Annotated in this window: 49 protein-coding genes (1 of these 49 only partly in view); 29 read left to right on the forward strand and 20 right to left on the reverse strand. The window is 45.4% G+C overall.

Annotation, left to right across the window (positions count from 1 at the left end; genetic code table 11):
• Nucleotides 1–167: 167 nt before the first annotated feature.
• Both ACFPIB_RS09020 and htpG read right to left on the reverse strand, forming a co-directional pair.
• Nucleotides 168–926, reverse strand: coding sequence for a hypothetical protein (locus ACFPIB_RS09020; RefSeq protein WP_378017113.1), 759 nt, complete (start codon nt 924–926; stop codon nt 168–170).
• Nucleotides 927–1,095: 169 nt separating this feature from the next.
• Nucleotides 1,096–2,922, reverse strand: a complete 1,827-nt coding sequence (htpG, locus tag ACFPIB_RS09025) for a molecular chaperone HtpG (RefSeq protein ID WP_378017114.1) — start codon at nt 2,920–2,922, stop codon at nt 1,096–1,098.
• Nucleotides 2,923–3,150: 228 nt separating this feature from the next.
• Here htpG and ACFPIB_RS09030 point away from each other — a divergent pair, with 228 nt between their 5' ends.
• The 4 genes from ACFPIB_RS09030 (at nt 3,151) to ACFPIB_RS09045 (ending at nt 7,389) form a co-directional block, all read left to right on the forward strand.
• Nucleotides 3,151–3,501, forward strand: a complete 351-nt coding sequence (locus tag ACFPIB_RS09030) for a hypothetical protein (protein ID WP_378017115.1) — start codon at nt 3,151–3,153, stop codon at nt 3,499–3,501.
• Nucleotides 3,502–3,776: 275 nt separating this feature from the next.
• A complete protein-coding gene (locus tag ACFPIB_RS09035; RefSeq protein ID WP_378017116.1) occupies nt 3,777–4,178 on the forward strand; it encodes a hypothetical protein in 402 nt (133 codons plus the stop codon).
• Between the two features lie 75 nt (nt 4,179–4,253).
• Complete coding sequence (locus ACFPIB_RS09040) at nt 4,254–4,568, forward strand: hypothetical protein (protein ID WP_378017117.1); 315 nt, start codon at nt 4,254–4,256, stop codon at nt 4,566–4,568.
• Between the two features lie 373 nt (nt 4,569–4,941).
• On the forward strand, nt 4,942–7,389 hold the full coding sequence (locus tag ACFPIB_RS09045; protein ID WP_378017118.1) for a TonB-dependent receptor: 2,448 nt from the start codon (nt 4,942–4,944) through the stop codon (nt 7,387–7,389).
• A 467-nt stretch (nt 7,390–7,856) separates the two neighbouring features.
• Here the strand turns inward: ACFPIB_RS09045 and ACFPIB_RS09050 are convergent, their stop codons facing one another.
• Genes ACFPIB_RS09050 through ACFPIB_RS09060 form a run of 3 tightly spaced genes read right to left on the reverse strand, consistent with a single transcriptional unit; the run spans nt 7,857 to nt 12,031 of the window.
• Complete coding sequence (locus tag ACFPIB_RS09050; RefSeq protein WP_378017119.1) at nt 7,857–8,129, reverse strand: hypothetical protein; 273 nt, start codon at nt 8,127–8,129, stop codon at nt 7,857–7,859.
• Nucleotides 8,092–9,453 (reverse strand): PepSY-associated TM helix domain-containing protein, encoded by a 1,362-nt coding sequence (locus ACFPIB_RS09055; protein ID WP_378017120.1) that lies wholly within the window; start codon nt 9,451–9,453, stop codon nt 8,092–8,094. The genes ACFPIB_RS09050 and ACFPIB_RS09055 overlap by 38 nt, the downstream gene beginning before the upstream one ends.
• Nucleotides 9,454–9,505: 52 nt before the next feature.
• Entirely contained in the window at nt 9,506–12,031 is a 2,526-nt protein-coding gene (locus ACFPIB_RS09060; RefSeq protein WP_378017121.1) for a TonB-dependent siderophore receptor, read from the reverse strand.
• A 187-nt stretch (nt 12,032–12,218) separates the two neighbouring features.
• On the opposite strand from ACFPIB_RS09060, the gene ACFPIB_RS09065 reads away from it, so the two are divergent.
• Together ACFPIB_RS09065 and ACFPIB_RS09070 are read left to right on the forward strand one after the other, a co-directional pair.
• Nucleotides 12,219–13,448: an MFS transporter gene (locus tag ACFPIB_RS09065; RefSeq protein WP_378017122.1), complete on the forward strand. Its 1,230-nt coding sequence runs from the start codon at nt 12,219–12,221 to the stop codon at nt 13,446–13,448.
• 59 nt (nt 13,449–13,507) lie between these two features.
• Nucleotides 13,508–13,813 carry a DUF4286 family protein gene (locus ACFPIB_RS09070; protein WP_378017123.1) on the forward strand — a complete coding sequence of 102 codons (306 nt, stop codon included), beginning with the start codon at nt 13,508–13,510 and terminating at the stop codon, nt 13,811–13,813.
• Between the two features lie 498 nt (nt 13,814–14,311).
• Here ACFPIB_RS09070 and ACFPIB_RS09075 read toward each other — a convergent pair whose 3' ends face one another.
• The 3 genes from ACFPIB_RS09075 to ACFPIB_RS09085 form a co-directional block, all read right to left on the reverse strand.
• Nucleotides 14,312–14,800, reverse strand: coding sequence for a GNAT family N-acetyltransferase (locus tag ACFPIB_RS09075; protein ID WP_378017124.1), 489 nt, complete (start codon nt 14,798–14,800; stop codon nt 14,312–14,314).
• A 109-nt stretch (nt 14,801–14,909) separates the two neighbouring features.
• Entirely contained in the window at nt 14,910–15,845 is a 936-nt protein-coding gene (locus ACFPIB_RS09080; protein WP_378017125.1) for a helix-turn-helix domain-containing protein, read from the reverse strand.
• A 223-nt stretch (nt 15,846–16,068) separates the two neighbouring features.
• Complete coding sequence (locus tag ACFPIB_RS09085; RefSeq protein WP_378017126.1) at nt 16,069–18,291, reverse strand: prolyl oligopeptidase family serine peptidase; 2,223 nt, start codon at nt 18,289–18,291, stop codon at nt 16,069–16,071.
• Nucleotides 18,292–18,641: 350 nt separating this feature from the next.
• Between ACFPIB_RS09085 and ACFPIB_RS09090 the strand changes: the two genes are divergently transcribed.
• Complete coding sequence (locus tag ACFPIB_RS09090) at nt 18,642–19,511, forward strand: glycosyltransferase family protein (protein WP_378017127.1); 870 nt, start codon at nt 18,642–18,644, stop codon at nt 19,509–19,511.
• A 353-nt stretch (nt 19,512–19,864) separates the two neighbouring features.
• On the opposite strand, the gene ACFPIB_RS09095 is transcribed toward ACFPIB_RS09090, so the two are convergent.
• Nucleotides 19,865–20,107: a DUF6952 family protein gene (locus ACFPIB_RS09095; protein WP_378017128.1), complete on the reverse strand. Its 243-nt coding sequence runs from the start codon at nt 20,105–20,107 to the stop codon at nt 19,865–19,867.
• Between the two features lie 6 nt (nt 20,108–20,113).
• Entirely contained in the window at nt 20,114–20,431 is a 318-nt protein-coding gene (locus ACFPIB_RS09100; RefSeq protein ID WP_378017129.1) for a thioredoxin family protein, read from the reverse strand.
• Between the two features lie 210 nt (nt 20,432–20,641).
• Between ACFPIB_RS09100 and ACFPIB_RS09105 the strand changes: the two genes are divergently transcribed.
• Entirely contained in the window at nt 20,642–22,408 is a 1,767-nt protein-coding gene (locus ACFPIB_RS09105; protein WP_378017130.1) for an APC family permease, read from the forward strand.
• A gap of 41 nt (nt 22,409–22,449) precedes the next feature.
• On the opposite strand, the gene ACFPIB_RS09110 is transcribed toward ACFPIB_RS09105, so the two are convergent.
• Complete coding sequence (locus tag ACFPIB_RS09110; protein WP_378017131.1) at nt 22,450–23,019, reverse strand: hypothetical protein; 570 nt, start codon at nt 23,017–23,019, stop codon at nt 22,450–22,452.
• Nucleotides 23,020–23,105: 86 nt separating this feature from the next.
• On the opposite strand from ACFPIB_RS09110, the gene prfA reads away from it, so the two are divergent.
• The 5 genes from prfA (at nt 23,106) to ACFPIB_RS09135 (ending at nt 27,465) form a co-directional block, all read left to right on the forward strand.
• Nucleotides 23,106–24,176 carry a peptide chain release factor 1 gene (gene prfA / locus ACFPIB_RS09115; RefSeq protein ID WP_378017132.1) on the forward strand — a complete coding sequence of 357 codons (1,071 nt, stop codon included), beginning with the start codon at nt 23,106–23,108 and terminating at the stop codon, nt 24,174–24,176.
• A gap of 150 nt (nt 24,177–24,326) precedes the next feature.
• Entirely contained in the window at nt 24,327–24,719 is a 393-nt protein-coding gene (locus ACFPIB_RS09120; RefSeq protein ID WP_378017133.1) for a hypothetical protein, read from the forward strand.
• A 115-nt stretch (nt 24,720–24,834) separates the two neighbouring features.
• Nucleotides 24,835–25,353 carry a HEAT repeat domain-containing protein gene (locus tag ACFPIB_RS09125; protein WP_378017134.1) on the forward strand — a complete coding sequence of 173 codons (519 nt, stop codon included), beginning with the start codon at nt 24,835–24,837 and terminating at the stop codon, nt 25,351–25,353.
• A gap of 252 nt (nt 25,354–25,605) precedes the next feature.
• The gene (locus ACFPIB_RS09130) at nt 25,606–27,033 is read left to right on the forward strand and encodes a choice-of-anchor Q domain-containing protein (protein WP_378017135.1); all 1,428 of its coding nucleotides are present in this window, start codon (nt 25,606–25,608) and stop codon (nt 27,031–27,033) included.
• Between the two features lie 9 nt (nt 27,034–27,042).
• Nucleotides 27,043–27,465: a secondary thiamine-phosphate synthase enzyme YjbQ gene (locus ACFPIB_RS09135; RefSeq protein ID WP_378017136.1), complete on the forward strand. Its 423-nt coding sequence runs from the start codon at nt 27,043–27,045 to the stop codon at nt 27,463–27,465.
• Between the two features lie 762 nt (nt 27,466–28,227).
• On the opposite strand, the gene ACFPIB_RS09140 is transcribed toward ACFPIB_RS09135, so the two are convergent.
• Nucleotides 28,228–29,634: a hypothetical protein gene (locus ACFPIB_RS09140; protein ID WP_378017137.1), complete on the reverse strand. Its 1,407-nt coding sequence runs from the start codon at nt 29,632–29,634 to the stop codon at nt 28,228–28,230.
• A gap of 74 nt (nt 29,635–29,708) precedes the next feature.
• Between ACFPIB_RS09140 and rbfA the strand changes: the two genes are divergently transcribed.
• The 5 genes from rbfA (at nt 29,709) to ACFPIB_RS09165 (ending at nt 33,903) form a co-directional block, all read left to right on the forward strand.
• Nucleotides 29,709–30,146 (forward strand): 30S ribosome-binding factor RbfA, encoded by a 438-nt coding sequence (rbfA, locus tag ACFPIB_RS09145; RefSeq protein WP_378017138.1) that lies wholly within the window; start codon nt 29,709–29,711, stop codon nt 30,144–30,146.
• A 278-nt stretch (nt 30,147–30,424) separates the two neighbouring features.
• Entirely contained in the window at nt 30,425–31,237 is an 813-nt protein-coding gene (locus tag ACFPIB_RS09150; protein WP_378017139.1) for a class I SAM-dependent methyltransferase, read from the forward strand.
• Nucleotides 31,238–31,301: 64 nt separating this feature from the next.
• Nucleotides 31,302–31,766, forward strand: a complete 465-nt coding sequence (locus ACFPIB_RS09155) for a hypothetical protein (protein ID WP_378017140.1) — start codon at nt 31,302–31,304, stop codon at nt 31,764–31,766.
• Between the two features lie 125 nt (nt 31,767–31,891).
• Nucleotides 31,892–32,641 (forward strand): DUF4262 domain-containing protein, encoded by a 750-nt coding sequence (locus ACFPIB_RS09160; RefSeq protein ID WP_378017141.1) that lies wholly within the window; start codon nt 31,892–31,894, stop codon nt 32,639–32,641.
• Nucleotides 32,642–32,679: 38 nt separating this feature from the next.
• Nucleotides 32,680–33,903: an ABC transporter permease gene (locus tag ACFPIB_RS09165; RefSeq protein WP_378017142.1), complete on the forward strand. Its 1,224-nt coding sequence runs from the start codon at nt 32,680–32,682 to the stop codon at nt 33,901–33,903.
• A gap of 723 nt (nt 33,904–34,626) precedes the next feature.
• Here the strand turns inward: ACFPIB_RS09165 and ACFPIB_RS09170 are convergent.
• On the reverse strand, nt 34,627–37,059 hold the full coding sequence (locus ACFPIB_RS09170) for a TonB-dependent receptor domain-containing protein (RefSeq protein WP_378017143.1): 2,433 nt from the start codon (nt 37,057–37,059) through the stop codon (nt 34,627–34,629).
• A gap of 383 nt (nt 37,060–37,442) precedes the next feature.
• Here ACFPIB_RS09170 and ACFPIB_RS09175 point away from each other — a divergent pair, with 383 nt between their 5' ends.
• Nucleotides 37,443–40,370 carry a DEAD/DEAH box helicase gene (locus ACFPIB_RS09175; protein WP_378017144.1) on the forward strand — a complete coding sequence of 976 codons (2,928 nt, stop codon included), beginning with the start codon at nt 37,443–37,445 and terminating at the stop codon, nt 40,368–40,370.
• 124 nt (nt 40,371–40,494) lie between these two features.
• Here the strand turns inward: ACFPIB_RS09175 and ACFPIB_RS09180 are convergent, their stop codons facing one another.
• Entirely contained in the window at nt 40,495–41,445 is a 951-nt protein-coding gene (locus ACFPIB_RS09180; RefSeq protein WP_378017145.1) for an alpha/beta hydrolase, read from the reverse strand.
• A gap of 189 nt (nt 41,446–41,634) precedes the next feature.
• Between ACFPIB_RS09180 and crtD the strand changes: the two genes are divergently transcribed.
• The 4 genes from crtD (at nt 41,635) to ACFPIB_RS09200 (ending at nt 45,283) form a co-directional block, all read left to right on the forward strand.
• Nucleotides 41,635–43,113, forward strand: coding sequence for a 1-hydroxycarotenoid 3,4-desaturase CrtD (crtD, locus tag ACFPIB_RS09185; protein WP_378017146.1), 1,479 nt, complete (start codon nt 41,635–41,637; stop codon nt 43,111–43,113).
• The gene (locus ACFPIB_RS09190; RefSeq protein WP_378017147.1) at nt 43,100–43,780 is read left to right on the forward strand and encodes a carotenoid biosynthesis protein; all 681 of its coding nucleotides are present in this window, start codon (nt 43,100–43,102) and stop codon (nt 43,778–43,780) included. The genes crtD and ACFPIB_RS09190 overlap by 14 nt, the downstream gene beginning before the upstream one ends.
• An 89-nt stretch (nt 43,781–43,869) precedes the next feature.
• Nucleotides 43,870–44,481: a TetR/AcrR family transcriptional regulator gene (locus tag ACFPIB_RS09195; RefSeq protein ID WP_378017148.1), complete on the forward strand. Its 612-nt coding sequence runs from the start codon at nt 43,870–43,872 to the stop codon at nt 44,479–44,481.
• Between the two features lie 184 nt (nt 44,482–44,665).
• The gene (locus tag ACFPIB_RS09200) at nt 44,666–45,283 is read left to right on the forward strand and encodes a TetR/AcrR family transcriptional regulator (protein ID WP_378017149.1); all 618 of its coding nucleotides are present in this window, start codon (nt 44,666–44,668) and stop codon (nt 45,281–45,283) included.
• A gap of 152 nt (nt 45,284–45,435) precedes the next feature.
• Here the strand turns inward: ACFPIB_RS09200 and ACFPIB_RS09205 are convergent, their stop codons facing one another.
• The 5 genes from ACFPIB_RS09205 to ACFPIB_RS09225 all read right to left on the reverse strand — a co-directional run bounded on the left by ACFPIB_RS09205 (nt 45,436) and on the right by ACFPIB_RS09225 (nt 49,919).
• Entirely contained in the window at nt 45,436–46,803 is a 1,368-nt protein-coding gene (locus ACFPIB_RS09205; RefSeq protein ID WP_378017150.1) for an FAD-dependent oxidoreductase, read from the reverse strand.
• Nucleotides 46,804–46,908: 105 nt separating this feature from the next.
• Nucleotides 46,909–47,139 (reverse strand): hypothetical protein, encoded by a 231-nt coding sequence (locus tag ACFPIB_RS09210; RefSeq protein WP_378017151.1) that lies wholly within the window; start codon nt 47,137–47,139, stop codon nt 46,909–46,911.
• A gap of 370 nt (nt 47,140–47,509) precedes the next feature.
• Nucleotides 47,510–47,998: a YybH family protein gene (locus tag ACFPIB_RS09215; RefSeq protein ID WP_378017152.1), complete on the reverse strand. Its 489-nt coding sequence runs from the start codon at nt 47,996–47,998 to the stop codon at nt 47,510–47,512.
• Between the two features lie 264 nt (nt 47,999–48,262).
• Nucleotides 48,263–49,000: a hypothetical protein gene (locus ACFPIB_RS09220; protein ID WP_378017153.1), complete on the reverse strand. Its 738-nt coding sequence runs from the start codon at nt 48,998–49,000 to the stop codon at nt 48,263–48,265.
• Nucleotides 49,001–49,169: 169 nt separating this feature from the next.
• Nucleotides 49,170–49,919 (reverse strand): DUF3575 domain-containing protein, encoded by a 750-nt coding sequence (locus tag ACFPIB_RS09225; protein ID WP_378017154.1) that lies wholly within the window; start codon nt 49,917–49,919, stop codon nt 49,170–49,172.
• 187 nt (nt 49,920–50,106) lie between these two features.
• Here ACFPIB_RS09225 and ACFPIB_RS09230 point away from each other — a divergent pair, with 187 nt between their 5' ends.
• On the forward strand, nt 50,107–51,573 hold the full coding sequence (locus ACFPIB_RS09230) for a hypothetical protein (protein WP_378017155.1): 1,467 nt from the start codon (nt 50,107–50,109) through the stop codon (nt 51,571–51,573).
• A gap of 173 nt (nt 51,574–51,746) precedes the next feature.
• On the opposite strand, the gene kynU is transcribed toward ACFPIB_RS09230, so the two are convergent.
• Nucleotides 51,747–53,018, reverse strand: a complete 1,272-nt coding sequence (gene kynU, locus ACFPIB_RS09235; protein WP_378017156.1) for a kynureninase — start codon at nt 53,016–53,018, stop codon at nt 51,747–51,749.
• Between the two features lie 169 nt (nt 53,019–53,187).
• Between kynU and ACFPIB_RS09240 the strand changes: the two genes are divergently transcribed.
• From ACFPIB_RS09240 to ACFPIB_RS09260, 5 genes are all read left to right on the forward strand, one after another.
• Nucleotides 53,188–54,186 carry a DUF2167 domain-containing protein gene (locus ACFPIB_RS09240; protein ID WP_378017157.1) on the forward strand — a complete coding sequence of 333 codons (999 nt, stop codon included), beginning with the start codon at nt 53,188–53,190 and terminating at the stop codon, nt 54,184–54,186.
• A gap of 216 nt (nt 54,187–54,402) precedes the next feature.
• On the forward strand, nt 54,403–56,181 hold the full coding sequence (locus tag ACFPIB_RS09245) for a chloride channel protein (protein WP_378017158.1): 1,779 nt from the start codon (nt 54,403–54,405) through the stop codon (nt 56,179–56,181).
• Nucleotides 56,182–56,259: 78 nt separating this feature from the next.
• Nucleotides 56,260–56,787, forward strand: a complete 528-nt coding sequence (locus tag ACFPIB_RS09250; RefSeq protein WP_378017159.1) for a P-loop NTPase family protein — start codon at nt 56,260–56,262, stop codon at nt 56,785–56,787.
• A gap of 137 nt (nt 56,788–56,924) precedes the next feature.
• Nucleotides 56,925–57,467, forward strand: coding sequence for a GNAT family N-acetyltransferase (locus tag ACFPIB_RS09255; protein ID WP_378017160.1), 543 nt, complete (start codon nt 56,925–56,927; stop codon nt 57,465–57,467).
• A gap of 5 nt (nt 57,468–57,472) precedes the next feature.
• Nucleotides 57,473–57,671, forward strand: partial view of a VOC family protein gene (locus tag ACFPIB_RS09260; RefSeq protein ID WP_378017161.1) — the 5' portion only. Its footprint extends 173 nt past the window's final position; the window shows 199 of its 372 coding nt (coding positions 1–199); the start codon lies at nt 57,473–57,475; its stop codon lies off the right edge, out of view.

Raw genomic sequence — 57,671 nt, forward strand, 5'->3', positions numbered from 1 at the left:
GATTAGAAGTTGATATTTGAAATATTTAAAATAAAAGCCCTATAAGTTCCCTCGGCTTCGCTCGGGATGACGAACTGGTTAAATATTATGCTTTGATAAGGCAAAAAACGCTATGCTTTTAAGCTCAAAAAATCAGAATCTCCTACAATCATATCTCAGCAACCTGATTAAAATTTCAGAGTAGCAACCGGAAAAAGCAATTGCCGGATTGCCGCCAAATGCGCAAACAAAACCAATGGAACGACAATACCAGGCAACCAAACGAACGGGAAATATAGAATGGCAATATTCGGTTGGTCAAAAGCAAATTGCTGAAAAGGTGTAGGCGCTGAAAGTATTGCATTGATAATGATGTTGAACAGCAACCCAAGGCAGATAAAATTCCAGAGCAAAATCACTTTCGGACTCAAGACCTTCTTCACGAAGCCAAAATAATAAACTAACGGCGCAGTTAATCCGGAAATAATATCAAAATTCCGGCCTTCGAAAGTCATTAACTGCGGAACGGATTCGTGCAGAAACAACCAGAACAGCACCAACTCGATCGGTATTCTGATGATGTGCAGCAGCGTTAAAGTTTTAAGATTCAGGTTATCAATAAACTCTTTCCCTTTCCGGGTCAGAAACATGAAAAGGATAATTAGCAAAGGTGGCCCGACTAACAGCAAAAATCGCGGCGGCAGCGTATGGGTAACGGTGAAAAAACCGGTCCGGGCTACGATTGCCTGAATCACTAACAAACCAAATAATACCAGCAACACCAACCTGTTCCCGTTAGCCGCGCTATGAAAAAACAAAACCGTAAGTCCGGTAGTCAGCACAAAGATCAGCGGAATGTAAAAAGGCAGGTTTTCCATTGTGGTTTCAGACTTTATAATGGCTTTGAAAGCGATCAAATGCCCAAGTTCAGACGCGGTAATTTCCAAAGAAAAATCACAAAAACAAGGAAGCTTCCCTAAAGGATTCTGCCCGTTGCTTAAAAAGAAAAACGCTATGTCCTCAAATCAAAAAAGTCTGCTTATGCAGCAGACTTTTAAGTGTAGATTTAAACAAGCGAAAATAAAGCTCTCTCCTGTTTTTAGCTATTGGGTAGGGTTACTCCTTCTCAATCAACTCCACGCTCCGCTTCACAAATGCCGTAAGTGCTGCGCCGGAAAGCATGTTCTGCGACAATAAAGCTAAATCAAATGCCTGACGGGCAATTTTTTCTTTGCTTTCATCGCGGGCTTTTAAAATGCGCTGAATGATCGGATGGTTACCGTTTACGCTCACGTTGTAAGAATCCGGCATGTTGCCCATGAACATCATGCCGCCGCCACCGGTTTTGGCCATGTCTTTCATGCGGCGCATAAATTCCGGCATGGTAATAATTACCGGCTGGTCTTCCGGCGAAAGCGGCTCTACTGAAACCATCATGTTCGTATTGTTGATCGCCTTTTCGAAGATCTCTTTCAGCTTGGTTTTTTCGTCTTCAGAAAGGATCATATCCTTCGTATCTTCCTTTTCAATCAACTTATCAATCGTTTCAGAATCTACGCGCTTCAGGGTAGTTTTTTCTACTTTCTGCTCCAGCAAACCAATAAAGTGGCTGTCAATTACGCTGTCTAGTTTCAGTACGTCGTAACCGCGGTTCTGCGCAGCTTCGATAAAGGCATGCTGCTTTTCTACATCAGTCGCATAGATCCAAACTTCGTTTCCGTCTTTCGCGGTCTGGTTGGCCTGCACGAAAGCTTTGTATTCTTCCATGGTGAAATACTTGCCTTCCAGGTTCTGCAGCAAGCCGAAGTCTTTGGCTTTGTCGTAGAATTTCTCGTCAGAAAGCATGCCGTATTTCACAAACACGTTAATGTCGTTCCACTTCTCTTCGTAAGCTTTGCGGTCTTTTTTGAATATTTCGTTCAGCTTGTCGGCTACTTTCTTCGTGATGTAAGTATTGATCTTTTTCACGTTGCTGTCGGCCTGCAAAAAGCTGCGGCTCACGTTCAGCGGAATGTCCGGCGAATCGATCACGCCGTGCAGCAGCATCAGGAATTCCGGAACCACGTCTTTCACCTCATCGGTTATGAAAACCTGCTTGGAGTAAAGCTGAATTTTGTTTTTCGTGAATTCGAACTCGTTCTTGATCTTCGGAAAATACAGAATACCGGTTAAATTGAACGGATAATCTACGTTCAGATGGATCCAGAAAAGCGGCGGCTCCGAGAACGGATAAAGTTCGTTGTAGAATTTGGTGTAATCCTCGTCGGTCAGTTCAGAAGGCGAATTGGTCCAGATCGGGTTCGGATTGTTAATTACTTCACCTTCGAACTCCACTTCTACCGGCAAAAATTTGCAGTATTTATTCAGAATAGTTTTTAAACGGGCCGGCTCCAGAAATTCATCCGAATCGGCAGCTACGTTCAGAATCACATCGGTTCCGCGTTCAGATTTTTCAGAAGCAGTAATTTCAAATTCAGTAGAACCGTCGCAGATCCAACGCGCCGCTTCGGTGCCTTCTTTATAAGATTTGGTATCTATTTCTACGGTATCGGCCACCATAAACGCCGAGTAGAAACCAAGACCAAACTGACCAATGATCTGGTTCGCATCGGGCTTGTCTTTGTATTGCTCTACGAATTCGGTAGCGCCGGAAAAAGCGATCTGGTTGATGTATTTCTTGATTTCCTCAGCGGTCATACCAATACCGCGGTCAGAAATAATGATCTTGCGGGCATCTTTATCCACGCTTACTTTCACTTTCAGGTCTTCGCCAACGTCGCCTTTGTATTCACCAATGGCGCTCAAACGTTTCAGTTTCTGCGTGGCATCCACGGCGTTCGAAACCAGCTCGCGCAGGAAAATTTCGTGGTCGGAATACAGGAATTTTTTAATGATCGGGAAAATGTTCTCGGTGTGGATCGAGATGGTACCTTTTTCTGCCATAATTTTATAATGTGCTAATTTTTTAGTTTGCTAATGTGCTGTTTAAAAACGCTATGGTTTTTGCCCGAAAAAGTCATTTCAGGCCTTTTGCGCTTTTCAAAATTTATTCCAGACCTGAAATTTATGACAGGATGGCAGCACAGTGGTGTAATTATTGCTGAGCAAAAGCCTTTTTACTGCCTTAACTTAAACCTTGCATATTTGCTGAAACTGTTACCTTTACATTCTATGCTTAGTTTACAATTTATCCGCATCAGAAAAGAGCGTCCGACTGAAAAATGCCTTGCTTCTATCTGGAGCGATGCGTGTGCCCAATTCCAGATTCCCTGCGTGCTGATCTACCTGAATGAAGAAACCGCTTATATTACGGCTAACCTGAAACATCTGAAATTAGCTCCCGACTTTACTTCCCGTCAGGCGAACTTTAACGAAACGTTTCAGGCCCTGCACCAAAAATTTACCGGCAGCGACAAAGGTTATTGGCAACACAATAATTATTACCACACCTTCGATGCCGTACCAAAACCTGTAGTTCTGGAAATGGGCAGCGCCATTTTCCGGACTTTCGCGGAAATTTAAGCCGGTTGGAAGCGTAACAGCCTCAAAATGCTATATAGTTATTAATTAATGCAGTTAAACAACAAAAGATGAGGCTTAATATAAAAAGGGTAGCAGGATGGTACTTAATAAATTTTTGCATTAAATATTTCCAAGATAACCTAAGCACCATTTCTTAACATCCTAAAAATTGACAACCTTTAGGTGTGAATAAAGTTGAAACCTTCATCTGACAATCGCTATATCATTATGATTCAGGATTAGTTTCACCTTTTACAATTAGATGGTTGTATAGCATGCACAGTTCAAAATTCATTCAGATCCGTAAAGAGAGAAGCGTAGAGCAACGCTTGGCCAGTATCTGGCTCGATGCCTGCTGCGAACTCGAGATCCCTTGTATTTTGATTTACCAGAGCCACTGGAATGCTTACATTTCACTAAATCTTAAATTTATTCCGGAAGCATTAGCCGAAAGTTTTGACCAGGATGAGCTCCAGAAAAAACTAAGCCTGATCCAGCAGAAATATACTGCCGCCGCAACCGGTTACTGTCAGCACAATAATACCTACCATACCTTCGATTCTATTCCAAATGAATTTGCGGCACAAGCAGCCGCTGAAATCTTTGACACAATCATCAATCCTGACTATTTCCAGGAACATATTTTAAAACTGGAAGAACAACAACTCAGCGCTTAAGAATCTCCGGAAATAAAAGCTAAAAGCGAATTCCTGCTTATTTTGTATCTTTACCGCCTGAATTAAAACTTAAACGTGTTCCGGCATTTCCTTGCATATTTCCTGTTGTTGCTTTTCTTTCGCGTGTTGGCGCCGGAACAGGCCATACTGGCTTTGCACAACCACGAACACACCGCGCACGCCCACGACGAAAACGTAACCCACATCGACGTAAAGCACACGCATTGCCACGTCGATCAACTTTTCGATGCACCTTTTCAGCCAACCACGCAGTATTTTACCTTTGCGCAACCGCTGGAATTCTTCACCCACACCTTCGTTTACCAATCTGTCTGGAAGTTCACCTTTCCGAACAATATCCAGCTCCGCGGCCCGCCAGCATTAAGCTAAATTCCCCGTTCGCCTGCATTTATTTTCCGGAATTCATTCCTGGAAAACGCTATGGTTTCTGTGGTTAAAACCCACAAAGTGTAGCAAAACGCTATGGTTTTCGGCTTAAAAACTCAACACATTTGTCATCCTGAGCGATAACGAAGGACCTCGTCGGCTCCCGGCAGAAATATTTCTGCCAAAAGCCAACAAGTTGTTTCGCCAGCGCGCAACATGACAAAGCTGGTGGTGACATTTGAGCTAATTCCCATCCGGATTCCGTTTAATCCAACTTAGCAGGCACCCTTACTTTTAGTTTAATTTTCTGGCCCGAAACGCTTGACGCCGGCACTTTAAGGTGCTAAAACCATAGCGTTTTTGCAACGCATTTTATATGAAAATCCCATTTCTGCTTATACTTTTTCTCACCGTTTTCAAAGCTTTTCCGCAAAACAGCTTGACCGGCAAAATAACCGACCAAACCACAAAGCAATCCATCATTGGCGCCACCGTTTACCTGCCCGATCTGCGACAAGGCGCTTCTACCAACGCCGAAGGTATTTTTGAACTGAAGAACCTGCCCAAAGGCAAATTTCTGGCTCAGATCCGTTACGTGGGTTACAATTCGCTCACGCAATTCCTGGAAATAAACGGCCCAACCACGCTCAATTTTGAGCTGACCCCATCGGTTACCGAACTTGGTGCAGTGGTTATTACCGGTGTTTCGGCGTCTACGCAGCGGCATCAGAATCCGGTTCCTACTACCGTGGTTAACCAGGAAGAATTGCAGCAGCGTACGGCCACCAACGTGATCGATGCCATTGCCAAAACGCCCGGCATTTCGCAGATCAGTACCGGCGCAGCCATTTCTAAACCGGTTATTAGGGGTTTGAGCGGCAACCGCGTGGTTACGCTAAACAACGGCATGCGCCAGGAAGGCCAGCAGTGGGGCGAAGAACACGGCGTGGAGATCGATGAATTTTCGGTGGACCGTGCCGAAATTGTGAAAGGCCCCGGCAGCATTATGTACGGCTCCGATGCCATGGCCGGCGTTATCAACTTTCTTTCGCCCGATCCCGTGGAAAACGGCCGCATCATTGGTTCCTATTCCGGAAATTTTCAGACGAACAACAACCTGATTGGTAATTCTATTTTTAACGCCGGCAATCTGAATGGTTTGAACTGGCAGGCGCGCGCGAGCCATAAAATTGCCGGCAATTATCAGAATCGCTACGATGGCAAAGTCTATAATTCAGGTTTTGAGGAAAAGAGCGCGAGCGGTTACGTGGGCTTGAATAAAAGCTGGGGATTTTCGCATCTCAACTTCAGCACGTTCAATCAGAAGGTAGGTTTAATTGAAGGCGAACGCGATTCTTTGGGTAATTTCCTGAAGCTGGTCGAGATCGATCATCATCCGGAAGAAGTGCCGGTTACCGACGAAGATCTGAAAGGTTACCAGATAAACGAACCGTACCAGACCATTAACCATTTGCGGTTTTCGTCGCAGAATAACGTTATTCTGGGCCGGTCGCGGGCAACGGTAAACGTAGATTGGCAACGCAATTTGCGCCAGGAATTTGGCCACGCCCACGCCGAAGAAGATCACGATCATGACCACGGAGATGAACCCGCGGAAGACGCTTCTTTAATTTTCGATCTGCAAACCTGGAGCTTCGGTTCGAAGTATTTTCTGCCGGAATTTTCGGGCTGGAACGCGACTTTCGGAGTTTCGGGCATGCACCAGACGAACCAGAACAAAGGCGAAGAATTCCTGATCCCGGAATACCGACTGACCGACCTGGGCGTTTTCGGCTTCATCACGAACAATCACCCAACGTTACATTTAAGCAGCGGCCTGCGTTTTGACCAGCGCAAACTGACTTCCGATAAATTGCTTTTAACCGAAGCACACACACCAACCACCAACCCAGAAGAAGCTGTAGAAACAAAATTCACTGGTTTTTCCCGCAGTTTTTCCAACATTTCTGCCAGCGCCGGCGCGACCTACGATCTGAGCAAAAAACTTACTGCCAAGCTGAACGTGGCGCGCGGTTTCCGGGCACCAAATATAGCCGAACTTGCTTCCAATGGTAGTCACGAGGGTACTTTGCGTTACGAGATTGGCAACCCCGATCTGAAACCCGAAACCAGTTTGCAATTCGATGCCGGCTTAATTTTAGAAACCGAACACGTTAATTTCGAATTCACCGGCTTCAGCAACCACATTCAGCAGTACATTTTCCCGGAAAAGCTGCGCAGCGTTTTCAGCGGCGATTCTATAAGCAACCCTGAAAACCCGACGGCCACGTACAAATTTACGCAGGGCAACGCGCATCTGTACGGCGGCGAAATCATGATCGACCTCCACCCGCACCCGCTCGATTGGCTGCATTTCGAAAACACTTTCTCTTTTGTACGCGGCAAGCAACTTAACCAACCCGATTCCACCACCAACCTGCCGTTCATTCCCGCGCCGCGCTTGCAATCGGAAGTCCGCGTAAATTTCAGCCCGAAAAGTGCCTTGGTTAAGAACTGGTTTGCCCGCCTGGAAGTGGAACGCTACTTTGCCCAAAACCACTTTTACGCCGCCAACCACACCGAAACCGCCACGCCGGGCTACACGCTTTTCAATCTGGGCGCCGGCGTAGATGTACCGAACGGTAAAAATGCCACGCTGTTTTCTTTATATGTAACGGCCAATAACCTTTTCGATGTAGCGTATCAAAACCACTTAAGCCGCCTAAAATACGCTGCAATAAACGAAGCTACCGGTCGTACAGGCGTTTTTAATATGGGAAGAAATGTGAGTTTTAAGGTGATTGTGCCGCTTAGTTTTAAGTAGTGCTCCACGGGTTAAAACCCGTGGGAATCAGGGCGATTTATGGCAGCGGCGGCATTTGTCTGGAACACGATTTTCAGGATTTTAGAGATTTACAGGATTTTTCTGAAATGCAGCTTAAAACGCTATGCCTTTGAGCCCTAAAAGTCATTTAAAACGCTATTGCAAACGCCTCTAAAACCCCGAAACGTTATCCCGAAACCAACTGATTGCCACGGGTTTTAACCCGTGGAGCACTGCAGTAAACGGCTTAAAATGACAGAGATTTCTGAAAAAACGATAGGGTTTGGAAGCAAAAAACCGTAGGGTTTGGAAGCAAAAAACCGTAGGGTTTGGAAGCAAAAAACCGTAGGGTTTGGAAGCAAAAAACCGTAGGGTTTGGAAGCAAAAAACCGTAGGGTTTGGAAGCAAAAAAGTGCCGAGTAAACTCGGCACTTTTTTATTGAACATTAATTTTCTGAAACTGCTTTTCAAATACAGCAATAACCAAACATCGCACTGAAATTCAGGGCAATGAGCAGGGTGTAGATCAATCCATTTCTATACCGCAACGACAACATATTCAAACCCATAAGCACCATTAAAGCAGCACTGAAGGTATTTTCAAAACTGTTCATGGTTTCATGACTGAAGCTTTGGAACATGGCGTAAGCAATAAAAAACGGCAGCACGGCATTTAAAGCCATCAGGAGCGGCATCAGGAATTTATGCACGTACTTTTTCGTTTTTTTCTTTTCTTCCATTGCTTTTAATTTTCTTCATTTTCAGTTTTTCAGCTACAAACCAAATGCCTACGCAAGCCAGGAACAGATACAGCAAACCGGTATAAACCAGCGAAGTAGGCCCGGAACCAAACAGCAAATGACTGATGAACAACAATACAATTACCAACCCGATCGCCGAAGTATAAAGCACCACGAAATATTTGGCCGGTCTGGCGAGTTTGCTTTGCTGGCGGTTCAGGTAAATGTAGTAGCCGGTTATGGATAAAAACCCTGAGGTCAGGCCGAGCAGCACATAAAGGATCTTCATAGGCAGGCCCGCAAAATCGCCGAAATGAAGGGCTTCCTGCACATAAAACAGTTTATCAGTTGCTTTTTGCTGGCGTATGTCGTACTGAAAACGGGTTTCTAAAGTGGTTTTATCCAGCACCAGCACCTGCGTATTGCGTTCGTAAACCTGGCCCGGAATATTGCCACGAAATGAAATGGTATTTTCGCCTTTGGCAGAGAAATTCAAAACCGCCGGTATCATTTCCGGAAAAACCTGGGTGGCCCTTTTCAGCGCAGCATCGTAATCTACGGTTTGTACCACATCAGCTTCCGGCGTAATTATTTTTTTGGCTTCGTAACGGTTCGGGTTTTTAATATCCAGCCATTTCATGTAATAGCTTTGCATTCCTATCCAGGCGCCCGTTACGGCAATCATCAGGTTAAAGAACAGCGAAAGCACCCCGATCATTTTATGCCAGTCGGCAAAAAGCTGGCGCAGGTTTTTGGTGCGGATTGCCGTGAAAGCCGCTTGCTTCAGGAACTTCCCATAAATTAAAAACCCGAGTACCGTTACAATGAAAAAAGCAATTCCGAAAATACCCGCCGCCGGCCGGCCCCAGTAGTTATCATAAAACCGCACGTGCAGATTTCGGATGAAAAACGATACCGTTTTATAGTAATCACGGCTGCCTAAAAACTGGCCGGTGTAGGGGTTTACAAAATATTGCCGCGCGTTATTCGCAAAAGCTTTGTCTATAATATTTGCGCCGTTTTCACTTCCCACAAACACGTGCGCCATTATTGCGTCGGTTTCGGTGCGCGGAAGTTCAATGCTGCTAATGCTGGCTTCGGGCTGACTTTTACGGATTTCGGCCTGCAAAATGGCAATGAGTTCGTTATACGGTTTGCGCTCGCCGGTAACTTCCACTTTCAGCAAGCGCCGGTCGGCCAGCGTATCTATTTCTTCTTTAAAAACCGCCGCCGCGCCCGTTATGCTCAGAAACGCAATAAAAATACCGGTGTACAAGCCCAGCCACGAATGAATTTTCCAGAGCGTTTTGTTTGATATGGCCATAAATAGAAAAACTCCGGCTCCCTTTCAGGAACCGGAGAAATTAGGATCTGAATTAAAATGTATAAGCTACCGACATTAAATAGTGGCGCGGCGCACCCGGGAATAAACGTGTGTAGCCATAACCGCCGGTCCAGTGGGTTTCGTTGGTAAGGTTGTTAACTTTCAGCGAGATCTGGAATTTGTTGATGTTGTAGAACAAAGCCGCATCGAACAGGGTGTAAGCCGGAAGTTTCAGGCCCAATTCGTTGCCGTTGTCGTCGGTTAAGAATGTATCGAAGGTGTTCCGGATGCCTGTAAAGTTGCTTCCTACGCCAAATCCCAGCCCGTGCAGTGCGCCTTTGGCAATGGAATAACGCACCCACATACCGCCCGAATGTTTCGGAGCATTTTCTTTTATGCGGCCAATCTCTTTCTCGTCGGCGCTTTTGGTAATTTCGGTATGGTTGAACGCATAATTGGCTGTAACCGAAAGATTGGGCAGAATATTACCGGTAAGGTCAAGTTCCGCGCCACGCGCCCGTTCCTGACCACGTTGCTCCAGCAGATCCGGATTATCGGAATTTCTGGCATTTATCAGAATGTTGTTCTGCTCTATCTGGTAAACCGCCAGGTTAGCCGTTAAGCGCTGGTCGAACCACTCGGTCTTGAAACCACCTTCTATCATGTTGCTGGTTAACGGATCGAACGGACCGCCAAATCTTTCCGGATCGCCCAAGGTGCCGGCGCTTTGCGGCTGATAACCCTGCGCATAAGTGGCGTACGCATTAATGTTGTTATTTATGCCGTAAACCAAACCAAGGCGCGGAATAAGAGCCGATTGCGTTACTTTTTCTTCGTTATCTTTCTTATAGTTCAGGTAATCGTAATAGAATTCCTGGCGCAGACCGAGCAATACTTGCAGCTTTCCTAACTTCACCTGGTCTTGCAGATAAATTGCGTTGGAATAATATTTAGAAGTGGCAATGTTAGAGCTGGTCATGAAATAGTCGCTGGTGTTGGCTACCGAATAATCAGGATTGGTCAAATCGAAGTGCGGAATATTCGGAACCGGGTTGCCGTTTTTATCCAGCAGGTATTTTGCTTTATCGGCCGGTTTATACGTATTTATCACGCCGTTATTGGCTGCGTTGCGGTAACCGCGCGCATTCTGGCTCGAGCCGCCAACCGGAATAACTTTCTGCTGATAATCGTAGCCGCCCACTAATTTATGTTCCAGGAAACCGGTTTCGAAATTGTAAACCAGGTACGCGGCCACGTTATCGTTAAAGGTTTGCTGCATGCGGCGGATCGTTTGCATTTCCATCAAGGTCGGGATCTGGTTGCCATCGCCGTCCACGGCAAAGTTGTTCGAAGTGCGGTGCTCCATTAGATCTTCTTTGCCGGTAAATTTCATGTATGAAGCATTAAAGGAAAGCTGGCTGGTAAACTGGTGGCTCAACGAGGAAGTTACGTACAGATAATCTTCGTTCAGGTAATCGTTTCCGCGGGCAATGGCAAAATTGGTTGGCGTAGAATACAGGCTGGTTCCGGCGGCCGCACCAAAAATAGGTTGACCGCGGTCCAGTTTGCTATGGTTGGCGCTATACACCATATCGAAGTTCACGCGGGTTTTAGCTGTAGGCAGAAACGAAATGGAAGGCGCGATCATAAAAGCTTCCATGCCCTGCAGATTGCGGTAGGTTTCGGTGTTTTCGTAGCCTAAGTTCAGGCGGTAAAGCAAGGATTTATCTTCGTTCATCGGGCCGGTAAAATCGGCCACGGCGCGGTAGGTATTAAAGCTTCCCACGGTAAACCCAATGGACTGACGGCTGATATCGAGTGGTTTTTTGGTTACGCGGTTAATGGTTCCGCCCGGATCGGTATTACCGAAAAGTGCCGAAGCCGGACCTTTAATCACTTCAATTCTTTCCAGGTTATTGGTTAACGGCTGGCCCCAGAAACCCTTGGAAACCCGCAGACCATTCAGCAATTGGTTAGAACCCGAACGGAAACCACGCAAGGTAAAATCGTCGTAGCTCGAAAACTGGTTTACGCCGCTGATATTTTTCACCACATCACCCGTCCGGAAAGCTTGCTGATCCTGCATTACTTCTTTGGTAACGTAGCTGATAGCCTGCGGCACATCTTTTAAAGCCGTAGCGGTACGGGTTCCCAGAAAGGAAATGTCGTTTTTATAAGTTACTTCCTTACGGCCGGTAATTTCTACGGCCTGCAGGCTGGTGGTCTTTTCTTTGCCGGTAAGTTTTACCTGCAGCACTTCCTGCGCCGTTACCATAATTTCCTGTTTCACAACTTCGGTGGTAAGTCCGCTCAAGATCAGGGTTTGTACGCCGGCCGGCACGTTTTCAATTTTGAAGTTTCCTTTTTCGTCGGTAGTAGTTCCTAAAGTGGTGTTCAGAATGGCCACGCTTACAAAACCAAGCGGCTCATTGTTGCTGTTCACCGCCTGGCCTTGTACGATTCCGGTGGAAGTCTGTGCGAAAGCAGCAACGTTAAAGAAGATCATGAGCAACCCGAACAGTACAGCTTTCAGGTTGATTTTCTGATTGTTGAATAAAGTTTGGTAGCGGTTTAGCATAGGTTATTTTTAGGGTAACTGATTAAATTCCGGCACAAGGTTAAGCACTATTTAGACTTAATCCAAATAAAAATAACCTTATTTGGTTAGCAACAGGTGTATTTACGGCCTCAGATTTTTAAGATTTTATTTGAAATCCGGCAAATTCGGCGTTACTTTTTAGGCACAAAACCCTAGCGTTTTTTCCATGTCCGAAACTCTGAAAACCAACCGTTCTGTGGTGCTCAACACAGCCGTAATTGTAGCTGCATTGGGCTATTTCGTAGATATTTACGACTTAGTTCTATTCAGCATTGTGCGCGTACAAAGCCTTACAGATCTGGGAATTTCCACGGCCGATAATTTAGACAAAGGCGTTCTGCTGCTGAATATGCAAATGGCCGGAATGCTGATAGGCGGAATTTTGTGGGGAATTCTAGGCGATAAACGCGGAAGATTAACGGTACTTTTCGGTTCTATCCTGCTTTATTCACTGGCCAACATTGCGAACGGGTTTGTGCAGAATATTGAGCAGTACGCGTTTTTAAGATTTATTGCCGGTGTAGGTCTGGCCGGCGAATTGGGCGCGGGCGTAACGCTGGTTTCGGAAGTGCTGCCGAAGGAAAAACGCGGCCTGGGAACGATGATCGTAGCAACCGTGGGCGTTTCCGGGGCGTTGCTGGCTTTTTGGGTGGGCGACTTTTTTGGCTGGCGGAACGCGTATTTTATTGGCGGCGGCCTGGGTTTGCTGCTCTTGTTTCTGCGGGTGAGCGTTTACGAAAGCGGCATGTTCAAGAACCTGAAAGAAGCGAGCGTAAGCCGCGGCGATTTCTTCAGTTTGTTCACCAACGGGCCGCGTTTCAAAAAATACCTGATGTGCATTCTGGTGGGCGTGCCGCTTTGGTACGTGATCGGGATCTTAATTACGTTCTCCCCGGAATTTGGCAGAAGTCTGGGTGTGCAAGGCGAAGTTTCGGCGGGAAAAGCGGTTTTCTACTCGTATTTCGGTTTGATCTTCGGCGATTTTCTGAGCGGTTATTTAAGCCAGTTGCTCAAAAGCCGCAACAAAGTAATGGTCATTTTCCTGCTTTCCAGCGCCACCATGATCGCGGTTTATTTCCTGAGCAAAGACGTTTCGCTGCCCATTTTCTACTTTATTTGTTTCGGATTGGGCATTACGTCGGGTTTCTGGGCGGTTTTCGTTACCATTGCCGCCGAACAATTCGGTACCAACTTACGCGCCACCGTGGCCACCACCGTTCCGAATTTTGTGCGCGGCTCGGTGGTACCCATGACGCTGGCTTTCACTTCCATGAAAAGCAGTTTCGGGTTGCAGACCAGCGCCATTATTCTGGCTGCTGTAACCATTATCCTGGCGCTGTATTCGGTTAGTCAGCTGAAAGAAAGCTTCGGCAAGGACCTGGATTATTACGAATAGGAATTTTTCCGGCCTAAAATTGTTCAGGAGTTGATTAAACCAATTTGTAATTTTGCAGCATGATCATATACAACGTAACTGTAAGCATAGATAACCGCGTGGCCGAAGAATGGCTGCAGTGGATGAAAGAAGTACATATTCCGGAAGTAATGGCTACCACGTATTTCGTTAAAAACCAGATTGCCCGGGTTATGGAAGACGAAGACCACGGCGGCACCACCTACGCCATTCAATACACCGCCCGCAACATGAACGACCTCATGGAATACCAGCGCAACCACGCCCCGGCGCTGCAAGCCAAACATTCCGAGCGCTACAAAGACCAATACGTAGCTTTCCGGACAGTGCTGGAAGTTATTGAATAACTTTATATGTGAAAGAAAAGTCCCCCTTCGGAGGGAGTTGGGAGAGGACCACATTATTGCGTCATCCCGACGACAGGAGGGATCTTATCAAGTTAGAAGTAGCTTTTATTCTGGCTCTACTACCTACTTCAAGAGATTTCTCCTTACGTCGAAATGACAAAACGTAAAATTCTCCTCCTAACCCCTCCAAAGGGGGACTTACTTCAAGTCTGAAACCTCAAAAACGGTATGCTTTTTACCTAAAAAACCCCGAAGCAGCTTCGGGGTTTTACTTTTTCAGGCGTTTTGCCTACCATTATATGCGTATTATTTCATAAAGAAGTATCCATTGCCGTGTGCTTTAGCTGACGGTTTTAGCATCTGATCTTTTGGGCTTTAGCCTAAACTTTTATGGAAGATTAATTTATGCTAAAGCCACGCATGTTTCGTCTGCAATCCGTCAGCTAAAGCAGACGGCAATGAAAAGAAAATTGTGAAATTAGATCAGCCCCGACTTTTTCAGCTGTTTTGACTACCGTTATATTCGTGCAGTTCTTTTTCCGACATCCGGCAGTTTATCCATTCCGGGTCGAGGTTGGCTTTGGCTCTTTCGTAGAATTTTATGGCCGGTTCGTTCCATTCCAAAACCTGCCAGGCAAAACGTTTCGCGCCCAGTTCTTCCGCCTTTTTCGCTACCGCATCGAAGAGCTTTTTACCAACACCAAAGCGCCGGTATTTTTCTGTGACCACCAGGTCTTCGAGGTAAATGGTTTTGCCTTTCCAGGTAGAGTACGCCGTGAAATAAATAGCAATGCCAATAATGCCGTCGTCCGAAGTTTCCGCTACAAAAAACTGAAAGATCGGGTTCTTCCCGAAACCATCTTCCCGCATCATGTCCAGGGTATTGGTTACTTCCTGCGGCGCTTTTTCGTATTCGGCCAGTTCCTGAATTAAGGCCAGCGTTTGGGGCAGGTCGGTTTCTTTTCCTTCACGGACGGTGATGTTCATTTGGTTAATGATTAATGATGAAAACGCTAGGATTTTGGGGTGAAAAAGTAAAGGTAAGGAAAACATATTGCTCTTTTTCCCTCCAGCTGCTGTCCTCCAAACTAAAGCTTCACACTGCAAACTTGCTTGGCGAAACGCCTGTAATTTTCTTAAAACCATTACTGAAAGCGGCCAGATCGGTGAAGTTCAACTGAAAGGCAATTTCGCTCCAGCTCAGGTTTTGCTTTTTCAGTTCCAGCCCCTTTTCTATGCGCCGGCGGAACAGGTAATTGTATGGGCTCTGGCCGAAGCATTGCTTAAAGAGCCGGTAAAACCGGAATTCAGATAAGCAACATTCTTCAGCCACCTGGCCAATGTTAATTTCCGCAAAAATGCTATCGTCCAGAATCTCTTTTCCCCTGAGCAAGCGCTGAAACAATTCCTGCCGGGTACTGAGCTTTGTTGCCTCCAGCTTGTAATAAGAACTGATCATATCCAGGTTTTCACGGATCAGCATAGACGCAACTTCGAAGAGCATTTCTATGGGTGGTGCTTCGATCTGGTGAGTGGAAGTAAAATAATGCAACTGTTTTAGAAAGTGCTGCAGATTTTCACTAGCCTTGGCTTCGCGCACAAGCAACTCCGGCGACAACAAATAACGGTTCACCTGATTTATTTCGTCCAGCGCATTTGGGCAAAGCACTTGCAGAAGCAGGTCGTTTAGCATTTCGGGCGCAATATTTACGCACATACCATGCGTAGTCTGGCCTTTTACAACGCCTATAACCTCGGGCAACGAATCGTTTACCAGCAAATATTTTTCGCCGGTAACTTCGTGCTTTTTCCCATTCATCCAATACGTTTCCTTGCCTTCCGGCACAAACTTTAAGCCCAGCCCGGGAGCAAGCCGCATTTCCGTTTCGAAGGAAGTAAAACAGGAACTAACCAGGTAATTGGAAGACAATTTAGGAATAAGGCTGCGCGGTGTAGAAATATCCATGTGCATTACATCGCATTTACTTGCGTAAACGGAAGTGGCAACTTCTGAAAGATTGGCTTGCTGCATGGCGTTTCTTCAACCTGATTCCGGCACAAATATATGGAAAGCAAATATTTACAACACTCCTTTGTTCCGGAAAAATATTCAGCGTTCGTTGATCTTAATAAGCGGGCACTTTTTTACCGCTAAACCCTACCGTTTTCCCCAAAAAAAATCAGCAGCAACAAAACGCTACTGCTGATCTTTAAAAAAGTCCAGATACCAATATCCGGATACTAAAATCTAAAACCTACTTGCCCGCATACGGATCTACGCCCATGTTGTAGTAAGCAAACGACCAGATATCGGCCCATTCCTGGATCTGCAGCGAGGTTGGTTTACCGGCGCCGTGGCCTGCTTTTACATCCACGCGAATTAAATACGGGTTCGTTCCGCCGCCTTTGGCTTGCAGCTCAGAAATGAATTTGAAGCTGTGCGATGGCACCACGCGATCGTCGTGATCTGCGGTGGTAACCATGGTTGCCGGGTAAGCAACGCCTTCTTTAATGTTGTGCAGCGGCGAGAATTTGTACAGGTTTTTGAATTGGTCTTCTTTATCCGAAGAACCGTATTCCGGAACCCAGGCCCAGCCAATGGTGAATTTGTGGAAACGTAGCATATCCAACACACCCACGCCCGGGAAAGCCACTTTTGCCAGGTCCGGACGTTGCGTCATGGTTGCGCCAACCAATAAACCACCGTTGGAGCGACCAGAAATAGCCAGTTTTTCGGTAGAAGTGTAGCCTTCTTTTTTCAGGTATTCGCCGGCGGCAATAAAGTCATCGAATACGTTTTGCTTGTTCGGGGTCATGCCGCCTTTGTGCCATTTTTCACCGTATTCGCCGCCGCCACGCAGGTTTGGCATGGCATACACACCGCCGTTTTCCAGCCACAGCAAGTTTACTGCGCTAAAGCTTGGCGTAAGCGAAATATTAAACCCGCCGTAAGCGTACAGGTAAGTCGGGTTCTGACCATCCATTTTCAGGCCTTGCTTGTGCACGATAAACATAGGTACCCGCGTTCCGTCTTTGCTGGTGTAAAAAACCTGCTTCGTTTCATAAGCATTCGGGTTCACATCCAGTTTCGGTTTCCAGAACAGTTCTGATTTGTTGTTGTCAATATCGTAGCGGTAAACGGTGGTTGGATAAGTGAAGGAAGTGAAGGTATAGAACGTTTCCTTATCATTTTTGTCGCCCGCAAAACCCGCTACAGTGCCAATGGTCGGGAATTCAAGTTCGTTCAGCTTTTTACCGTTCACATCGAAAACCAGAACCTGGCTGGCCGCATCTTTCAGGTACGTAGCCATAATGCGGCCGCCTACCATCGTTACGCCCGTCAATACATTTCCGCTTTCCGGCACAATCGTTTTCCAGTTCGCCTCCTGCGGTTTTTTCGGATCCATTAAAACGATCTTGTAATTCGGAGCATTTTTATTGGTGTGGATCAGGAGCTTATCGCCCAGGTTTTCGATTACGTTATACTCCGATTCGTAGGTAGTAACCAGCCAGTTGATCTTGCCTTTCGGGTCTTTCAGGTCTTTATAAGCCAGCGTACCGCCGCTTGTACCTTCAGAACCGTAGATCAGCAAAAATCTTTCGTCTTCGGTGGTTTGCGCACTGAAATTCAGCAAAGGTTTGGTTTTATCCTCGTAAACCAGTTTATCGGCGCTTTGCGGCGTACCAATTTTGTGGAAATAGATTTTGTGGAATTCGTTTTTGTTCGAAAGCGCTTTGTCTTTTGGGGCGTCGTAGCGGCTGTAGTAAAAACCGTCGCCCTGCCAGGCTGCACCGCTGAACTTGATCCATTCCAGTTTATCTTCCAAAGGCTTTTTCGTAGCCACATCCATTACGTACCAGGTATTCCAGTCAGAACCGCCGCCGGAAGTGCCGTACGCCATATACTTGTTATTTTTCGAGAATTTAAAACCCGAAAGCGAAGTAGTACCATCGGCCGAAAGTTTATTCGGATCGATGAAAACTTCCGGCTGACCATTTAAGCTTGTTTGGCGATAAAGCACCGCCTGGTTCTGCAAGCCATCGTTTTTATAGAAATAATAATGGTTCCCTTTTTTGAAAGGCGCGCCCATTTTCTCGTAATTCCAGAGCTGCGTTAAGCGATCTTTTATTTTATTACGGAACGGGATCTGCTCCAGATAGCCAAACGTAACTTTATTCTGTTCTTCTACCCAGGCGGCAGTTTCCTGCGAATACTGGTCTTCGAGCCAGCGGTACGGGTCCGAAATTTTGGTACCGAAATAATCATCGGTCTGGTCCACTTTTCTGGTAACCGGATACTTGAGGCTTTGCTTTAAAGGCTCGGCAATTTCTTTCGTCTGGGCTTCGGAAACCAACGGCCCATTACTTTTCACTTTCACTTCGCCGTTCTTCGTTTCTATTTTCGACTTTGTTTCGGTTGATTTGCAGGCATTAAGCGCGGTAGCGCCAGCGAGCAAAAACAGAGTTGCTTTTTTCATAAATGCAGAAAAATGTTTACCCGGCTAAGTTAAGGAATTTTTACCCCTCCCCAACCCTCCCCTGATTCAGGAGAGGGAGCTTTTTTAGGTTTTCGCTTCGCTCATGGGAATTAGGAAATTGGCTTTTCGACTTTTTAGACCCAAAACCATAGCGTTTTTAGCTCGAACCTAATACATTGTTGCGTCATTCCGAGCTTGTCGAGGAAACTTATGGAAATTACAATGGAATTTTGAGCGAAGAGCGATAAATTCCTTACAAGCCCGAAACACGAAAATCCTCTCCCCTGATTTAGGGGAGGGTTAGGGTGGGGTAAATTCCCTACCTTTGTATGCTCTAAATTCCCAAACCAATGAAAGTCTCCGGTTTTACCTTCGTAAAGAACGCCGTGCAGTTCAGCTACCCCATTGTAGAAGCCATAACCTCTATTTTGCCGGTTTGCGACGAATTTATTGTGAGCGTAGGCGATTGCGAAGATGGAACCTTAGAGTTGATCCAAAGCATCAATTCGCCCAAAATAAAGATCATCCGCAGTGTTTGGGACAATTCTTTGCGCGAAGGCGGAAAAGTGCTGGCCGTAGAAACGAACAAAGCTTTAGATGCTATTTCCCCGGATTCGGACTGGGCTTTTTACATTCAGGGCGATGAAGTGGTGCACGAAAAATACCTGGAAACCATTAAACAGGAAATGCTGCGCTGGAAAGACAAACCCGAAGTGGAAGGCTTGCTTTTCAAGTATCTTCATTTTTATGGCACTTACGATTTTATAGCCAATTCAAGAGGTTGGTACCGCCACGAGATCCGCATCATCCGCAACGATAAAAGCATCCGAAGTTTTAAAGATGCGCAAGGCTTCCGGAAAAACGACCGCAAGCTGAACGTAAAACCCATAGATGCTTACGTGTACCATTACGGTTGGGTAAAACACCCCGCCGATATGAAAAAGAAGGAAGCTACTTTTCACAAACTCTGGCACGACGATGCCTGGGTAAAAGAAAAAGTAGAAACCTCCGACCTGTTCGATTATTCTAAAATTGACAGCTTAGGCAAATTTACCGGCACGCACCCGGCCGTAATGCAAAAGCGCCTGCAACAAGTAAACTGGCAGCTCAACTTCGACCCGAGCCGCCAAAACCTGAGCCTGAAAAAACGCCTGCTCCACTGGTTCGAACAAAAAACCGGTGTGCGTTTATTTGAATACAAGAACTACAATATTATTTAGAAACCTTTTATTGTCAGAATCAGGATTTGCAGGATTAAAGGATTTGCAGGATCTCTCGAGGTCAGACTGCTGATTATTCGGATCACTTTTGCCGTAACACTACTTCAGATAAAATTCCTAGAAATCTTTTAATCCATTTCATCAGCGCCAAAAACGGTAGGGTTTTAGCCTGAAAAAGTGCTATGAAATAAACCTCCCAGGTTTCAGAAGCCTGTGAGGTTTTACTTTTCAAAACGGTAGCATTTCCACCTCAAAAACTCAACCCAAATTCATTGTCGTCTGCTTTTTAAAACTAAAAAGCCGCCCCGAAAATCTCCGAAGCGGCTTTTATTCAAAATTCAATAACTCACTAATTAAGAGATCGAAGCGCGCACTTTTTTCGTGTATTCGCGCAGCGCGGTAGTGAAATCGGATTTATGGGCTTCCATGTGGTTTAGGATGAAAATAGCAGCGAAAATATGCGTCAGTTTTTCACCTTCATCATCGCCGGGAATATCAAAATCAATTGGTTTTTCATCGAGCAGCGCTTCTTCGGCCTGTACCAGCTGGTGTAACGTGTGGTTCTCTACGATGTGTTTTATAGCCGGAATTTTCATAAGTACTTAGTTCAGTTTATTGATCAGAGCCGTTACGGCTTCTTCTTTGCTAGCCGCTACAGTATCTACCAATTGTCCGTTTTTAAAAACCGCGAAGAAAGGCAGGTTGGTTACGTTGGCCGCTTTGCGCGCTTCCGGGTTGGTTTCGGCGTTCACGTCTAGAAAAGCAATGCCTTTAAAATCTTCACTTTCTGACATGCGTTTGAATTTTGGCGAAAACAACCGGCAATTGCCGCACCAGTCGGCGTAATATTTCACTACTACTTTATCATTTTGCGCCAGTAGATCGGCAAATTCGGTATCGGTTACTTGCTGTACAGCCATAAAAATGCTATCGTTTTACGTTAAAAAACTACTACGGAATAAACATACTGCCAGCCGTTTTAAAAGTTGCAGGGCAGCTGTTTCACAAAGATAACCAAGCCCCGTTAAAGAAAGCAATTATACATACAACAATTCTATATTGGCCCCGTAACCTATCTGCCCCTTATTCTACTTATCCGGAAAACAGCTTTTTGTTACGCACCCAACCCCATGGATAAAGATCTTACGCACGCAATAGCGCCGGCGCACGCCCCCAAGCTAACCGAACTCCCAGCCACCGCCATCTGCGGCAACGATATTACATCTTCCTGCCTGTATGTTTCGTCGCTGGCCATTATTTATTCAGGGCAGTATGCCTGGGTAGCGTTGCTGATGGTAGGCGGCGTGCTCTTTTTATTCCGGAAAATTTATGGCGAAGTAGTTGGTGCCTTGCCATTAAACGGCGGTGCTTACAATGCCTTGCTGAACACTACCAGCAAAAGAACCGCGTCGCTGGCTGCTTGCCTAACCTTGCTTTCTTACATGGCCACCGCCGTAATCTCCGCTTCCGAAGCTATGCATTACGTGCATCATCTTTGGGAAGGTTTACCTGTTATTTATGCTACTATTGGTTTGCTGGCTTTTTTCATGGGCTTAACCATCATGGGCATCGGCGAATCTTCTATTGTGGCGGTCATTATTTTTATAACGCATATTGCCACGCTTACACTGCTCATTCTTATTGGCGCCTGGTTTTTATTCAACCATGGGTTCGATATTTTACGGCTTAACTACAGCCAACCAATAAAAGGCAGCATCTGGCAGGCTTTATTTTTCGGGTTTTCGGCGGCCATGCTCGGTATTTCCGGTTTTGAAAGCTCCGCGAATTTTGTGGAAGAACAAGCCCCCGGGGTATTCTTAAAAACCCTGCGAAATATGTGGCTGGCCGTTACAGTTTTTAATCCGCTTACTGCATTTTTAGCTTTAGCTATAATTCCCATTGCGCAAGTGGCCGGCCACCAGGAAGCCTTGCTGGCTTACTTGGGCGAAGTGGCCGGCGGACCATGGCTGGCAACCTTGGTTTCTGTAAATGCAGCTATGGTTTTAAGTGGCGCAGTTTTAACGTCTTACGTGGGTGTAACCGGTTTGGTGCACCGCATGACACTGGACCGCTGCCTGCCGCAATTCCTCCTCAAAACCAATAAACGAGGCACCGCCTACCTGATCATGATCGCGTTTTTCCTGCTTTGTGTTTCTATTCTGTTAATTACGCGGGGAAATTTAGGCGCACTGGCAGGGGTTTATACCATTTCTTTTCTCTCGGTAATGGGTTTGTTCGGCTTTGGCAATATTCTGCTGAAAATAAAACGCAACCGCCTCCCCCGTCCGGTCCGCGCCTCGGTTTTAACCGTGTTGGTTGCGGTTGCAGCCGTTTTAGCCGCCTTATTTGGGAACGCTATTCTAAACCCGGCCTACGTACTGGTTTTCCTCCAATACTTTATTCCAACGGCTACGTTAGTTTTTATTATGCTTTACCGCACTACTTTACTTGGTATAATTGCCTATGCCGTGCGGCAGATAAAAGGACCGTTTGCGCGCTACCTGCCTTTTAATTCTTACCGCGTGAAAAGGCTTATCGGCCGCATCCGAAGTCAGGAATTCGTGTTCTTTACCCGCGGCGACAATATTGCCAACATCAACAAAGTAATGCGCTACATCGACGAAAACGAGCACACCCGCCGCCTAAAAATTGTGAACGTGATTAAAGAAGGCGAAGTGCCCGATAAAAAACTGATCCACGAAGTAGATGTGCTGGACCGCGCTTACCCAAGCTTCGTGGTAGATTTTGTGGTCATTAAAGGTCATTTCGGTCCGGAACTGATCCAGGAACTTTCCGACAAATGGCTGATTCCCAAAAACTTCATGTTCATCGGCTCTCCCGGCGACCGCTTTATTTACGGCATAGAAGAACTGGGCGGGGTACGGCTGGTCATTTGATTTACTCAGGCACTTTTTCCAGCCAAAAGCATAGCGTTTTCTTACCAGTTCGGGCCTTTCGCCGGCTTTGGTTTTACCTTCACGGTCCGCACTTCAATTAACCGCTGCTTCGGCACCCTGAAGACCCAGAAACCGTTTTCGGCTACTTTCTCTTTGGCGCAAACCAGTTCCGTATTTTTAACCGGCCGCACATATAAAAGGCTATCGGTTAAGGTCTGAAAAGTGGCCGGCGATTTTCCTTCGTTCTCCGAAAGTTCGTTATGATATTTGCGGAGTTCAGCCATTTCAGTTTCCAATTTTTGCACGTCGGCTGCCGCAGAAATCATTTCCGCCCGCCCGAAATATTTCTTCTGAAACTGCTGGTATGGTTGGGTAAAAACAAAATTGCAAGCCGAATCGGTAGTAACCAATCGCTGCTGTTCCTGCAAAATCAAAGTGAGTACACTATCAGCCACGCGGCGGGTTTCGGTAGCAATTTGCTGGCGGCTCATGCGTTTTACTTTCCGTTCTTCTACGGCCAACGCCACTTCTTTCAGGTTATCCAAAGGCTTTGGTTTGCAGCCAAAACTGAAAAACGCTATCAAAATCGAACAAAAAAGTATTGGTTTCATGTTGGTAACTTGGGTAAATAGCAACGGATTAAAATTTCTCCGCTGCTATTTACTATCTTTGCAGTTAAATCCCAATTTCCGGAGTAATGTTAGATAAATTAGAAGCCATAAAAATACGTTTTGAAGAAGTAAGTCAGCTCCTCATCCAGCCCGATGCTATGGAAGACCTGAAACGCTTCAAAACGCTGAACAAAGAATATAAAGATCTGGAAAAGATCGTAATTGAATATAAAAATTACCAGAACCTGCTTGGCAACATCGAAAACGCCAAACAGGTAATTGCCACCGAAAAAGACGAGGAATTCCGCGAAATGGCAAAGGGAGAACTCGATGAATTGCTGCCGCAGCGCGAAGTAATGGAAGAAGCCATTAAAGAAATGCTCATTCCGAAAGACCCGAACGACAGCAAAGACATTATTGTGGAGATCCGCGCGGGCGCGGGTGGCGACGAAGCTTCTATTTTTGCGGGCGATCTTCAGCGTATGTATTACCGTTTTGCAGAAAAGCAGGGCTGGAAAACCGAACTCATCGATGCTACCGAAGGTACTTCCGGTGGTTACAAAGAGATCATTTTCGGCGTTTCCGGCGAAGACGTTTACGGCAAAATGAAATACGAAAGCGGTGTGCACCGCGTACAGCGCGTACCAGCCACCGAAACCCAGGGCCGTATTCACACTTCCGTAGCTTCGGTGGTAGTTTTACCGGAAGTTGAAGAATTCGACATTGACTTGAACATGGGCGACATCCGGAAAGACCTTTACTGTGCTTCGGGCCCGGGTGGTCAGTCGGTAAACACCACGTATTCTGCCGTTCGTTTAACCCACTTACCTTCGGGTTTGGTGGCGCAATGCCAGGACCAGAAATCGCAGATTAAAAACTTCGAGAAAGCCCTGAAAGTATTGCGTTCGCGCGTATACGAAATGGAGCTTGCTAAGAAACTCGAAGCTGAAGGTGCCCAGCGTAAAAGCATGGTTGGCGGCGGCGACCGTTCCGATAAAATTCGTACTTACAACTACCCGCAGGGCCGCGTAACCGATCACCGCATTGGCTACACGGTTTACAACCTCCCAACCGTAATGGACGGCGGCATCGAAGATTTCATTTCCGAACTGCGCTTAGCCGAAAACGCCGAACGTCTGAAAGAAGGTGCGGTTTAAGGTAATGATTTTTTAATGTGCTAATGTGCTGTTAAAAATTTAAAGATTTAAAAATGTGGAAATTTGAAAAGGATTTCCGCACTAGATAGAAAAAGCCGGTAGCTAAATGTTACCGGCTTTTTTTGTTAATTTTGGTAATAAATGAGATTTATGAATACATTTTTAAAGGAATTCGGGAAGTGGTTTCTAGTTCTTTTAGGACTTTTTATTGCCTCAATTATATTTACTGCCACAACCGGCAAAAACAAAAGTGAAATTGTCTGGATGCTTTTTCTTGCCCCTATAATGTATTTTCCTTCTTACATGGGTGCTTTAATTCCCGCTTTTATTTTAACTCTTAATAATATCAATAATAAAAAAAGATCAATATACATAGTTGTGCTTTTAATGTGTCTACTTGGGATTTTTATTCCATATCTCATCTTTAGAAGCCCAGGAGATGATGAGTTGGAATTATATTCGTTTATACAAAAACTTCCATTCATTGTAATTGGCCTCAAAACAATTCATTACTGGTATCAGGAATGGAAAGAAAGTTGGTAGTTCAATATTAACCTTGACCCCAAATTCAAATCGCTACCTTTTTACTTTCAAAAACTAATTCAGCTTTTTATCAATCAGATATTGAATTGCTCTGCATTCGAACTCATTATCCTTTATGAACTTCACCGAACTACTCTCCGATAAAACCCAAAAACCGAAAGCCAAAACCGAAATACTGAGCAACTGGCTGACCGAAAACCCACAGGAATTAACCAACCTCATCGAATTTGCCAGAACGGCCAAAGACCCCATAAAAGCCACCTGCATCGAAGCCATTGAGTTTGCAACCAAACAAAAACCCGAAATTGCCGATCTGCACTGCCTCAATTTTGTTTCGGAAACGCTTACCGCCAAAGCGCCACGCGTGAAATGGGAATCGGCGAAAGTGATTGGCAACGTGGCGCATCTTTTCCCCGAAAACCTCGAAACCGCCGTAACCAACCTGCTCCAAAATACCGAACACGAAGGAACGGTTGTGCGTTGGGCCGCCGCTTTTGCTTTAGGCCAGATCATTAAAACCAAAGCGTCCGTTTCCAAAGAGTTAATTCCCGTTGCTGAAAACCTGGCCAGCCGCGAAGAGAAAAACAGCATTAAAAAATTCTACCTCGATGCTTTGAAAGCAGTTAAAAAGTAAACCTACAAAAACCGTCAGCTAAAGTAAACGGCAATGATATGCAGAAAAAAAAACGGTAGCATTTTCAGCTGAAAAACTAAAAGGCGGCCGCAGAAATGTTACCGGCTTTTTCTATCATAAAAACCTATCTTTGTGCGTTACGGTAAAACGGTATGGTTTCAGGCCCAAAAACCCGAAATAAATAACGCCATACCGTAGAGACAAAACAATGCTTTGTCTCTACACAACCATAAAAAAACAGCACATTAACCAATGAAATACTGCTTCGCGGCCATCATTCCTTTACTCATCTTGTTTTCAGTTTTCAGCTGCAAACCCGACGATGAAATTCTTACCCGCGACGCCGGTGCCAAACTCGAATTCTCTACCGATACCGTTTTCTTCGATACCGTTTTTGTTTCCACGGGCAGCGTAAGCAAACGCCTGAAGATCTATAACCGCAACAAAAGAGCCGTAAAAATTGACCGCATTCAGCTCGAAAAACTCGGCGCTTCCGATTTCGACCTCATCATAGACGGCGAAGCCAAAGACATGGCCTCCGGCATCACGATCCGCGGCGAAGACAGTTTGCTCATTCTCGTAAAAGTTTTCATCGATCCGAACAATTCCACCAAACCATTCATCATAGAAGACAACCTGCAATTCGAGACCAACGGCAACCGTCAGCAGGTCGTACTCAGAGCTTTTGGGCAGAACGCTAACTTTTTCCGCGACGAAGTTCTGGATTGCAACACAATCTGGGAAGGTCCAAAAGCCTATGTTTTATATGGCATTGTAGTAGTTCCGGAAAACTGCACCTTAACCATTAGAGCAGGAACCAAAGTTTACGGCCACGCCGAAGCCATACTTTATGTTCAGGGAACGTTAAAAGTGGAAGGAACTGCCAGCAAACGCGTATTCTTTCAGAACGACCGCCGCGATTCTACCTTCGCGCATGTGCCCGGCCAGTGGGAAGGGCTTTTCTTCGACACCATGAGCCGCAACAATAAACTTCAGTTTGCCGAAATTAAAAATGCGACTTATGGTCTCCGGATGATCAATTTTGATGGCAACCAGTCTGTAATTGAGAACACGATTATAAAAAACATATTTTATGCCGGAATATTAGCCTTAGATACCGATGTAAAAATTACGAACACCTTAATTACCAATTGCGGCCAATTTGCATTTGCGGGGATTGGCGGCGGGAAATATGACTTCAACTACTGCACAATTGCCAATTATACGCCGGAATTTAAACGTGACGACGAAGCTGTAGTTTTTTCTGACAGCGCCATCTATAAAAATGCCCTGCGGCCTATTAAAGACCCAATCGTAACATTCAGAAACAGCCTTCTTTGGAACGGCACGCGCAACGGAAAACTGGAAAATGAGATTCTGTTCCTGACCCGGGAAGGTCTGAAAAATGTAACTGTCGAGAACAGCTTAATCCAAACCATCCGCTACCAGAACGAATCAAAATTCACCGGCAACGGCAACATCCTGAACCAAGACCCTAAATTCACCCAGCCCGGCGATGGTTCGGTTCTGGCTCGCAAGATCAGTTACAGCCTGAAAAAAGATTCGCCGGCCATTGGCGGAGCCCGCCTGAATGGTACCACCATCGATCTTCCCGGCGAACCGCGTCCGCAAGGCGCCAACCCGAGCCCCGACATGGGCGCATACGAAAACAAAGACTAAAAAAACGCTATGATCTGGCTTCAGAAAAGTATCCGTTTCCCGGCAGTACCCCGCGGCTTTCATCTCATCACCGATCTGCTCGAAGCTCAACTTCCGGAACTCGAGCAAATTGAAGTTGGCCTGGCGCATATTTTCATCCAGCACACCTCCGCCAGCCTCACCATTTCGGAGAACGCCGATCCGGATGTACGCAAAGATTTCGAAAGCCATTTCAACGTGTTAGCTCCGGAAAATGCCCCCTATTACCGCCACACCTCCGAAGGCCCCGACGACATGCCCGCGCATATAAAAGCCGCCCTTTTAGGAACTTCCGTAACCATTCCCATTACCAAAGGCCGCTTCAACCTGGGCACCTGGCAAGGCGTCTACCTCTGCGAACACCGCAACCACGCCGGCAAGCGCACGGTTATCGTTACGTTGCAGGGTCAGTAGTTTAATTGTTGATTGTTTATTTTAGTTTCTTGAAGCAGGCTTTTCCCTTAAAGTAAGCAGCAGAGCAAGTCAACCACCCCAACCTCTCCTGTCCAGGCGGGGAGCTTTTGCTTTCTCCTAAATTTCAACTTTTTCACTCGAACGCGCAGCGGAGTGTCGTCAACAAAAGCGACAAAGAGCAAGCAAAATTTGCGCTTACGGCAGCAAATTTCGCTGTTTGCATAGCTACTGAAGTTCACTATCTATGCAATGTTCAGTTAGCTATGAAATGCAAAAAGTGAACGGGGAGCGTAAATGTCAAGCGCACTGTTTGAGCGGTCAGCGAGTTTGCGTTTGACTTGACTTTTTTGGTTCTGGGGGTAGGGGCCCTCTTTATTTGTGTCAAGACAAAAAGAACACAGAAGCTAACTATGAAAAAAAAAAGCTAACTGATAAAAGAGAAAATACCAACTATGAAAACGGTATCATTTATAGCTGAAAAACTGCTACCAGCCGGCAAGGTCCTTCAGAGCTACGCTCGCAATCTTCGCGCTCCCGCGCTCAATTGTGCTCAGGATGACATCAAAAAACGCTATCTTTTCAAGCTCAAAAAGTCAATAGCAACCGAAATTACAAACCCGATGAGATCTCTCCTATCGTCGAGATGACGATAAAAAAAACGGTATCCTTTCAGACCAAAAAAGTCAGAAATACGGCTTTATAAGTTCCCTCGACTAACGCTCGGGATGACAAGAAAAAACACTATTCTTTTCTACTAAAAAACTATCGCTTTAACCGATATAACCCTTCAGCGCCCGCCGGCTCATACCTGCCAAAAACAAGCGGCAACTTATAAACCAATTGCGGCATTAAATTCACCTCATCTACAATAAACTCCGGCGGACTTTGCACAATATTTTCCTGAATGGCAAAAACGGCTTCGTAAGTATCTAAATGGCCAAAATGTTGTTGCGCCAGTTTCCAGTTCAGGTACGGCGAAGCAGCATAATTATAAGCATAATACTGAAAATCGGAGCCTAAAACTAAAAGCTGACCGTTCACGATCTTCTTATATTTCTCGTCGGTTTTAAGTTGCAATGTGCTCGTATTGATGTTCAGATATTGGTCGATTTGAAGCGGAACGGCGTACCGCACCGCAATGATCAAAGCAAACAAAGTCAGGAAAATAACTTCGGGAATCCACCAGCGGGCACCGGGCCGGAAAAGGTAAAAACTGTAATAAGCCAGCACCGGCAGAAAATAAATGAAGCTTAATACCGAGATTTCGGGCGAAGCCAGCAACATGATTACCGCCACCCAAAACCAGACGAACATGAGCTGCTGCATTTTCTGCTGAAATACTAAACCCTGGTTCGCGCTGGCAGCAATAAAAATTCCGCCCATGATCAGCAGCAGCGGCAACGACAGCAGTTTGAGCAGATCGGTTAAAGGCAATAGCAGGTTAAAACTGAACAAGCCTTCCGCCGACAAATAATATTCCTGAAAATTATCGAGCGCGCCGTTGTAAAGGTAATACGTAGCTACAACCGCAAACGGAAAAAAGAAACCGGTAAGCAACAGCAGAAAACTCCGGAAAGTATTGGAAGCAAAAAAAGCCACCGCAAAATATGCAACTACCAGGAAAAATGAGAACGGCAGGTAACTTAGCGCGGCCAAACCAATAAAAAAACCAGCCTTAAAAAGTTTCTGGTTGTTCGAGCCTTCCTTGGAAACAATTACCAGGTAACGCAGCGAATAAACCAGAAAAGTCTGCCCCAAAAGCACCGGCGAAAGGGTATCGAATTCAAAGAAAAAACTGCCGCCCAGAATATAAAATAAAGCCGGCAAATACGTTTTCTGCGCAAAAACCTGTTGCCGGTTAAAAATAAAATTGAGGTTCAATGCCTGAAAAAGCAACAAGAACGCAGCAACCAAACGGTACATGAACAGCGAACGACCATCCAACAGATCGATCACCCAGAAGATCATGGCTGCCAGCGGGCCGGTAGTATCGAACACGTCGCGGTACATGGCAGCACCTTCTTGCAGGCGTTCGCCGAGCACCATAAATTTAAGTTCGGGCAAGGTTACGGGCACGCCAAGAAGCACCAACGGCAGGTTTATTGCCACAAAAAGCAGCAACAGAAAAACGGGCCGGGTAACGAATGCGCTGTTAAAAAATCGGATCACAGTAAAAAGCTACGGCTAATGAGCCGTTTATTCCCGTAAAATTGCCAAATTAATCCGATATATTTGCAGTTCTTATGGAAAGTAAAAGACAACAAAAGTTCGCGCGCCTGCTGCAAAAAGAGCTGGCCGAAGTGTTTCATCGCGACGTTTCGCACCTTTTTAACGGGGCATATCTGAGCATTACCACCGTGCGCACTTCTCCGGACCTGGGCGTGGTAAAAGTATATTTAAGCATGCTGCTGGCTAAAAACCCGCAGGAAATTCTGGCTACTGTTCGCGAAAATACCAAAGCTGTGCGCCACGCGCTGGCACAACGCATTAAAAACCAGGTGCGCGTAATTCCGGAACTCATTTTCTTTTTAGACGACAGTGCCGAATACGCCGCCAAAATGGATAAGATCATTTCTGATCTGGATATTCCACCCGCGCCGGAAGAAGACGCAAACAACGACGGAATTCACGACAACGATTTCACCCGCGCCGAATCGGACGAAGACGAGGAGGAATTATAGTAGCCGGTAGCAAGTATCTGGTAACAGGACTTTTTCAAGCTAAAACCCTACCGTTTTTCTTCAGAAATTAATTAGATAGGCCACGAAGAAAAGTCCCCCTTTGGAGGGGGTTGGGGGAGGACAAGAGAATTATCTGATTTTAATTTGATCAAATAATGTAAAAACCCTCCCCCCTACCCACTCCGAAGGGGGACAAAAATTACTTAACAGAATTAGCTTAGATCCATTTCTAATTATTAATTCTTAATTATTAATTCTTAATTCTTAATTAAACAGAAATGCAATACGATCCGATAAAGCGGGTTTTAGGTAACGTTTTCAACCAGACGCCTGCGCTGCGCCGCTTGTTTTACAACATGCTCGACCTGCTTTTGCTGCGCACCTGGCACGTGCATAAAGAACTGAAAGCCTGGGCAAAAGGCAAAGAAAACGCGCCGGTTAAAATTCTGGATGCGGGTTCAGGTTATGGCCAGTACACCTATTTTATGAGCAGCATGCTCCCGAAAGCTGAAATTCTGGCCGTGGACGTGAAAGAAGAGCAAATTGCCGACAGCAACCGCTTTTTCAAGGAAATAAACCGGGCCGACCGCGTAAATTTTGCCGTGGCTGATCTGGTAACTTTTCAGCAGCCCAACACTTACGATCTGGCTTTGAGCGTGGACGTAATGGAGCACATCCTGGAAGACGTAGAAGTTTTCAAAAACATTCATGCCTCGCTCAAACCCGGTGGCATGATCTTAATTTCCACGCCATCGGACCAGGGCGGCTCGGATGTGCACGAGGGCGACGACAGTTCGTTTATTGAAGAACACGTGCGCGACGGCTACAACATTCAGGAAATTCAGGACAAGTTGAAATTAGCCGGCTTTAGCAAAACCGAAGCGCGTTATTCTTACGGCAAACCAGGCCAGGTTTCGTGGCGCTTATCCATGAAATACCCGATCCTGATGCTGGGTACATCCAAAGCTTTCTTTGCGCTGCTGCCGTTCTACTACGTACTTACCTTCCCGGTTAGCTTCATCCTGAACTGGTTCGATGCAAATAAAAAGCACCCGACCGGCACCGGTTTAATTGTGAAAGCCTGGAAGTAAGTTCTGAGTTTTTGGGGGATTTTGGATAGCGCTTTTTGAAGGAGAAAATCAGATTTTGAAGGTCATGCAATCTATTCGCTTTAATTTTTTGGCCTTCTTTCTTATTTTCTTTTTAATTGGATGTCAACAAAATACTGCTACAAGTAAAATGCAATACGCAGACTCTAAATATAAAGAAGGACAAATCTGGGCTTATAAAACCAGGAGCAACGAAAAAGAATCTTTTCTGACAATCCTAAAAGTTGAGAAAGAGGCTGAAGGAATAATTATTCATATTGCTGTAGATAGCGCTAAAATCAAAAATCCAAATCTTAAAGTAGGTTATTCTTCTTCAATTGGACATTTACCATTTAGTAAAGAGGCGCTAAATAAAAGTGTTACTATGTTAATTAGTAACAAGAATGAACTACCTAACTATCTGGATGGATATCAAGAATGGAGACAAGCTTATAATAAAGGAGAAGCTGGTGTTTTCTCAATAACTGTTGCTGAAGCAGTTGCTTATGTCGAAGAAACTATGAATAAATAATCGTTTTATCTTTACTTCTTAGTTATTGATGTTTTCACCAACAACGGCAGCCAAACTACTTCATCAAAATAAGAAAGAGACTTTTACTTTTTCACCCAATCAGCATACCGTTTTAGAAACCAATCATGCGTAAAAAGCAGCCTTACAACGAAGCAACCCAAAGCATTATTAACGCCGACATTGAAAATAATGGCTGCCACATTGTAGTAGTAGAAGCCGACGATTATTTGCCAGCTTTTGCTTATACCATCGGGTTGTTTCAAACCTACGGCCACCCGGAAATCATCTGCTTTGGCCTCGCGCCGGAAGTTCTGAAAACACTATTGCAAGATGCCCAAAAACTCATCAAGCAAGGCAAGAAATTAATTCCGGGTTATTTGTTTCCGGAGTTTCTGAAAGGCTTTAACGCGCAGTTTTTACGGGTGAACCCGGAATATTACGCCAATTATTTCCCGCTCGCGCAGCATTTTTACAATTTCCGGAGTTTCCCGGCGCTGCAACTGGTCTGGCCCGATAAGCAACAGAAATTTCCCTGGGAAGCTGGTTTTAACGCCGATCTGAAATTCAACCAGCCGCTTTTAGACCGCAATACCGATTTTAAATTCCTGGAAGAGCGCGGTGTAAGGGTTTTTACAACCAAACAGGTACTGGCCGGCCAACCAATTTCGTATGTTTACCATAACGAACAAGGCGACTGGCAATTCATGTCTGATTCGAAACCGAATGCCAAAGATGCGCGCATTGTGTGCCTCGAAGATATTACGCGCCTCGACCCGAGCGTAAACGATATTTATTTTTTACCTTTCGGCTGGTATGCCTGGCGCAACTCTCCGCAAGAAAAATGGGTAACCGAAAAACTGCCGGAAGAAGCCTAGATAGCACATCAGCACATTAAAAAATTAGCACCTTAACCATGAATGTTTCCTTTCTCATCGCAAAGCGGTACTTCCGGTCGAAGAAAAAGCGGAACATCATCAGCATTATTTCCAATATTTCCATGATCGGGGTGGCCGTGGGAACCATGGCGCTTATCATTGTGCTATCGGTTTTTAATGGCATCGAAGATCTGATCCGCTCGCTTTACGGCAGCTTCGACCCAGATCTGAAAATTACCGCCGTAGAAGGCAAAAATTTTGAAGTTACGCCTGAATTCCTCAAAAATATTCAAGGCATAAAAGGCGTAGACCTGGTTTCGGAAACGGTGGAAGACAATGCCCTGCTCCGTTACCAGGACCGGCAGATGATCGTGAAACTGAAGGGCGTAAGCGATAATTATTTCCTCCAAAACGGCATCGATTCTTCTCTTACCGAAGGCAACGCAGTGCTGAAAAAAAACGGATTACAATACGCATTGCTGGGCCGTGGCGTGCAGGTACAACTTTCCGTCCGTACCGATAACCCGTTCGCCGGCCTGCAGGTTTTGTACCCGAAAGCCAGTAAAAAGATCTCGCTGAACCCTGAAAATGCGTTCAACGAAAAAGGCATTATGCCGGGCGGCGTATTTGCCATTGAGCGCCAGTACGACGATAATTACGTGTTCGTGCCCCTGGAATTTGCCCGCGACCTGTTCAATTATGGTGAAAAACGCAGCGCTCTGGAAGTAAAAGTAACCGACAAAGTAAACCCCGACAAAGTAAAACGCCAGCTCAAAAAATTACTCGGCCCAAAATTCCAGGTTCAAAACTCCGACGAACAACATACCAGTTTACTCCGCGCAGTAAAGGTTGAAAAACTCTTCGTGTTCATCACGTTTGCCTTCATTTTGCTTATCGCCTCGCTCAATATTTTCTTCTCTCTTTCCATGCTGGTGATAGATAAGAAAAAGGACATTGCCATTTTAGCTTCCATGGGTGCTAGTTCTACTATCATCCGTAATATTTTCCTCTTTGAAGGCGCCATTGTGGCGTTATCTGGTGCAGGAGCCGGCTTGTTTATTGGAATGGTTATTTGCTGGGCCCAACAAACGTTCGGACTCATTTCCATGGGCATGACCACCGCCGTAGTAGATTCTTACCCCGTAAAAATGCAGGCCCTGGATTTCATTTTCACCGGCATTGCCATTATTGCCATTACTCTCATCGTTTCTATTCGCCCTGCCCGCCGCGCCGCAGCCTTGCAGATCAAAGATAATTTGTAAGCTTCCTGGATCAGGGTTTTTAATTGACTGAATTTAGGTTTATTGGATTCAGGGATTTTGTCTTTGAACACGATTTAAAGGATTATTGGGATGGGCAGGATTTTCTTTTGAAATAGGCTTCATTCTTTAAAGCAAGCGGCAAAGCAGGTCAACCACCCCTAACCCCTCCTGTCCAGGCGGGGAGCTTTTATTCTCTACCTTATTCTTACTTTTCACGCATATCGCCAGCGCAGCGTTTCCTCAAAATCACGTCAGCTAGAAAACTAAACTAAAAAGAAGCTGACTACGAAGGGAAACTGACACCAGTTTCTGTGAGAGCGGCCTCCAAGTCTTCCGGTGCCGCAGGCATGCCGCGTGCGGCAAGGAAGGGTTGCAGCCGCGAACGCAGAAACGAAGCCGCCCGGCTTGAGGGAGAAAATTGCCGATGGAAGTTTAAAGCCACCTGTTTAGCAGAAACAGTATTTCAAAAACGCTATCCTTTGTAGCTCAAAAACTCAATAGCAAACAAAACTACCAACTTGAAGAGATCTCTCCTTCCGTCGAGATGACGAAATAAACAGTATGATTTGAAGCAAAAAACTCAGAAATGCGGCTTTATAAGTTTCCTCGACTAGAGCTCGGAATGACGAAAAACGCTATTCTTTCAAACAGAAAAACTCATTAGCAAACATTACCACCAACCCGAAGAGATCTCTCCTATCGTCGAGATGACGAGAAAAACCATTAATTCCCGCCACCGCTTTTCCCGCTTTTCACATCATCATTTTCAATGCCACGCTTTTTCTGCGCAATACCACCTTTCAGTTCCCCGAATTTGTACGTAAACGCAATTCCTACGCGGCGAATAACAAACTCCGACTCCTGGCGCTGAAAGAAATGCGGATCGTTAATTTCGTTTATCCAGCGGCGCGTTCTTTGAAAAGGGTTATTTACCGCCAGGCTTATCGTGGCTTTATCATCTTTCAGGAAAGTTTTGCCGAATGTGAAACCGGAATGGAAATAACCGCCCGAACGCCCCTGTAATTGCACCGAACGCGAAGAAAAACCTAGGTTCCCGTTCAGTTTCCAGTTCTTTTCGAATTTGTAGCCGGCGTAAGCAAACGTGCTCATTGTAAAACCATCGTTGGTTACTTTTTTGCCTTGCACCGAACCGGTCAGATACACGTAATTTACCACGGTATTCAGGTTCAGGTTCAGCTTTTTGGTCAGGTTTAAGTTGCCGTTTAAGCTTATTCCTACATTCTGCTGTTTGCCAATATTATCGTAAGTAGTAATGGAAGTATCGCCGCGCAAAGTGGTAAATTCCTGGATAGCGTTGTTGGTAAAATTGTAGAACAGGCTGGAATTAAGCGACGAATTTTTAACAAAAGCACTGTGCGCCAATTCAAAAGCATGGCTCACCGTGGCATCGAGTTCCGGGTTACCGAAAGAGATATTCTTGGGATCGATGCGGTTTACGTAAGGGTTCAGATACCACAAGCCCGGCCGTTCGAGACGCTGGGTATAGCTTAGTTTCATATCCTGCATTTCTTTCAGTTTCCGCGAAATGGCTACCGACGGGATCAGGTTGAAATAATCCTGTTGGGCAACCGTTTCGGAAGTTTTGAAAGTGGCATCGATTTTCGTTTCTTCCAGCCTCGCTCCCAGCCGCATACCCCAGTCGTTCTTTTTCAGGCTCACGGAAGAATAGCCGGCGTAAATATCCTGGCGGTAATCGAAATCGTTGCTCTGGCTGGGATCAATTTCAAACTGGCCGGTATTTTCGTTGAGCAGCGCATAAAAATAAGTGCTGTTGTTCAGGCGCGTAATGGTTTTCAAACCCATTTCCCAGGTATTTTTCCCGAAAGGCTGCACGTAATCGGCCTGAATAGTATGCTCGGTTTCGTCGTTTTCGTTTTCAGTTTTGCTGGTATTGGCTACGTAATTGAGCTCCGGGATATAAGAAAAATCGGTGGAATTGCCGTAACCGTTATTGCTGCGTTTGTAAGAAAGCGTAAAAACCTGCTCTGCGTGCTTCCGGAAACTGCGCTGATAATCGAAACTGAGATCGTGGCCCTGCCAGAAATTGCTCCCGGCTTCACTGCGAATATATTGCTGCAACGGCCTGCCCAGGGAATCGGAAGAAAGCACGTTTTGCACCGAATTATTATCGTTGTTGCCTTTATACATGCTCAGGCTGCCCGTAAATAAATTCAGGGAATCGAGCTCGAAACTTACCTGCGCATTGCCGTAACGGTTGCGGCCATCGCCTTTGCCGGTGCCATTTTGCGTTAATTGCGCCCCGTTGGTTTCGCGCCTTAAATACTGGTGCTGGTTTTCCGGCGACCACCAGGAATTGCTGCCGCCAGAACCTGAAAAGCCGAATTTCCCGGTTTTCACAGTTACATAAGCGTTGCCGTTATAAGAAGTAGGTGTGCGCAAACCAGCACTCAAAGAACCGTTGTAACCGCCCGGATTATTCTTATTGGTAATAATATTAATGATGCCTCCCACGCCTTCGGCTTCGTATTTAGCTGGCGGATTGGTAATTACTTCGATCTTTTTTATGGAACTGGCTGGCATGCTTTTCAGCACATCTTTCGGGTTTTGTACAAAAAGCGCCGAGGTTTTGCCGTTTATTAAAACCCGGTAACTGCCGCTGCCTTTCAGTTGAATATTATCGTCGGCATCTACGGTTACCATGGGTACTTTCCGGAGCATATCCAGTACCGTTTCGGTTTTGCTTTCGGGGTCGGCTTCTACATCGTAACTAATTTTGTCAATATCCTGCGTAACCAACATTTTCTGAGTGGTAATTTCCACTTCTTTCAGCTGGCGGGCATCGGGTTGCAGTTTTATAGCCGGAAGCTGTACCGTTTGGTTGGCGGCAGTAAGATTTTCAACTTGAATAATTTCCGGCTTGAAACCCACGTAAGAGATCATCACTTCGTAAGGCTTAAAAGCTAAACCGGAAAACTGAAAAGCGCCTTTTTCGTCGGTATAAGTGCTTTTGAGGAACGTAGTCTGGTTGGTTTCGCGTAGGCTTACGGTTACAAAACTGAGCGGCGTGGTTTTTACCGAATCAGCAACCTGGCCTTTAATTATGCCGGAAGCGGTTTGCGAAATTGCCGGAAAGGAAACCACCAGCAGTGCCAGCAGCAAATAAAAGTATTTCATAGTTCGGGTAAAAAAAGGCTGATTTTCCGGCTTGCGTAATTTCGAAAAAGCAAAGGTACAACAAATAACAACCTGCTACTTCAGAATCCTGCATACGGACTTTTTTAACGCGGGAACCTACCGTTTTTGTATGTTGAAACGATAAAAAGCTACGCTGAAAGTTGGCCAGACAAAGCACTTTTTCGACCCAAAACCATAGCGTTTTTACCCGCAACTTCTTCCAAGACAAATTCAAAACCCAAAACCCTATGGTTTTTCCATAAAAAAGTCAATAAAAGCAGGAAACAAACAAAACCGGTTTTTCAGAAGCAAAATATTAACCCGAAAGTTTAAGCATTCTACCAAAAAAGAGCTATCTTTAAAGTCCGATATAGCGTTTGGGGATGAAGGTTTTTACAACACAGCCGTTTCAGGCAGTTTATTCGCTTTTTGAGCACGAGTATTTAGGTTATTTATTCGAGTCTTTTGTTGTTCAGATAAATTCCCGCAACCATCTTACTTTACAGCATCAAAACATTTCGGTTAAAAACGCCGATGAATTCGCCTCGCGCCTCGATGCGCTGGATTTTAAACTCATTCCGCTTATCGACCAGATCCAGCAGGATGCAGTTTACAAACGCTTCTGCGCGAAGAAAATGACCTTAACGGATTTCTTCCTCAAAACCTTCGATCCGGAAAAAGGCGACAAAGACCTGCAGGAAAATATTAAAAGCTACGTGGAAACCCGTATGGCTAAAATTCTGGCTTTGCTGACTGAAAAACGCGTTTTTATAATGGGCAAAGACGGCGAACCGACCTGGAAAGAAATTAAAATGGCCGGCGAAAAAGCTACCGTTCTGTTCCATTTCCGGAGAAACGAAGAAAATACGCACTATTTCCCTACCATAAAACACAACGGCCAGAAACTTGATTTTCAGTATAAAGATGCTGCTTTAATTTGTAACGAACCGGCCTGGCTCCTGCTCGAAGACAAACTCTATAGCTTTGAAAAAGAAGTAGATGGCAAAAAATTACAGCCATTCCTGCGCAAAAATTTCATTGTGATTCCGCGCAAAGTTGAAGAAACGTATTTCACCAAATTTGTGGCGCCGCTGGTAGAATCTTTTGATGTGTATGCGAAAGGTTTTGAAATAAAATCGGAACGCTACGAACCGCAGCCACATTTAACGTTTTCCGAAGTGAATTCCGGCATTCCGGCCAAAGATATGTTCCAGAGCAGAAACGGGGCCGATAGAAATGCGGTGCAGGAGAAAATTCTGTTCAATTTGGCTTTTCAGTACGGAAAGTATACCGTTTTGAACCACGAAGCCAAACGCATCAGCGTGAACATCGAGAAAACCCAGGATTCTTACATTTTCCACCGCCTGATCCGCGATGTAAACCACGAAAAGGAATTCCTGAAAAAACTCTCTGATCGCGAACTGGAAGTAAAAAACGGCAAAGCAGTTTTAGATAAATCTTTGGCTTTCAGCTGGCTGAACCAGCACGCGCAGGAACTTGAAAAACAAGGCTTTATTATAGAACAAGCCCATTCGCAGACGAACAAAAATTACTTTATCGGTGAAATTTCGCTGAACGTGGGCATTACCGAAAACAACGACTGGTTCGATATTTACGGCACCGTGCGTTTCGGCGATTTTGAGATTCCGTTCATCAAGCTGCGGCCGTATATTCTGAACCGCAAAAACGAATACCGCCTGCCGAACGGCCAGATTGCCATCATTCCGGATGAGTGGTTTACGCAGTATATTGAGCTTTTTGCATTCTCGGATGGCGAAGAAGAACTCACGATCAAGAAACACCACCTCGCTTTAATTACCGATCTGCAGAATGGCAACCTGGCAACTGTAACCATGACCCGGAAGCTGGAAAAACTGCGCGAATTCGAAGAAATTGAAGATAAACCGCTGCCGGCCGGCTTTAAAGGCACTTTGCGTCCGTATCAGAAAGCGGGTTATAACTGGCTGCATTTCGTAAAAGATTACAAGTTTGGTGGTTGCCTGGCGGATGATATGGGCCTTGGAAAAACCGTACAAACGCTGGCCATGCTGCAACACCGCAAAGAAAACGGCGCCGATTCGGCTACGCTTTTGGTCATGCCAACTTCGCTTATTTACAACTGGCTGAACGAAGCGCAAAAGTTTACGCCGCACCTCCGCATTTTGAATTACACCGGCACCTACCGCGAAAAAACGGTTTCCATTTTCAAGCATTACGATGTGATCCTGACTTCGTACGGCATTGTGCGCCTGGATACCGAATTGCTGAAAAAATACTATTTCGATTATATCATTCTCGATGAATCGCAGGCCATAAAAAACCCGAATTCCAACACTTCGCTTTCCGTTCGGGAATTGAAATCGCGGCACCGCTTGATCTTAACAGGCACGCCGGTGGAAAACAGCACGATGGACCTTTGGAGCCAGATGAGTTTCATTAATCCGGGGCTGTTGGGTTCGCAGAATTTCTTCCGCAACGAGTTTTTAAAACCGATCGAGAAAGACAAGGACGAAGTAAAAACAAAAAAACTGCACGCGCTAATCAAGCCATTCATTTTGCGCAGGCATAAAAGTCAGGTTGCCACCGAACTTCCGGCTAAAGTAGAGCACACCACCTACTGTCAGATGACCGAAGAACAGGAACAGGCGTACGAAGAAACCAAGAGCTATTATCGCAATAAAATTCTGAAAAGCATTGAAGAGCACGGCGCGAATAAAAGTCAGTTCATGCTCTTGCAGGGCCTCATGAAATTGCGCCAAATTGCGAACCACCCCGGCATGGCCAACCCCGAATACGAAGGCGAAAGCGGCAAACTTAAAGAAGTAATCCGGATGACGCGGAACGTAGTAGCAAAAGGCCATAAAGTTTTAATTTTCAGCCAGTTTGTAAAGCATTTAGAACTCGTACGCCAAGCGCTGAACGAAAAAAAGATTTCTTATACCTACCTGGATGGCAACACCAAAGACCGGCAGGCGCAGGTAGATCGTTTTCAGAAAGACACGTCTATTCAGGTATTTTTAATTTCGCTGAAAGCGGGTGGCGTAGGGTTAAATTTAACCGCCGCAGATTACGTGTTCATTCTGGACCCGTGGTGGAACCCGGCAGTAGAAGCGCAAGCCGTGGACCGCGCGCACAGAATTGGTCAGCAGAATACGGTTTTCACTTATAAATTCATCGCGAAAAATACCGTAGAAGAAAAGATCCTGGCGCTGCAAAACAAGAAAATTCAGCTCGTAACCGATCTTATTTCTACCGATGAAACCGTGATCAAGAGTTTGACGAAGGAAGATATCGAGAATCTGCTTTCTTAAATAACTGAATAAAAGCAAAAGTAGCGTAGGCATTAAAACCAGCGCTACTTTCGCTACCGATAAAATCCTCTAAATAAAAAAGCCGCATTTCAGCGGCTTTTTTGGCTTCAAACCATAGCGTTTTCTACTTCACAAAACTTGTAATTGCCGGCACCAATTCTTTAGCCAGCGGCAGATCAGGGTTCGCATAAGTGGCAATGTTTTGCACCGGATCGGCGGGAGCGTTTTTCAGCACGTGGTTCATATTATCGATCACAAGCAATTTGGCATCGGGTTTCGCTTTTGCCAGCAACTGCGCTTCACTTACCGGCACCTGCAAGTCAGATTTTCCCTGGATAATAAGCGTTTTGGCTTTCAGTTTTTTCAGGTCCTTGGCGGGCTTATACTTCATCCAAGAAATTAAATACGGCTGCACACTCGGGCGGAAAAGCGCTTCGAGATAAGGACTGTAATTTTTTACCTGCTTCCCTTGCTGCAATTCCGTTACAATTTTCTGCACTTCGGTTTTCACCATGTCGGGTTGTTTTTCGACCTGCATTAAAAGGATGGAATCTGCCGAATTTGCGGCTCCGGCAATAGAAACGAACGCCGCCGGATTGGTTGCTAAAGCAGCTTCCAGACCGATCAGCGAACCTTCGGAATGGCCAATTACTACCACTTTATTAAAGCGTTTATCTTTCTGCAACAAGCGAATCCATTCGGCTGCATCGTTAATATAATTTTCGAAACGGAGGTCAGTTTCAGCTTTTCCGGCTGCCTGGCTGGCAGCAATGCCGCGTTTATCGTAACGCACCGTAGCAATGCCGTTGGCAGCAAGTCCTTCGGCCAGCATTTTCAGCGAATTATTGACCATTTGCGCATTATTGCCGTTACGGTCGGTCGGGCCGGAACCACTGATGATCAGCGCAACCGTTGCACCTTTTTTCTGCGCCGCAACGTCCTCCATGAGCGAACCATGAAGTACGCCGTCGGAAGTTTTCAGGGAGATGTCGCTTTCTTTGAATTTTGCAGCCTGCGCCAACACATTGGTAAAGATCGCGCCGCTGAGCATAACAGATAGAATAAGTTTTTTCATAGCTTCATTTATATATAGTAAACTTAAGGAATTTTGCGTTTAAAACGGCATGTAACTGCGTATAAATTAAGCCTGTAGTTAAATAAAACGTACTGATTACGGAATTTTCAAAACCTAAATTCATTTTTTCGGTTGAAGAAAGATGCGCGGAAACGCTATGTTTTCGGCACTAAAAACTACGAACCACCTATGAAAACAGCAGCAGTGATCGGATCCGGCGTGGCAGGATTGGCTACGGCTATCCGGCTGGCGCTGCAAAATTTTGAAGTAACGGTTTTTGAAGCGAACAGCACGTTTGGCGGCAAAATGACGGAGTTCAGCATGGATGGTTTCCGGTTCGACAAAGGCCCTTCGCTGTTTACCATGCCGCATTTGGTGGACGATCTTTTTTATGCTGCCGGCCGCCGGCCAACCGATTATTTCCGCTATCAGATCCTGGATATTATCACCAAATATCATTTTGCCGACGGCACGCAACTGCATGCTTACCGCGATCATCATAAATTTCAGGAGGAAGTGGAGCAAACGCTAGGCATTCCGAAAAAAAAAGTAAGATGGTTTCTGAAACGCAGCGCACATTTATACAACGCTACTTCGGCAACGTTTCTGCACAAATCTTTGCACAAACTTTCTACTTATTTCAGCCCCGATATTTTTAAAGCCATAGCAGCCACCCCGCGTCTGGGTTTGAGCAAAAACATGCACCAGACCAACGAAGAGGATTTTCAGGATTCCCGTTTTGTGCAGTTACTCGACCGTTTTGCTACTTACAATGGTTCGGACCCGTATCAGGCACCGGCTACGCTTAACATCATTCCACATTTAGAGCATAATATCGGCGCTTTTTACCCCGAAAACGGTATCTTTTCCATTGCTAAAAGTCTGCATAAACTGGCCGGAGAATTGGGCGTAAAATTCCATTTCAACGAAAAAGCCGAAGAAATAACGCTATGCGAAGACCGCAAAAAAGTGACGGGTTTGCGCACCGTTAAAGCAACATATACCTTCGATGCCGTGGTGAGCAATATGGATGTGGTGCCGACCTATCGGAAACTTCTGCCAACCCTGAAAGCGCCCGAAAAAACCTTAAACCAACCGCGTTCGAGTTCAGCACTTATTTTTTACTGGGGCATAAACCGTACGTTTCCGGAGCTGCACCTGCACAACATTTTCTTCAGTCAGGATTATAAGCAGGAATTCGAGCATATCTTTAAACACAAAACCATTCACCACGACCCGACCGTTTACGTGAATATTAGCAGCAAATTTACGCCCACAGATGCGCCCGAAAACGCCGAAAACTGGTTTGTAATGGTAAATGTGCCGCACAACGAAGGTCAGGATTGGGATAAACTGATTGCCGAAACCCGCGAAAACGTATTCAAAAAACTAAACAAACATTTAAAGACAGACCTGCAAAATCACCTGACATGCGAAAAAACCTGGGACCCGCGCGGCATCGAGCTCGAAACCGGTTCGGTGGGCGGCGCTTTGTACGGCAGCAGTTCCAATAATGCCATGGCAGCTTTTTTGCGGCACCCTAATTTTAAGCGACAGGTAAAAGGGTTATATTTTTGCGGCGGCAGCGTACACCCCGGCGGCGGCATTCCGCTGTGTTTGTTAAGCGCCAAAATTGTAAGCGACCTCGTAAAAAATGATTACCGCTGAAACCCTGAAAACCGTTTCCTCTTCCCGACTTTTTACCGACAAAAAGCTAGCGTTTTCGGCGGCCGTGTTGGTTATTTTTCATGCGGTAGGTTTCTGGGGCCTGGTTTTTAGCGGCACCCCGGAAACGTATCAGAATTTAACGCCGCTCAATTTGCTGCTCACCAATTTCCTGCTTTTCCTGCACCATAAAAACTTTAATGCGGCCTTCTTTTTATTTGCGCTGATTACCTTTGCTGCTGGTTTTCTGGCCGAAGTGCTGGGCGTGCATACCGGTTTGCTTTTCGGGAATTATGTTTATGGCGAAGCGCTGGGTTTTAAACTCTGGGAAGTGCCTTTGCTCATTGGCCTGAACTGGGTAATGCTGGTTTACTGCATTGGCATAACGGTACGGAATTGGACTGAAAAACCCTGGCTGGCAGCCATCATTTCGGCGCTACTTATGGTTTTGCTCGATTATTTTATTGAACCCGTAGCCGTGCGTTTCGATTTCTGGAGCTGGCAAAACAACGAAATTCCGTTGCAGAATTATGCGGGCTGGCTACTACTGGCGTTGATTTTGCAACTTTATTTCCAGCGAAGCAACGTTCCCAAAACCAATGCTGTGGCGCCGCTGGTGTTCCTGTTACAAGCTGTGTTTTTTATTGCACTAAATATAACACTTCAATAACTTTTCCAATTTTTACGCACTTATAAAGCAACGCAGTATTCCTATTCCGTTTTTTTCGTGTAGATTTATGAAAAATATGCTCGCAAGGCATGGATGTGAGAACGGAAATATTAGACAAAGCAATTACCTGGTTTTATCAGAATGGCGTTAAAGACCTGACTGAGAGCCGTATTTGCGACCACTTACAACTTAGCGAACAAACTTTTCCTCAAATTTTCCGCGACAAGGAAGACTTGGTGCGCCAGGCCGTGGAATACAGCCTGAATGCTACCGATGTTTTTCCGACCGAAATAATGGCGGCCGCGCAAAACCCGGTTGAAGAAATAATCCTGATGTTTAAAAGCTGCGCCGACCAGGTGAAAGACGTGCATCCGGGCTTTTTTATTCAGATCCAATACCTTTACCCAGCTGCCTGGAACACCTACCAGCGCCACCTGCAGATCAATTATTATTACCAGTTCTACGATCTGCTCAACGAAGGCATCCGTCAGAAACTTTTCCGGCACGATATTAACCTCGAGATCGTTACCAAAGTGCTTATCGAGCAGCTGAACGTAATGCACAACACGCATTTGTTCCCAAAGCACCGTTACAACATGGGCGAAGTTTTTCGCAATATTTTCCTGAATTACCTGCGCGGAATTTGCACCGAAACCGGTGGACAAATTGCCGATGCGTTTTTCTCGGACAATACTTTTTAAGCTTTTTACCCTACCTTTTCATGTTTCCTGCGTAGAGAAACCTGTTATTCCGCTGCTGTATTTTCTTTAAAAATTGCATTCCGCAGGTGTCCAACTTGGCTTTTCAGCCTGAAAATTATAAATTTACAATCCGGCTTCTGCTTTATTCCATATTTTAATGGAAGTCCGGACAAATTAAGCACGCATGAACACGACGGTAAAAGATACGATCTTAGGCGAAACCATTATTCTTTTCCAGCAGGAAGGCATTGAAGCATTTTCGGAAGATGAGCTGCGGCAAAAACTCGATATTTCGCAGGCTACTTTTAACGAACTGTTTTCGAGCAAAGCCAACCTGGTGCGCCAAACGCTGCTTTTTGATATTGAGAAGCAGCAAAAGTATCAGAAAGAACTGGTAAAAGATGCCAAAAGCGCCATCGAAGAGATCCTGCTTATGATCCAGAACGGCATTAAAAACATGAAAGCCACTAATCCGGCATATATTCTGGATCTGCAGCAGCATTATCCGGAAGTCTGGCAAATTGCCCTGGATCACCTCAACACGCATTCTTACCACCAGATCTACGACATTCTGAACCGTGGTGTGCAAGGCGGCGAATTCCGGAAAGATCTGAACCTGCAATTGGTAACCAAAATTATGCTCGAAATGGTTGGCTTACTGCTAAACCCGCAGGTATTTCCGCCAGAACGCTATAGTTTATCGGAGGTTTACCGCAGCATTTACCTTTATTACATTCGCGGCATCTGCACCGAAAACGGCGCTAAAAATGCCGATAATTTCTTTGCCAAATACAGCGTTTAGTTTTTATTGAGCGAATTTCTGAAGGATTGCATGAAAGAATAATTCCAGAATTCAGTTTTAAGTAAACATACAAAAGCCGCCCTGAAGTTAATTCCGGGCGGCTTTCCTGTTTAAAACGCTATGGTTTCGGGCTTAAAAAGTCAGGCAAAAATTTATACGCTGAATTTTTCAGCCATTTTCTGCTGCAGGATCTCCTGCACCTCCGGCTTTTCAAAATCAGCTTCGGTCTTGATATACTTCATCAGCTTTTTCATGATCTTTTCCTGTTTCTGCCCGTTTTTCATTGCTTTTGCATACGGAATATCCGGGCTGAAAGTAACCATGGTGTAAAGCGGGATCCACTGCTCCGGATACATGGCGTTGATCTTGCCTTCTATCTTTTTCTGCAGCAAAAACTGCGGATCGGCTACTTTATCGCGCATTTCCACAAAGTTAAGCACTGCTAAGTCGGCAATGGCATCGGCGTTTGGTTTGCGCGAGGTTTCGAATGCTTTGAAAATGGTTTCCCAATCATTGTCGTGGGCTTCCATAAGCTGGTTCAGCACGGTGCAATCTTCAAAACCGGCGTTCATTCCCTGTCCATAAAAAGGAACCACTGCGTGCGCCGCATCGCCAATTAACGCTACTTTATCCTGGTACGTCCACGGGAAACATTTTACGGTTACCAGCGTGCCGGTTGGGTTGCCGAAATAATCTTCCAGCAAAGTAGGCATTAACGGTAAAGCATCCGGAAAAACTTCTGAGAAGAATTTCGTTACATCGGCTTCGGTTTTTAAAGCGCTGAAAGAATGTTCGCCTTCGTAAGGGAAAAACATGGTGCAGGTAAAACTGCCGTCCAGGTTTGGCAAGGCAATCATCATGTATTGGCCGCGCGGCCAGATGTGCAGGGCATTTTTTTCGAGCTGCCACGTTCCGTTTTCGCCGGGCGCAATGGTCAGTTCCTTGTAGCCATATTCCAGGTAACTCTGCGAATATTCGAAACGCTCGGTTTTCTGCAAAACGCTCCGAACAGCCGAAAATGCACCATCGGCCCCAAAAACACGTTCGGCCTGCACTTTGGTATCTTCGTTGGTTTGCGGATTATGGAATTCTAAAGTATTGGTTTTGAGGTCGAGATTGGTGAGTTGTTGGTTGAAATGCAGGTTAATGTTCGGGTTTTCTTCCGCCAGGTCCATCAGTTTCATATTCAGGCCGCCTCGCGAAACCGAATAAATGCCCTGCCCTTCTTTGCCATACGGCTGGCTGGTTAAATTGCCTTTCACATCGTGCATTACGCGCTTATACATCGGAATGCCTACTTTCCGGATATCGTCGCCGATGCCAATGCCTTCCAGCGCGCGCCAGCCACGGTCGCTGAGAGCCAGGTTTATAGAACGTCCGCCACCAATATCAGCTTTGCGCATATCCGGGCGGCGTTCGAAAATAGTAACTTTATTGCCTTTTTTAGCGAGGTAAAGCGCCAGCAGCGAGCCGACCAGGCCGGCGCCTACTATAGTGGCGTTTGGTTGAGATTCACGCATACCTTATCCTTCTGAAATGAATTAAAATCGGGTTCAGGAAGTAAAGGTAAAAAGATTCAGGTTTTTTGAAACAGGAAATCCGTAAATTGAAGTGAAACCACCTTATTACTTTACGAGCGGCGTAGCCAGCGCAATATGCACAGGGGTTTTATTGACTTTAGCGCAGCATGTATTTTTGGTCTGCCGGCAAAGTTCAAAAGACCACTGGTTCAGTTTCTTTAAAGACGTATTGGCCGCGTCGGGCATCTGGATCTGCAGGAATAAAAATATGCTCAAGCCAGCTTTCAGCAATAAATGCTTCTGATTTTTCGGAGTAGTTTTTACAATTCTGGCCATAGCACTCGGGTTTACTTTTGAGAGAATCAGGGTAAAAACAGCACAATTAAAATTGGCTTTCTGTTTTTACTTTACTAAAGCTACAACTAAAAAATACCAATACCACACAAAATTATTCTATCTTAGTAAAGTGTTCTTTTTCAAAGGTAAGCGTGGCATTTTGGCTGGTTAGCAATGACTCAAGAAAGTTCAAATCCACTTAAAAAAGCTTTTTAACAGATGTCCCGGGTTGTTTCCTGAAGAAAAATGAATTTCAGCATTCACGTAAACCTATGCCAGCTCCGGTTTTCAGAAAGAAGACTTTATGCAGCCTCAAACATTTCTGAATTCCGGGCAATGTGAGTTTTTCGGGCTAAAAGCATAGCGTTTTTTACGGGCGCAAACCCTGGTTCCCGGAGTCTAGCACGTATTTCCAGAAACCTTTGGCGTCTTTCTTCCAGATCGAAACGTAAGTGCCGTCCGTCGTAATTACTTTCCCATCTATGTCGCGGGTTTCCATTAAATACGTGCCGTAGGTATAAGCCATATCGCCGGAAGCAGCAATATCGGCATACTGTGGCGACCACGTTAAGCGAATTCCATCATCGGAAGTTCTGGACATGTACATCCGGATATTTTCGCGGCCGGTAATGGGCTGGGTTTTAGCCCGCAGCAGCACGGCATCGTCGGCAGCGTAGGCTATAAAAGCAGTGTTCAGGCCTTTTTCTTCACTCATTTTAGAAAAATCGCGGTCGGCCTGCATTACGGCTTCGCGGGTATCGCCGGTATTCTGGGGGCCGGCCAAACGAGATGTACTGGTACAGGCAGAAGCAAACGCCACGGCCAAACCAAGCAAAAGCTGAGAAGTAAAGTTTTTCATAGTAACTGGAATAAAGCGGACAACGTGCCGGTAAACAGCGGTTTTTAACGTGTTTAGTATACTGTTTCTGGCAGAAAAAGGTGTTTTAAAAACGCAAAAGCCCTACGGGTTAGGCAGGGCTCTCACGGTTTCTGACAAAACAAGGTAATGAGATGATGAAATGCGGCAATTCATAGAATATAGCGCAACCCTAATGTACAAACATTTGTCAGAAATCCAAATAATTATGCCGAATATTTTCCTGAATGCAGTTTTTTAGCTGTTTTAAAATGCAAAGCCTAGTTTAAAACCGAGTGAAAGCAGCATGCCGCGGCGTAATTCGTCTTTCAGTTTCAGGTGCGTGGTAGTTTGCCCGGTGGCCGGATCATAGATCACACTGTAATTTTCGATGCGGTCTTTATAGAATTTATAACGCATGCCAATACCGCCATAGAAATCGAAAAAGATGCGGTCGCTGGTCTGATTGATATAGCCGATCACAAATTTACCATCTAAGATCTGCCGGCCTTGTTTCAGTTTTATGTCTTCGCCGCCCACATTGGTAACCAGGCTGCGGTAATCGCGAAAACGGACTTCCGGCGAAAAATAATAGCCCTGCAAAGCACTGCCCTGCTCCGAAGGATAATGCCGCAGCGCCGCCGAAAAACTATAGCTGTTCAAGCCTTCTTTGGTAATGCTCAGACCCGGCTGACTGCCGCTTTCCAAAATATCCGAGAGCACGTTGTCGTAAGTAGAACCCACGGAAATTTCGGCGCTGAGGTTTTTCTTGAGTTCGTGCTCGAGGTAAACCGGCATATCGCCGCTTAATATTACGAGCGGGTTTATTTTCACGCGGGTGATTTTAGCATTGCTGCGGATTTCGGGTTTTTCAGAAGCTGTTCGTTTTACTGAAGCTGGCGAATGCTTTGATGCGGTGGAATCGGACGCAAAAGTTGTGCTCTGGCTGAAAGCAACATTCGTTGCAAAAATGCCGGCAGTTAAGATCAGGAAAAAGGTACGCATAAACACGGAATTTAAAGTTGGCACCACTAAAATTTGCGGTATATCCTGAAGACAACTCTAATGCTATTTACCCTTAGTGCTGAAAATAAATGCAATAAAAAAATCCCGGAAAGGCGGCTGAAGCTTTTCCGGGATCTGACTAAAACGCTATGCTTTTAAGGCAAAAAACTCAAAAGGCGAAACCTATTTTGGCTCCCAGCGAAAACAGTGGCACCATTTTATTTTCATTCCATAATTCGTAGGTTTCAACAATGGTGGTGCCATTATCAATAATTTCCCCGTCTCTTACCATATTAAAATAATTGCGTTTGCGCATACCAACGCCCGTGTACATATCTATAAAAATATGGTCTTCTATAAAATCTACGTAGCCAAAACCCAGTTTGAAATCGGTAAAATCGCGACCCTGCTTCACATTAATAGGTTCTTCCAGATACTGGTTGGCAACAGATTTATATTTCCGGTAGCGTACTTCCGGCGCAAAATAATAGCCTTCCATGGTTTCGTATGTGCTGGACGGATAATACCGCAAACCGGCTGCAACGCTATAACCCATCAGGTTTTCTTTAGTAGTAGTTTCCGAATAATGATCAGGGTCCAGGGCATCGGTTACCACGTTGTCGTAGGTCATGCCTAAGCCAAATTCTATGGTGAGTTTCTTGGCAATTTTCCGCTCCAGGTAAACCGGAATATCACCTTGCAGCAGCAATAAAGGATTCATTTTTATACACGTGTGAAGCGGCGTTTTTTCGGCTACTTTTTTGGTAGTGAAATAGGTTGCCGGGCTTCCTTCGGTTACAATTATTTGCGGGCTTTGCTGCTTAGCAGAATCGGGAGCGACGCTTTTGAAAGTATGTTGCGCGAACACCCCGTTAACGGAAAGGAAACTGCACAGAAAGAGAAATAGAATTTTAGGCATTGTGTAAAAAAATTAAACGGAGCGCTTTTTTGTGATTGCAAAAGTAAAAGTTAGTTTTGTTACTGCAACATAAATTCTCATCTAAAAACATTATGAAAAAAACAGTTTTAGCCAGTTGGCTTTTGCTAACCGGCTTGCTTCTTGGTGCCGCAGAAACGGCTTTAAGCCAGGTAAATACCAAAGTAGTTTGGGGCCGGCCTTAAAAGACCCAAGAAAAACCTCTACCATCAGAATTATTGGCAACGATAAATCTGGTTTCTATACGCTGCGCAACGACTTTTCGGGAACGTCGCTTTTTAACCGGGATAACCATAAATACATTCTGGAGCGTTACGACCTGCAAAATAAACTTGCTTTTTCGAAAGAACTGAGCATTCCAAATCCGGTTAAAAGCAAACAACGGCCTGCTTACGAAGCTATTTATTACCTGAACGGCCAGTTGGTGCTCTTCTCTTCTTACTTCGATAAAGACAACGACCGCAACATTGCTTTTGCCAACAAAGTGAATGCAGACGGAACCGTAGATCCGAAAACGGTAGATGTGTCGGTTATTGAAGGCGCTACTTCTAAAAAGAAATCCGGCGGTTTCAGCTTTTCCCTTTCCAACGACAGCTCTAAAATACTGGTGTACCAGGATATGCCTTACGACCGGAAAGAAAACGAGAAATTCCAGTTCAAGGTACTTGACAAAGATCTGAACATTCTGGTAAACAAAGCAGTAACCCTGCCGCAGTTAGACAAAGAAACCGTGCTCAGCGATTACCGCGTAGATAACGACGGCAACGTGTATGTGCTGGCTTCTACCCTGAAAAAACGCGAAGAAAGAAAAAGCAAGGAGCAAAAGTACCTGTGCCAGGTGTATGGTTATTTCCGCGACACCGACGAGATTAAAAATTACACCATCCAGATCCCGACCAAATTTGTAACAGATATTACGTTTGATCTGGATAAGAATAAGAACCTGATCGTGGCCGGTTTCTACGCCGACGACAAGAAGCTGAGAGCCAGCGGCACCTTTTTCATGAAAGTTGATTTTGCCAGCAAAAAGATCCTGACGCAGGGCTTAAAAGACTTCAGCAAAGAATTCCTGGAAATGTTTATGAGCAAAACCCGCGCGAAAAATGAGAACGCCGGCGTTGCGCACATGGATTTGGATAAGCTGATAATTAGAGAAGATGGCGGCGCCTTATTAGTGGGTGAACAAGCTTACCAATATGTGGTACAAACTAAGAACCAGTACACGTATCATTATGTAAGAAACGATATTGTTTTCATAAACATTAATCCGGATGGATCTATTGAATGGATGAAACGCGTGCCTAAAAAACAGCATACGGTTAATGACAACGGCATTTATTCTTCGTACTCGGTTAGCGTAATGCAAGATAAAATTTACCTGATCTATAACGACCATGTAAAGAATATTGGCAGAACGGACCCGAAAAAGCTGAAGTTTATGAAAAAACCTTCGAAAGCCGTAACCATGCTGGCGGTGATGGATGGCCGCGGAGAAGTTCAGAAAAAAGCGCTGTTCCCGGCCAAAGATCATAAAACCATTGTGCGCCCGGGCTTTTACCTGCAAGACAACAAAAGCGTTATTATTTACAGCGAAAACGGCCGTAACTACCGCTTCGGCAACATTGAATTCAACTAAACCTGAAATTACTAATTCACATAAAAAAAAGGCTGCAAAACAGATTTGCAGCCTTTTTTTTATGCAGAAAACGGTATGGTTTGGAGCGAAAAAACTCAAAATAAAACCCGTCTCTGCTATTTTTTATGAAAGCAAAACCGGGTTCTACTAAAGCTCAATTCTTATTTAATGCATTACACGTTTTCGCGCAAAATTTCCGCAAACCGGAACACATCTTCGAAAGAATTGTAAAGCGGCACCGGCGCTACGCGAATTACGTTTGGTTCGCGCCAATCGGCAATTACCCCGGCTTTGGTGAGTTTTTCGAATAATTCCCTACCGTTTTTGTGAGCCAGCAAAGATATCTGCGCGCCGCGGTCTTTCGGGTTGGTTGGCGTGATCATTTCGAAGCTTTGAGTTTTGGCCTCGGAATTGATACCGTTTATGAGCCATTCCAGGTAACCGGTCAGTTTATCGCTTTTCTCTCGCAGGGCTTTCATACCAACTTCATCAAAGATCTTGAGCGAAGCATTGTGAACGGCCATTGGCAGAATCTGCGCATTGCTTAACTGCCAGCCAGCGGCACCCGGCATAGGTTTGAAGCCTTTCTGCATTTTAAAACGCACTTCTTTGTCGTGGCCCCACCAGCCGGCAAAACGCGGCAAGTCCGGATTGTTAGCGTGGCGTTCGTGCACAAAAACCCCAGAAGTACCACCCGGTCCGGAATTCAGGTATTTATAAGTACACCAAACGGCAAAATCTACGTTCCAGTCGTGCAAATGCAGTTCTAAGTTACCAGCCGCGTGCGCCAGATCGAAACCAACCGTTGCGCCAATTACGTGGCCGGCTTTGGTGATGGTTTCCATATCGAAGGCCTGACCGGTATAGTAATTCACGCCGCCCATCATGATCAAAGCTACCGAACCGGCATTGGCGTTAATTACGTCGATAATATCTTCGGTACGCAACGTATGTTCGCCGGCGCGCGGAGCAATTTCTATAATGGCTTCGTCGGGGTTAAAACCGTGGAATTTTACCTGGGTTTCTAACGCATATTGATCCGATGGGAAAGCGCCGGCTTCGGTAATGATCTTGAAACGCTCTTTGGTTGGGCGATAGAAACTCACCATCATCAGGTGCAGGTTCACGGTAAGCGTGTTCATAATTACCACCTCCAGCGGATTGGCTCCTACTACACGGGCCGCTTTTTCGGTCAGGAATTCGTGGTAGTGCATCCAGGGATTGCGGCCTTCAAAATGCCCTTCCACGCCTAAATTAGCCCAATCTTCCAGCTCAACTTCTATGGCGGCTTTGGCACTTTTTGGCTGTAAACCCAGCGAGTTACCGGTAAAATAAATGGCATCGCGGCCGTTTACCTGCGGGAAATAGAATTGCTCGCGGTATTTGCGGAGTGGGTCTTGCTGGTCTTGCGCTTGCGCGTATTGAAGAGAATTTTCGTAGGTCATTTTAAAAAATCAAAATAAATAAACAAAAGATAGCCGGTTGTTAAAATTTAATTAATTTTGACGCTCCTTTTTCTTCTGTTTTTAAAGTTTCTGTTTACGGCTGCTAATTTGGGAAATTTTGGGGAGAGGTACACAGTTAAATCCATAATTCATTAATCTAACATCGTTTATGAAGAAACTTTTACTCTTCCTCTTTAGCTGCATGCTAACTTTTAACGTTTTTGCAGAAAATGACCCGGAAATGCAGGCGCGGATCGATTCTATGGAAGCTACTTTCAATTACCAGCACGGAAAAATTACTTTGCGTAACGGATTGGCTTCTATTACTGTACCTCCGGGATTCAAATACCTGGATGCCACGCAATCGGAATATGTATTGACAGAACTTTGGGGAAACCCTAAAGGGCCTGATATGTCTTTAGGAATGCTGCTGCCGGAAAACAAAGGCGTATTAGCGGAAGATTCCTGGGTTTTTAATATTCAATATGATGAGATCGGTTACGTTAAAGACGACGATGCTGACGATATAAACTACGACGATCTTTTGAAAGATCTGCAGGAAGAAACGGAAACTGCCAACAGCGAAAGAACCAAAGCCGGTTACGAAGCCATTAGTCTGATAGGTTGGGCTGCCAAACCATATTACGATGCTGACCGCAAAATTCTGCATTGGGCAAAAGAAATTAAATTTGGAAACGCCGAAGATAATACGCTGAACTACAACATCCGGATTCTGGGCCGCAAAGGGGTTATGGTTTTAAATGCCATTGGAACCATGAATCAATTGCCGGAAATAAATAAAAATATTGCCAGCGTGTTGAACGTGGTAGAATTTGAACAAGGCTCCAAATATGCAGATTTCAATCCTGATCTGGATGAAGTAGCCAGCTGGACGATAGGCGGGTTAGTAGCCGGAAAAGTACTGGCAAAGGTTGGTTTCTTTGCTTTAATACTTAAGTTCTGGAAAATTATTGCCTTAGCCGCAGTAAGTGCTTTTGGTTTCTTGCGCCGCTTTTTTGGCGGAAAGAAGGAAGAAAACAACGCTACGCCTACGGAAGAAATAAGCCAGGAAGAACCAGCTGCGATAGTAGCTTCTAATGAGCTGATGGATGGCAGCCCGATTGCTGCAACCGAAACAGTAGCGGAAGAAGCAGAGAAAGTGAATTAAAATTTCCTAAGAAATATCTTTTAGCCGGAATTGCTTTAGCTGCAATTCCGGCTTTTACATTTCAGGCCTTTTTCCCTACCGTTTTCCAACAACGTTCAACCCTTTCTTCGACTTTTTTGCCCCAAAAGTCTACCGTTTTCCGGCACTTTTCGAGCCGTTTTGGATACCGTTTTCCGGTCGCGTAACTTTGCTTACTCAAATAAGTAAAGCTGGCCAATGCGTTTTAACCGAAAAGTTGCGATTCCTATTTTATGGCTGCGCCGGCACATTACTAAAAGGCAGTTCATATTGCTTTCCAGCGTGTTTGTGGGTTTAACGGCGGGCATTGCGGCGGTCATTCTGAAAAGCGCAGTTCATTTTATTTACGCATTTGTTACCGGCGGGCAGTTTTTCGAATATAAAGCCCAGTTCCTTTTGCTTATGCCCATGCTGGGTTTGCTACTCACGGTCTTTTACGTGCAGGTTTTCCGGAACGGGAAACTGGGGCGCGGTACCAGCAACGTTTTGTACACCATCAGTCAGAAAGGAAGCCGCGTTGAGAAAGATAAAATGTACACCCACATAATTACAGCGGCTCTTACGGGCGGTTTTGGCGGCTCGGCCGGACTGGAGTCTCCTATCGTGGTTACGGGTTCGGCCATTGGTTCTAACTACAGCCGCTTTTATCATTTATCGTTTCAGGACCGGACGTTGTTGCTGGCTTGCGGCGCGGCGGCGGGCATTTCGGCGGCTTTTAGCGCACCCATTGCGGGCGTACTTTTTGCCATAGAAGTGTTGCTTACCGAAGTTACCATTTCGGCTTTTACACCACTTTTGCTGGCTGCGGCTACCGGAGCTTTGTGCAACCGCATTTTACTGCAGGAAGGCGCTTTGTTCTACTTCAACCTGAAAGAACCTTTTCATTACGAAAATGTACCGTTCTATATCGGGCTGGGCATCCTTTGCGCGCTGGTTTCGGTGTATTATTCGCGCATGGCCTGGAAAGTGGAAGCCCTTTTTGCGAAATACAAAGGCAATGTTTACGGCAAAGCCATTTCAGGCGGACTGCTGCTCGGCATCATGATCTTCCTTTTTCCGCCTTTGTTCGGCGAAGGCTACCAAAGCATTAAATCCTTATCGACCGGCGACTCCAGCCGGCTCTTGGCAGGCAGCATTTTTGCCGACTGGCGTTTTAACGAATGGGCGGTGCTGCTCTTTATTGGCGCCACCGGACTGATGAAAGTTTTTGCCGCCATGACCACCATTTCTTCGGGCGGTAACGGCGGCAACTTTGCTCCTTCTATGTTTGTGGGCGCTTATACCGGCTTTTTCTTTTCCAAACTGGTTAACCTACTGGGTTTAAGCCACCTGCCTATAGGAAATTTCACGATGGTGGGCATGGCCGGAATTGTGAGCGGCGTGATTCACGCTCCGCTTACCGGCATCTTCCTGATTGCCGAAATTACTGGTGGTTACCAGCTCATGATCCCGCTGATGCTGGTAACTGCCATTGCTTTTGCGCTGGTGAAATACATAGAACCTTTCTCGCTGGATACCAAACATTTAGCGGCGCGCGGCCATTTACACCGGGTAGATAAAGACAAAGCCGTACTGAAAAATCTGCGCATTATCAACCTGATCGAAACCAATTACCAGACCATAAAACCCGAAACCACGTTAGGCGAACTAACCCAATTAATTGCTACAAACCACCAACCCATTTACCCGGTTCTGAATGAAAAAGAACAGCTTTTAGGACTCGTGCAGGTAAACAACATCCGGGAAATGCTTTTCAAACCGGAGCTTTATGAGGCAAGACGGGCCGCCGAAATGATGGTTTTGCCGCTGACGGTGGTTCATAAAACCGAAGACATGAGCACGGTAATGCAGAAATTCGACGAAACGAACGCTTTGCTTTTGCCGGTTACGCACAACACGAAGTTTGTTGGTTTTATTTCGAAATCAGGCGTTTTTACCCGCTACCGCAAATTGCTAATTAAGTACAGTCAGGAATAACGCGAAGGCACTTTTTCAGGCTTTTTCCCTACCGTTTTTCACAGAAACTCCGGCCAGAAATACCCGTTAAAACTGGCTATGGCTATTATGCAGCGCATTACCATTTGCGGAAATTCCGGTTCGGGAAAATCGACTTTTTCGGAGAAATTGGCTACCGTTTCGGGTTTGCCGGTTTTTCATCTGGATCTGGTGCAGTTCAGGCCCGGCTGGCAGAAAACTCCGGAAGCGGAATTTGAAGCAATTCACAACACCTGGCTGGCGGAACCGAACTGGATCATTGAAGGCGTAGGCGACTGGAAATTTCTGAAACAGCGCTTCGAAGCGGCCGATACGATTATTTACCTCGATTTTCCGGTGGAATATTGTTTGCAGCGCGCGCAGGAACGACTCGAAAAAGATAAAATTTCACCAAATAAGTTTGTGCCGGAAAATTCGCCTTACGCCGCTAAAGCGGATAAACTGGAAGAAGTAATCTGTTTTTTTCAGCAGGAATGGCGGCCGAAGATCTTAGGATTGATGGAAAGTTTGCGCGAAAACCGGAATTTGTTTGTGTTTACCAAGCCGGAAGCGCTGGAGGATTTTCTGGCGAAGAATTTCCTCCCATGAATTTCTGCTACCGGATATTACTTTATCTTAGCAAGACATTGGAATGCGCGGCTTTTCTGGTACAACATTATCCTGCATTTATAAATCCGCCGCTCTGATAAAATTCTGTTGATTAAAAGAAAGGTAACTAAACAAGCATGGAAACCATTGAGATACAAAAAGTAACGATAGAAGAAATTGACCAATTGCAACAAATTGGCCGGCAAACGTTTGCCGAAACATTTTCAGCAGGAAACACAGAAGAGAATTTGAAAAAGTACCTGGCAGAAGGTTTCTCAACTGAAAAACTGACTCAAGAACTCAGTAACCCAAACTCAGAGTTTTATTTTGCGCGGCTCGGGCAGCAAATGATCGGTTATTTAAAGCTGAACGTTGGCGAAGCACAAACTGAAATTAAAGACGACAAAGCACTTGAAATTGAACGGATCTATGTGCTGCAGGAATTTCACGGCAAAAAAGTCGGGCAATTGCTTTATGAAAAAGCTATGCAGATTGCAAAGCAGCGAAATGCCGATTATGTCTGGCTAGGCGTTTGGGAAGAAAACCAGCGCGCCATCAATTTTTATCAGAAAAACGGCTTTATAGCCTTCGACAAGCACATTTTTAAATTAGGTAATGACGAGCAAACTGATATCTTGATGAAGCTGCCTTTAGAAACCAATTCAGAAACGAAATTTTAAGCCATATGAATTTAGGAGCATTTTCAATCAGCCTGGCCGTAAAGGATATCCAGAAATCGCAGGAATTTTACGAGAAATTAGGCTTTACTGCTTTGGGCGGCAACATCGATCAGAAATGGCTGATCCTTAAAAATGGCGACGCCATTATCGGTTTATTTCAAGGCATGTTCGATAAAAACATCATCACCTTTAACCCCGGTTGGA

Origin of the sequence: Adhaeribacter terreus (assembly GCF_042657365.1) — a bacterium.
Taxonomy (GTDB): domain Bacteria; phylum Bacteroidota; class Bacteroidia; order Cytophagales; family Hymenobacteraceae; genus Adhaeribacter_A; species Adhaeribacter_A terreus.

What these genes read in the sequence shown, in the direction of transcription:
- ACFPIB_RS09070 (WP_378017123.1), top strand. Translation starts at nt 13,508, where the DNA reads ATGATCATATACAACGTAACTGTAAGCATAGATAACCGCGTGGCCGAA.
- ACFPIB_RS09110 (WP_378017131.1), bottom strand. Translation starts at nt 23,019, where the DNA reads ATGAAACCAATACTTTTTTGTTCGATTTTGATAGCGTTTTTCAGTTTT.
- ACFPIB_RS09060 (WP_378017121.1), bottom strand. Translation starts at nt 12,031, where the DNA reads ATGCTAAACCGCTACCAAACTTTATTCAACAATCAGAAAATCAACCTG.
- rbfA (WP_378017138.1), top strand. Translation starts at nt 29,709, where the DNA reads ATGGAAAGTAAAAGACAACAAAAGTTCGCGCGCCTGCTGCAAAAAGAG.
- ACFPIB_RS09170 (WP_378017143.1), bottom strand. Translation starts at nt 37,059, where the DNA reads ATGAAATACTTTTATTTGCTGCTGGCACTGCTGGTGGTTTCCTTTCCG.
- ACFPIB_RS09095 (WP_378017128.1), bottom strand. Translation starts at nt 20,107, where the DNA reads ATGAAAATTCCGGCTATAAAACACATCGTAGAGAACCACACGTTACAC.
- ACFPIB_RS09045 (WP_378017118.1), top strand. Translation starts at nt 4,942, where the DNA reads ATGAAAATCCCATTTCTGCTTATACTTTTTCTCACCGTTTTCAAAGCT.
- ACFPIB_RS09075 (WP_378017124.1), bottom strand. Translation starts at nt 14,800, where the DNA reads ATGAACATCACCGTCCGTGAAGGAAAAGAAACCGACCTGCCCCAAACG.
- ACFPIB_RS09135 (WP_378017136.1), top strand. Translation starts at nt 27,043, where the DNA reads ATGATCTGGCTTCAGAAAAGTATCCGTTTCCCGGCAGTACCCCGCGGC.
- ACFPIB_RS09255 (WP_378017160.1), top strand. Translation starts at nt 56,925, where the DNA reads ATGGAAACCATTGAGATACAAAAAGTAACGATAGAAGAAATTGACCAA.
- ACFPIB_RS09035 (WP_378017116.1), top strand. Translation starts at nt 3,777, where the DNA reads ATGCACAGTTCAAAATTCATTCAGATCCGTAAAGAGAGAAGCGTAGAG.
- ACFPIB_RS09030 (WP_378017115.1), top strand. Translation starts at nt 3,151, where the DNA reads ATGCTTAGTTTACAATTTATCCGCATCAGAAAAGAGCGTCCGACTGAA.
- ACFPIB_RS09105 (WP_378017130.1), top strand. Translation starts at nt 20,642, where the DNA reads ATGGATAAAGATCTTACGCACGCAATAGCGCCGGCGCACGCCCCCAAG.
- ACFPIB_RS09085 (WP_378017126.1), bottom strand. Translation starts at nt 18,291, where the DNA reads ATGAAAAAAGCAACTCTGTTTTTGCTCGCTGGCGCTACCGCGCTTAAT.
- ACFPIB_RS09220 (WP_378017153.1), bottom strand. Translation starts at nt 49,000, where the DNA reads ATGCGTACCTTTTTCCTGATCTTAACTGCCGGCATTTTTGCAACGAAT.
- ACFPIB_RS09210 (WP_378017151.1), bottom strand. Translation starts at nt 47,139, where the DNA reads ATGGCCAGAATTGTAAAAACTACTCCGAAAAATCAGAAGCATTTATTG.
- ACFPIB_RS09090 (WP_378017127.1), top strand. Translation starts at nt 18,642, where the DNA reads ATGAAAGTCTCCGGTTTTACCTTCGTAAAGAACGCCGTGCAGTTCAGC.
- ACFPIB_RS09080 (WP_378017125.1), bottom strand. Translation starts at nt 15,845, where the DNA reads ATGCAGCAAGCCAATCTTTCAGAAGTTGCCACTTCCGTTTACGCAAGT.
- ACFPIB_RS09245 (WP_378017158.1), top strand. Translation starts at nt 54,403, where the DNA reads ATGCGTTTTAACCGAAAAGTTGCGATTCCTATTTTATGGCTGCGCCGG.
- ACFPIB_RS09240 (WP_378017157.1), top strand. Translation starts at nt 53,188, where the DNA reads ATGAAGAAACTTTTACTCTTCCTCTTTAGCTGCATGCTAACTTTTAAC.
- ACFPIB_RS09160 (WP_378017141.1), top strand. Translation starts at nt 31,892, where the DNA reads ATGCGTAAAAAGCAGCCTTACAACGAAGCAACCCAAAGCATTATTAAC.
- ACFPIB_RS09065 (WP_378017122.1), top strand. Translation starts at nt 12,219, where the DNA reads ATGTCCGAAACTCTGAAAACCAACCGTTCTGTGGTGCTCAACACAGCC.
- ACFPIB_RS09130 (WP_378017135.1), top strand. Translation starts at nt 25,606, where the DNA reads ATGAAATACTGCTTCGCGGCCATCATTCCTTTACTCATCTTGTTTTCA.
- ACFPIB_RS09150 (WP_378017139.1), top strand. Translation starts at nt 30,425, where the DNA reads ATGCAATACGATCCGATAAAGCGGGTTTTAGGTAACGTTTTCAACCAG.
- ACFPIB_RS09190 (WP_378017147.1), top strand. Translation starts at nt 43,100, where the DNA reads ATGATTACCGCTGAAACCCTGAAAACCGTTTCCTCTTCCCGACTTTTT.
- ACFPIB_RS09205 (WP_378017150.1), bottom strand. Translation starts at nt 46,803, where the DNA reads ATGCGTGAATCTCAACCAAACGCCACTATAGTAGGCGCCGGCCTGGTC.
- ACFPIB_RS09175 (WP_378017144.1), top strand. Translation starts at nt 37,443, where the DNA reads ATGAAGGTTTTTACAACACAGCCGTTTCAGGCAGTTTATTCGCTTTTT.
- ACFPIB_RS09215 (WP_378017152.1), bottom strand. Translation starts at nt 47,998, where the DNA reads ATGAAAAACTTTACTTCTCAGCTTTTGCTTGGTTTGGCCGTGGCGTTT.
- ACFPIB_RS09225 (WP_378017154.1), bottom strand. Translation starts at nt 49,919, where the DNA reads ATGCCTAAAATTCTATTTCTCTTTCTGTGCAGTTTCCTTTCCGTTAAC.
- ACFPIB_RS09250 (WP_378017159.1), top strand. Translation starts at nt 56,260, where the DNA reads ATGGCTATTATGCAGCGCATTACCATTTGCGGAAATTCCGGTTCGGGA.
- ACFPIB_RS09100 (WP_378017129.1), bottom strand. Translation starts at nt 20,431, where the DNA reads ATGGCTGTACAGCAAGTAACCGATACCGAATTTGCCGATCTACTGGCG.
- htpG (WP_378017114.1), bottom strand. Translation starts at nt 2,922, where the DNA reads ATGGCAGAAAAAGGTACCATCTCGATCCACACCGAGAACATTTTCCCG.
- ACFPIB_RS09200 (WP_378017149.1), top strand. Translation starts at nt 44,666, where the DNA reads ATGAACACGACGGTAAAAGATACGATCTTAGGCGAAACCATTATTCTT.
- crtD (WP_378017146.1), top strand. Translation starts at nt 41,635, where the DNA reads ATGAAAACAGCAGCAGTGATCGGATCCGGCGTGGCAGGATTGGCTACG.
- ACFPIB_RS09125 (WP_378017134.1), top strand. Translation starts at nt 24,835, where the DNA reads ATGAACTTCACCGAACTACTCTCCGATAAAACCCAAAAACCGAAAGCC.
- ACFPIB_RS09195 (WP_378017148.1), top strand. Translation starts at nt 43,870, where the DNA reads ATGGATGTGAGAACGGAAATATTAGACAAAGCAATTACCTGGTTTTAT.
- kynU (WP_378017156.1), bottom strand. Translation starts at nt 53,018, where the DNA reads ATGACCTACGAAAATTCTCTTCAATACGCGCAAGCGCAAGACCAGCAA.
- ACFPIB_RS09155 (WP_378017140.1), top strand. Translation starts at nt 31,302, where the DNA reads ATGCAATCTATTCGCTTTAATTTTTTGGCCTTCTTTCTTATTTTCTTT.
- ACFPIB_RS09120 (WP_378017133.1), top strand. Translation starts at nt 24,327, where the DNA reads ATGAATACATTTTTAAAGGAATTCGGGAAGTGGTTTCTAGTTCTTTTA.
- ACFPIB_RS09050 (WP_378017119.1), bottom strand. Translation starts at nt 8,129, where the DNA reads ATGGAAGAAAAGAAAAAAACGAAAAAGTACGTGCATAAATTCCTGATG.
- prfA (WP_378017132.1), top strand. Translation starts at nt 23,106, where the DNA reads ATGTTAGATAAATTAGAAGCCATAAAAATACGTTTTGAAGAAGTAAGT.
- ACFPIB_RS09180 (WP_378017145.1), bottom strand. Translation starts at nt 41,445, where the DNA reads ATGAAAAAACTTATTCTATCTGTTATGCTCAGCGGCGCGATCTTTACC.
- ACFPIB_RS09165 (WP_378017142.1), top strand. Translation starts at nt 32,680, where the DNA reads ATGAATGTTTCCTTTCTCATCGCAAAGCGGTACTTCCGGTCGAAGAAA.
- ACFPIB_RS09055 (WP_378017120.1), bottom strand. Translation starts at nt 9,453, where the DNA reads ATGGCCATATCAAACAAAACGCTCTGGAAAATTCATTCGTGGCTGGGC.